The 57458-nt window shown below is 41.5% G+C and carries 45 protein-coding genes; 17 read left to right on the top strand and 28 right to left on the bottom strand.

Annotation, left to right across the window (positions count from 1 at the left end; translation table 11 throughout):
* On the top strand, positions 1-302 hold a 302-nt coding region (locus U3A58_RS18540), incomplete at its 5' end, for a hypothetical protein (RefSeq protein WP_416377310.1).
* A gap of 32 nt (positions 303-334) precedes the next feature.
* On the opposite strand, the gene U3A58_RS18535 is transcribed toward U3A58_RS18540, so the two are convergent.
* The 12 genes from U3A58_RS18535 to U3A58_RS18485 form a co-directional block, all read right to left on the bottom strand.
* Complete coding sequence (locus U3A58_RS18535; protein WP_323825890.1) at positions 335-538, bottom strand: hypothetical protein; 204 nt, start codon at positions 536-538, stop codon at positions 335-337.
* Between the two features lie 85 nt (positions 539-623).
* The gene (locus tag U3A58_RS18530) at positions 624-1313 is read right to left on the bottom strand and encodes an HAD family hydrolase (RefSeq protein WP_323825889.1); all 690 of its coding nucleotides are present in this window, start codon (positions 1311-1313) and stop codon (positions 624-626) included.
* A gap of 53 nt (positions 1314-1366) precedes the next feature.
* Positions 1367-2281 (bottom strand): alpha/beta hydrolase, encoded by a 915-nt coding sequence (locus U3A58_RS18525; protein ID WP_323825888.1) that lies wholly within the window; start codon positions 2279-2281, stop codon positions 1367-1369.
* A gap of 10 nt (positions 2282-2291) precedes the next feature.
* The gene (locus U3A58_RS18520) at positions 2292-2633 is read right to left on the bottom strand and encodes an L-rhamnose mutarotase (RefSeq protein ID WP_323825887.1); all 342 of its coding nucleotides are present in this window, start codon (positions 2631-2633) and stop codon (positions 2292-2294) included.
* A 249-nt stretch (positions 2634-2882) separates the two neighbouring features.
* Positions 2883-4190, bottom strand: coding sequence for an L-fucose:H+ symporter permease (fucP, locus tag U3A58_RS18515; RefSeq protein ID WP_323825886.1), 1308 nt, complete (start codon positions 4188-4190; stop codon positions 2883-2885).
* A gap of 7 nt (positions 4191-4197) precedes the next feature.
* Positions 4198-4533 (bottom strand): SDR family oxidoreductase, encoded by a 336-nt coding sequence (locus U3A58_RS21940; RefSeq protein ID WP_465038364.1) that lies wholly within the window; start codon positions 4531-4533, stop codon positions 4198-4200.
* Complete coding sequence (locus tag U3A58_RS18510; RefSeq protein WP_465038363.1) at positions 4475-5059, bottom strand: SDR family NAD(P)-dependent oxidoreductase; 585 nt, start codon at positions 5057-5059, stop codon at positions 4475-4477. Before U3A58_RS18510 ends, U3A58_RS21940 begins: the two co-directional genes overlap by 59 nt.
* 653 nt (positions 5060-5712) lie before the next feature.
* Entirely contained in the window at positions 5713-6540 is an 828-nt protein-coding gene (locus tag U3A58_RS18505; protein ID WP_323825885.1) for an amidohydrolase family protein, read from the bottom strand.
* Positions 6537-7397, bottom strand: a complete 861-nt coding sequence (locus tag U3A58_RS18500) for a fumarylacetoacetate hydrolase family protein (protein WP_323825884.1) — start codon at positions 7395-7397, stop codon at positions 6537-6539. Before U3A58_RS18500 ends, U3A58_RS18505 begins: the two co-directional genes overlap by 4 nt.
* Before the next feature lie 190 nt (positions 7398-7587).
* Positions 7588-8346 carry an SDR family NAD(P)-dependent oxidoreductase gene (locus tag U3A58_RS18495; RefSeq protein WP_323825883.1) on the bottom strand — a complete coding sequence of 253 codons (759 nt, stop codon included), beginning with the start codon at positions 8344-8346 and terminating at the stop codon, positions 7588-7590.
* A 60-nt stretch (positions 8347-8406) separates the two neighbouring features.
* A complete protein-coding gene (locus U3A58_RS18490) occupies positions 8407-9489 on the bottom strand; it encodes a Gfo/Idh/MocA family protein (RefSeq protein ID WP_323825882.1) in 1083 nt (360 codons plus the stop codon).
* 48 nt (positions 9490-9537) lie between these two features.
* Complete coding sequence (locus tag U3A58_RS18485; protein WP_323825881.1) at positions 9538-9735, bottom strand: peptidylprolyl isomerase; 198 nt, start codon at positions 9733-9735, stop codon at positions 9538-9540.
* Between the two features lie 92 nt (positions 9736-9827).
* On the opposite strand from U3A58_RS18485, the gene U3A58_RS18480 reads away from it, so the two are divergent.
* Entirely contained in the window at positions 9828-11048 is a 1221-nt protein-coding gene (locus tag U3A58_RS18480; protein ID WP_323825880.1) for a GAF domain-containing sensor histidine kinase, read from the top strand.
* Here U3A58_RS18480 and U3A58_RS18475 read toward each other — a convergent pair.
* From U3A58_RS18475 to U3A58_RS18465, 3 genes are all read right to left on the bottom strand, one after another.
* On the bottom strand, positions 11023-12177 hold the full coding sequence (locus U3A58_RS18475) for a 1-acyl-sn-glycerol-3-phosphate acyltransferase (protein ID WP_323825891.1): 1155 nt from the start codon (positions 12175-12177) through the stop codon (positions 11023-11025). The genes U3A58_RS18480 and U3A58_RS18475 overlap by 26 nt on opposite strands.
* Positions 12178-12265: 88 nt before the next feature.
* Complete coding sequence (locus U3A58_RS18470) at positions 12266-13111, bottom strand: alpha/beta hydrolase (RefSeq protein WP_323825879.1); 846 nt, start codon at positions 13109-13111, stop codon at positions 12266-12268.
* A gap of 180 nt (positions 13112-13291) precedes the next feature.
* A complete protein-coding gene (locus U3A58_RS18465; RefSeq protein WP_323825878.1) occupies positions 13292-13474 on the bottom strand; it encodes a hypothetical protein in 183 nt (60 codons plus the stop codon).
* Between the two features lie 420 nt (positions 13475-13894).
* On the opposite strand from U3A58_RS18465, the gene U3A58_RS18460 reads away from it, so the two are divergent.
* The 9 genes from U3A58_RS18460 (at position 13895) to U3A58_RS18420 (ending at position 36739) form a co-directional block, all read left to right on the top strand.
* Complete coding sequence (locus tag U3A58_RS18460; RefSeq protein ID WP_323825877.1) at positions 13895-16309, top strand: ABC transporter permease; 2415 nt, start codon at positions 13895-13897, stop codon at positions 16307-16309.
* A 130-nt stretch (positions 16310-16439) separates the two neighbouring features.
* On the top strand, positions 16440-18809 hold the full coding sequence (locus U3A58_RS18455; RefSeq protein ID WP_323825876.1) for an ABC transporter permease: 2370 nt from the start codon (positions 16440-16442) through the stop codon (positions 18807-18809).
* A 243-nt stretch (positions 18810-19052) separates the two neighbouring features.
* Complete coding sequence (locus U3A58_RS18450) at positions 19053-21422, top strand: ABC transporter permease (protein ID WP_323825875.1); 2370 nt, start codon at positions 19053-19055, stop codon at positions 21420-21422.
* A 232-nt stretch (positions 21423-21654) separates the two neighbouring features.
* The gene (locus U3A58_RS18445) at positions 21655-24033 is read left to right on the top strand and encodes an ABC transporter permease (protein ID WP_323825874.1); all 2379 of its coding nucleotides are present in this window, start codon (positions 21655-21657) and stop codon (positions 24031-24033) included.
* A gap of 171 nt (positions 24034-24204) precedes the next feature.
* Entirely contained in the window at positions 24205-26646 is a 2442-nt protein-coding gene (locus U3A58_RS18440; protein ID WP_323825873.1) for an ABC transporter permease, read from the top strand.
* Between the two features lie 44 nt (positions 26647-26690).
* The gene (locus U3A58_RS18435; RefSeq protein WP_323825872.1) at positions 26691-29120 is read left to right on the top strand and encodes an ABC transporter permease; all 2430 of its coding nucleotides are present in this window, start codon (positions 26691-26693) and stop codon (positions 29118-29120) included.
* Between the two features lie 274 nt (positions 29121-29394).
* Positions 29395-31746: an ABC transporter permease gene (locus U3A58_RS18430; RefSeq protein WP_323825871.1), complete on the top strand. Its 2352-nt coding sequence runs from the start codon at positions 29395-29397 to the stop codon at positions 31744-31746.
* Positions 31747-31805: 59 nt separating this feature from the next.
* The gene (locus U3A58_RS18425; RefSeq protein WP_323825870.1) at positions 31806-34175 is read left to right on the top strand and encodes an ABC transporter permease; all 2370 of its coding nucleotides are present in this window, start codon (positions 31806-31808) and stop codon (positions 34173-34175) included.
* 155 nt (positions 34176-34330) lie between these two features.
* Positions 34331-36739 (top strand): ABC transporter permease, encoded by a 2409-nt coding sequence (locus U3A58_RS18420; protein WP_323825869.1) that lies wholly within the window; start codon positions 34331-34333, stop codon positions 36737-36739.
* 52 nt (positions 36740-36791) lie between these two features.
* Here the strand turns inward: U3A58_RS18420 and U3A58_RS18415 are convergent, their stop codons facing one another.
* Both U3A58_RS18415 and U3A58_RS18410 read right to left on the bottom strand, forming a co-directional pair.
* Positions 36792-37922 (bottom strand): ATP-binding protein, encoded by a 1131-nt coding sequence (locus U3A58_RS18415; RefSeq protein WP_323825868.1) that lies wholly within the window; start codon positions 37920-37922, stop codon positions 36792-36794.
* A 705-nt stretch (positions 37923-38627) separates the two neighbouring features.
* Positions 38628-39788 (bottom strand): VCBS repeat-containing protein, encoded by a 1161-nt coding sequence (locus U3A58_RS18410; RefSeq protein ID WP_323825867.1) that lies wholly within the window; start codon positions 39786-39788, stop codon positions 38628-38630.
* A 139-nt stretch (positions 39789-39927) separates the two neighbouring features.
* Between U3A58_RS18410 and U3A58_RS18405 the strand changes: the two genes are divergently transcribed.
* Positions 39928-40608, top strand: coding sequence for an ERCC4 domain-containing protein (locus tag U3A58_RS18405; protein ID WP_323825866.1), 681 nt, complete (start codon positions 39928-39930; stop codon positions 40606-40608).
* 124 nt (positions 40609-40732) lie between these two features.
* On the opposite strand, the gene U3A58_RS18400 is transcribed toward U3A58_RS18405, so the two are convergent.
* Positions 40733-41047 (bottom strand): hypothetical protein, encoded by a 315-nt coding sequence (locus tag U3A58_RS18400; protein WP_323825865.1) that lies wholly within the window; start codon positions 41045-41047, stop codon positions 40733-40735.
* A 73-nt stretch (positions 41048-41120) separates the two neighbouring features.
* A complete protein-coding gene (locus U3A58_RS18395; protein ID WP_323825864.1) occupies positions 41121-42134 on the bottom strand; it encodes a family 43 glycosylhydrolase in 1014 nt (337 codons plus the stop codon).
* 623 nt (positions 42135-42757) lie between these two features.
* Between U3A58_RS18395 and U3A58_RS18390 the strand changes: the two genes are divergently transcribed.
* On the top strand, positions 42758-45166 hold the full coding sequence (locus tag U3A58_RS18390) for an ABC transporter permease (RefSeq protein ID WP_323825863.1): 2409 nt from the start codon (positions 42758-42760) through the stop codon (positions 45164-45166).
* A 150-nt stretch (positions 45167-45316) separates the two neighbouring features.
* Complete coding sequence (locus tag U3A58_RS18385; RefSeq protein ID WP_323825862.1) at positions 45317-45598, top strand: hypothetical protein; 282 nt, start codon at positions 45317-45319, stop codon at positions 45596-45598.
* 331 nt (positions 45599-45929) lie between these two features.
* Here U3A58_RS18385 and U3A58_RS18380 read toward each other — a convergent pair whose 3' ends face one another.
* From U3A58_RS18380 to U3A58_RS18360, 5 genes are all read right to left on the bottom strand, one after another.
* Complete coding sequence (locus U3A58_RS18380) at positions 45930-46658, bottom strand: DUF4197 domain-containing protein (RefSeq protein WP_323825861.1); 729 nt, start codon at positions 46656-46658, stop codon at positions 45930-45932.
* 177 nt (positions 46659-46835) lie between these two features.
* Positions 46836-47393, bottom strand: a complete 558-nt coding sequence (gene purN, locus U3A58_RS18375; protein ID WP_323825860.1) for a phosphoribosylglycinamide formyltransferase — start codon at positions 47391-47393, stop codon at positions 46836-46838.
* Positions 47394-47801: 408 nt separating this feature from the next.
* The gene (locus tag U3A58_RS18370) at positions 47802-49043 is read right to left on the bottom strand and encodes a glutamate-5-semialdehyde dehydrogenase (RefSeq protein WP_323825859.1); all 1242 of its coding nucleotides are present in this window, start codon (positions 49041-49043) and stop codon (positions 47802-47804) included.
* Complete coding sequence (proB, locus tag U3A58_RS18365) at positions 49036-50118, bottom strand: glutamate 5-kinase (protein WP_323825858.1); 1083 nt, start codon at positions 50116-50118, stop codon at positions 49036-49038. Before proB ends, U3A58_RS18370 begins: the two co-directional genes overlap by 8 nt.
* A 162-nt stretch (positions 50119-50280) precedes the next feature.
* Positions 50281-51153 (bottom strand): geranylgeranylglycerol-phosphate geranylgeranyltransferase, encoded by an 873-nt coding sequence (locus U3A58_RS18360; protein ID WP_323825857.1) that lies wholly within the window; start codon positions 51151-51153, stop codon positions 50281-50283.
* 614 nt (positions 51154-51767) lie between these two features.
* On the opposite strand from U3A58_RS18360, the gene U3A58_RS18355 reads away from it, so the two are divergent.
* From U3A58_RS18355 to U3A58_RS18345, 3 genes are read left to right on the top strand one after another with little or no spacing between them, the layout of a single operon-like run.
* Positions 51768-51986, top strand: coding sequence for a hypothetical protein (locus U3A58_RS18355; RefSeq protein ID WP_323825856.1), 219 nt, complete (start codon positions 51768-51770; stop codon positions 51984-51986).
* 41 nt (positions 51987-52027) lie between these two features.
* Positions 52028-52150 (top strand): hypothetical protein, encoded by a 123-nt coding sequence (locus U3A58_RS18350; RefSeq protein WP_323825855.1) that lies wholly within the window; start codon positions 52028-52030, stop codon positions 52148-52150.
* Positions 52147-52605, top strand: coding sequence for a DUF305 domain-containing protein (locus U3A58_RS18345; RefSeq protein WP_323825854.1), 459 nt, complete (start codon positions 52147-52149; stop codon positions 52603-52605). The genes U3A58_RS18350 and U3A58_RS18345 overlap by 4 nt, the downstream gene beginning before the upstream one ends.
* Before the next feature lie 113 nt (positions 52606-52718).
* Here the strand turns inward: U3A58_RS18345 and U3A58_RS18340 are convergent, their stop codons facing one another.
* From U3A58_RS18340 to U3A58_RS18325, 4 genes are all read right to left on the bottom strand, one after another.
* Complete coding sequence (locus tag U3A58_RS18340) at positions 52719-53102, bottom strand: hypothetical protein (protein ID WP_323825853.1); 384 nt, start codon at positions 53100-53102, stop codon at positions 52719-52721.
* A 45-nt stretch (positions 53103-53147) separates the two neighbouring features.
* A complete protein-coding gene (locus U3A58_RS18335; RefSeq protein ID WP_323825852.1) occupies positions 53148-53444 on the bottom strand; it encodes a hypothetical protein in 297 nt (98 codons plus the stop codon).
* Positions 53445-53789: 345 nt separating this feature from the next.
* On the bottom strand, positions 53790-54572 hold the full coding sequence (locus tag U3A58_RS18330; protein ID WP_323825851.1) for a glycerophosphodiester phosphodiesterase family protein: 783 nt from the start codon (positions 54570-54572) through the stop codon (positions 53790-53792).
* 275 nt (positions 54573-54847) lie between these two features.
* Positions 54848-57292: a zinc-dependent metalloprotease gene (locus U3A58_RS18325; RefSeq protein WP_323825850.1), complete on the bottom strand. Its 2445-nt coding sequence runs from the start codon at positions 57290-57292 to the stop codon at positions 54848-54850.
* Positions 57293-57458: the final 166 nt, after the last annotated feature.

The raw sequence follows: 57458 nt of genomic DNA, 5'->3' as shown, positions 1-57458 counted from the left end.
AGGAGACAGGAGACAGGAGACGGAAGACGGAAGACGGAAGACAGGAGACAGGAGACAGGAGACAGAAGACAGGAGACGGAAGACGGAAGACGGAAGACGGAAGACAGGAGACGGAAGACGGAAGACGGAAGACAGAAGACGGAAGACAGGAGACGGAAGACGGAAGACGGAAGACGGAAGACAGGAGACAGGAGACAGGAGACAGGAGACGGAAGACGGAAGACGGAAGACTTCGGTCACCTGACTTCGGTCTTCATTCCGCCAAAGCAGCGAAAAAAGGGTTCTGGCATCATTACGGATAATCAAGTAATTCTTACAAAATCCTCTTCAAAGATCATAGTTTTTCGTAGTGAACAACCTTTTCGATTTTCGAAGGATAAAAGCCATTTTTCCAATTATAATAGTTTTTCCTTAATCGGTAAACTTCTCCAAGTCTTTCTGAGCTTGTTTTATTGAGCCAAAAAATCACGTCTTTCCGATCTTCATCATCAGCTTTAATATGGTTTGCCACTACCGCTATTTTTCTTACTTTTTCCATTATCTCTAAAATGCGTATACACTTCTAAAATACAATAACTATACATCTTTAGCCAGTTATTTGAATTTAGTTAGTGCGATCAATCTTACATCCCTTTTATCATTTCCAGCACCTGAGTGATATTCTCAGCCTGATAAAAGTTATCATGTTCGACTGCATGCTCGATTCGTTCGTGCTCCCAGGTAATGTGAAAAGGAATATGGATGGCATATCCTCCAAGTTCCAGCACTGGAAGGACGTCTGATTTCAGGCTATTTCCCATCATCAGAAACTCCTCAGGGGCCACATCTAGATGTCGGATTAGCTTTGCGAAATCAGCTACCTTCTTTTCGCTCATGATCTCAATGTGATGGAAATAATGGTCTAAACCTGATTTCTTTAGTTTTTTTTCTTGATCCACCAGATCTCCCTTGGTGGCCATGACAAGACGATAATCATCATGCAGATCAGCTAAAACCTCCTCCACTCCCGGTAATAATTCTACTGGCTTTTCCATCATATCATATCCTATATCCAAGATTTTGTCAATGAATTTAACGGGTATTTTATGGTCAGAAATACGCAATGCAGTCTGGATCATTGATAGGATAAAACCTTTGATGCCATAGCCATAACGGCTCAGATTGTCTATTTCTGTTTGATAAACCTCTTTGATGACGCTGTGCCTAGGCATAAATGCTTCCATCAATCCCGCGAATTCCTCTTCCGCTTCACGGAAAAACGGTTCATTTATCCAAAGTGTATCGTCAGCATCAAAGGCTATTACTTTTATCATGAAATTTTAAAATTGAAAATTGGAGTGTGGAATGATTATGGTCGTCATTGCCACTACTTCAAATCTTCCAACCAATTCAACAACACTTCTCTCCAGCCATCTACCGGGCCTTTTCCCAATCCGAATCCGAAGCCATGGCCACCTTTAGGGTAGATATGCAAAGAAGCGGGCACCTGGTGCGCATGTAGGGCTTTGTAATAAAGAAAGCTGTTTTCTATAGGAACTCCGCTATCGTCTTGAGCATGAACTAGGAATGTTGGTGGTGTTTCATCAGTCACATTCAATTCACCCGAGAAGCGATCGATCAGATCTTGGCTGGCGTTTTCGCCGATAAGATTTTTTCTAGAACCCGAATGCGCACCCGCATCTCTAAATGAAATAACAGGATAGGCCAAAATTGAGAAATCAGGACGGGCAGAAAGTGCATCGATTGAATCTTTCGGTCTATCCACTTCGTGAGCATATTGCGTGCTGACAGTGGAGGCTAAGTGTCCGCCGGCAGAGAAACCCATTACTCCGATCTTCGCAGGGTCGATTTCCCATTCTTCAGCATGATGTCTGGCAAGGCGGACTGCACGCTGTGCATCAAGTAAGGGAACTTCCTTAGCATCTGTTAGGGATTTGGAATCAGGAAGACGGTATTTCACGACTATTCCCACGATACCTTGGGTATTTAGCCACTTGGCAAAGTCTCTTCCTTCCCAATCGTAAGCCAAAATATGATATCCTCCCCCAGGGAAGATCACGACTGCCTGGCCTGTGCGCATTTGTTTGCTGGGCAAGAAAACTTCGATCTGGGGAATCTGTACATTTTCTATCCGAATGATTCCCTCTTCAATGGCTTTTTCCTCCAATCCCATATCATTCTGAAGTGGAGGAGTGCCTTCCCAGAGTGGAAGGATGATTTCTTGAGCGTTGACGAGGATGCTTGTCATAAATAGGCTGAACACTAGAAGTGACTTTTTCATATGTGTTATTTTAGGCGTTGAATTCAAAAATTTTGTCCATTAGCTGCCAGCGCCAATTATCAGGTGTGCCGGGCAAGTTGGTTTGGTATTGTCCGAGAAAAGCTTCCCATTCCTGCACTTTCTCGTTGGCGTTATCTAAGGTAGCTTTCTTTTCGAAAGTAAAGTTTTCATCCCCAATCAGTATCATGCTCAGTCGGTGTCGCCAGCGAAAGATGCTCATTTGCAAAATTCCTGCTACCCGGATACTTTCTATGATTTCCGGAGCCACGGCTTTATGGCATTCCACATAGGCTTGAATCGCTTCCTTGTCGTCTTTCAGATCACAGATCAATACAAAGGTTTGGGTTTTCATAATTCTGTCTTAATCAAATAATTCAAAATCTGTAATCTCTTGTTCAAGTCTTATGACTTGGACACATTATAATGCAGTCTTCAGACTGCAAAAGTTGGGGTTTTTCTTTTAATTGGCAGTCTGAAGACTGCAATTGGACTCGGCACAAGCCTGCCTACCGGTCAGGCAGGTCGTGAGACTTGCGCCAAAATAAATAGATCATGAGACTTGCGCCAAAAGCAGCGTAGTAATCTTCCAATTTCCAATTCTTCAATTTTCCAATTGCTTAACCCTCAAACTGAACAACAACACCATCACGAAGCAGGCGAGAGGAAGAATAAAAGAGAAATTGACTTCAGGAACACCCAAAATCAAGGTGTCATCATATCCGACACCACCGATGTCCATGATCATTCCCTGAAGTGTAGGCATAATGGCACCACCCACGATTGCCATCACTAGGTATGCTGCGGCAAACTTTGAATCCTCACCTAAGCCATCCAGCGCTATTCCGTAAATCGTAGGGAACATCAGAGACATCGCGAAGGAAATCGCCACAAGAGAATAAAGTCCGTTCATCCCGGGTAGGAAAATTGCTCCCGTGGTGAATAAAATTGCAAGTACAGAAAAGATACTCAGCAACTTGGTAGGGGAAATGTAGCGTAGTAAAAAGGTGCAAATCCATCGGCCTACCAAGAAGATAACCAGTGCAGCATAACCGTAATTCACTGCCTCCGCATTGGAAATACCCAATACTTCCGAGTATTGATAAATGTAGGTCCACACCATGATTTGAGCTCCTACATAGAACATCTGCGCCAGCGTACCCTCTACAAAGTTTCTGTTTTTCAGCAGTCTTCCCATTGTGGCTTTGAATTCCACCTTACCGTTTTCTTTGCTTTCTGGCATTTTTACCATGGCAATGACTACAAGAATCCCGATAACTACTAGGCCAAGCATCACATAGGGATTTCTAATTACCATCAGATCAGCAGTTCGAATCACTGCTTTTGCCGATTCATCCAGCGAAGAGAAAATGATAGTTCCATTTGCATCGGTTGCATTTGATTGAAGTGCATTCAAGATAAATTGCTTGGCTACGAACAAACCAGCCAAAGCTCCCATAGGGTTAAAAGCCTGCGCTAAATTCAGTCTCTGAGTGGCTGTGGCTTCTGGCCCCATGGACAATATGTAGGGATTGGCAGTAGTCTCTAAAAAGGCCAGTCCAAATGTCAAAATATAAAGCGAGGCAAGGAAAAAGCCATAGCTTTCCCAAGCTGCTGCAGGGTAAAATAGTAAAGCCCCAAAACCGTAAAGGCCCAAACCGAGCAGAATTCCTGTTTTGTAAGAATACTTTTTGATGAAAAAAGCGGCGGGCAAGGCCATGGTGAAGTATCCACCATAAAAAGCCATTTGCACCCAAGAAGCTTGTGTGTTATTCAGTTCAAGGACTCGCTTGAATGCTGCCACCATGGGGTTGGTGATGTCATTTGCGAAGCCCCAGAGAGCAAATAGGGACGTGATAAGAATAAAGGGAATGATTAATTCCTTTGGGACTAATGCAGGTTTTTGGGTCATGGGTATGTTATAAAGCTCGGTCAAGATGGGTGTATCCGCCATCTACAAATAGATGCTGTCCGGTGATATGTGCGGCTTTGTTGGAAAGTAAGAAAATAGCCATAGCAGCAATCTCCTCAGGCGTAGTCATACGTTTTCCCATAGGGATTTTGGCGGTGATCTCGGCTAGTCTCTCTTCAGGATTTGGAAATGTGTTGATCCAGTTTTCGTATAGTGGGGTATAAACTTCTGCCGGGATGATGGCATTTACCGTGATTTGGTAGGGGAGAAGCTCTACTGCCCATTCACGGGTAAGGGAAAGTTGAGCACCTTTTGNTATAAACTTCTGCCGGGATGATGGCATTTACCGTGATTTGGTAGGGGAGAAGCTCTACTGCCCATTCACGGGTAAGGGAAAGTTGAGCACCTTTTGCAGCGGTGTAGCCTGAGGTGCCCCCTTGGCCAGTCACGGCCGTTTTGCTGGATATATTGATGATACTGCCTTTGGATTTTTTTAAATAAGGCAAAGCATAATGAGCCAAATGATAGTAATGATTCAGGTTTTTGGCTACGGATTTTTCAAATGCTTCCGGACTTCCGTTTTCCAATCCTACGCTGTCATTTGCTCCGGCATTGTTGACAAGGCCATCTATTCTCCCGTACTTTTCAAGGGTAAGTTTGACAGCTTTTTCTGAATCAGCAGCTTGGAAAAGCCGGATAGGAATCTGAAAAGCTTCGCCCAAAGCGAGGATTTCAGCTCCTTCTTTTTTGGAAGGATCAATCATCACCGGAATTGCACCTTCGGCAATCAAACCTCGGGAAATTGCACCACCGATACCTTTGGCTCCACCGGAAACCAGGATGACTTTATTGGTTAGGTTTAGGTTCATTTTTTAAGAGTTGTTTTTGTTCTATTGTTAACTCAGATATCTTCAGCATAATTTTGTCGCCAGTGGCGACACTTTTTGTGGGGAGCCAAAAAAAGTAGCTAACTGCCCCACTCAGAGAAGATTTTTCTTTTTACAATTTAGTAAAGCCCGAGGGGCAGAAATTATTATAGTAATAAGAAAAATTTTAATAGGCTAACCCTGAAAGGGTGTAATTATAGTTGTTCATTCTATCAATTCTGCGAATAATATCACCCCCTTGGGGTTGATGCTCACAAAAAATAACGAAATGCTATAATTCTGTCAGCCTTTCAAGCTTTAGTGTATATTTTCATATTTTTTATCCACGTTTAATAATATCACCTCAGGCTTTTTCAATTGAATTAGCGTAATATATTCGACCAGCTCAATTGTCGTGACAGTGGCACGACAATTTGATAATTAGGAAATCTTTCAGCAAACTGCATCATTCAACGTTTTTTTCTTATTCAAAGAAGAAGATAATTCTACATGTATATATTCGCTTTTCTGGCAATAAAGCAATAATAGGATTCGGAAAACACTTGCGTGAAGGCACTTCGGTCACCCGTCTTCGGTCTTCCGTCCAGTAAAGCAAAGAGAATAGAGCTCCTGGCATCATTGCGGACAATCACAATTTATACCACCCCGTAAAACTTCGCAGCCGTATTTCCCATGATCGCTTCTTTCTCCGTCTTGGAAAGTCTATCAGTAAATCGCTCAATGACTTCCAAAACCTGCTCGTACTCTCCGGCTATCTTGCATACTGGCCAATCACTTCCAAACATCAGCCGCTTTGGCCCAAATAACTCAAGGGCTACATCGAGATAAACTTGGAGCTCTGTTGCGGTCCACTTCTTCCAATCGGCCTCGGTGATCATTCCGGATATTTTGCAGAAGATATATTCCCGCTCAGCCAGCGGAGCCATCTCTTTTTTCCATTGTCTCCAAATACCCAATTTGATATTTGGCTTGGCAATATGGTCGATCACAAAGGGTTGCTCGGGAGCTTTTTTCACAAACTGTAAAGCGGCCTCCAGTTGATTGTGAAAAATCAGAATATCGTAAGTATAGCCACGCTTCCCTATTTTCTTAATGCCACGGATAAACTCCTTTCGGAGCATGTAATCCACATTTTTTGACTGCAGAATCTCCCGATAGCCTTTGAGCTTTTTTTGCGAAGCAAACTGATCCAAATCCTTATCCACATCATCGCTTCCTAAGTCTACCCAGCCCACTACAGCTTTGATCTGCTCGTGTTCTTCTGCCAAATCCAACAAAAAGGCAGTTTCTCTGAAACTCTCGTCAGCCTGCACCGCTACGCAACCGTCGATCTGGTGCTCGCTTAAAATAGGAATGAGGTCATCAGGAAGAAAATCTCGCTGGATCACCTTCATTTCGTTGGTGATCCAAGAGTGTTTTTCAGGATTGTATTTCCAAAAGTGCTGGTGGGAATCCAGTCTCATGCTTCAGGGTCGTTGATTGCTATTTGTTTAGATACGCCGAGTCCGTCGATACCCAGTTCTACCACATCGCCTTCTTTCAGGTAAGTAGGAGGGGTCAAACCAAGGCCAACACCAGCTGGAGTTCCAGTAGATATCACATCGCCCGGTAATAAAGTCATGTACTGACTCAGGTGCTCAATCAATTCTGGAATATCAAAAACCAAGTCTGAAGTATTGCTATCCTGAAGCATTTTGCCATTTAGTTTCAGCCAAAGTCTCAAGTTATGTGGATCTTCAATCTCAGTTTTGGTGACCAAAACTGGCCCAAGAGGAGCGAAGTTGTCGGCACTCTTTCCTTTCACCCACTGTCCTCCATGGTGCAATTGGAAATCACGCTCGGAGACATCATTGTGTACACAGTATCCAGCTACATAATCCATCGCGTTTTCTTTACTTACATATTTTGCGCGCTTGCCGATTACCACTGCCAATTCCACTTCCCAGTCAGTTTTCACAGAGTTCTTAGGGATCAAAATATTATCAAATGGTCCGCAAAGTGAAGAAGTGGCTTTCATGAAAATGATAGGAACTTCTGGTACAGCCATTCCAGATTCGATGGCGTGCTTACGGTAGTTAAGACCAATGCAGACGATTTTGGAAGGTCTGGCGATCGGGGAACCAAGTCTGGATCCAGCTGGAATTTCGTTCAAATTCTCCTGATTGGCATCCAGCCATTCTTCCAATCTGGCAAGTCCGTTGTTAGTGAAAAAGTCTTCGTTCCAATCTTCATTGAATCCTGAGCAGTCTAGGTATTTACCGCTTGCGTCCTGAATACCAGGTTGTTCTTTGCCGGCTGCGCCGAATCGTATTAATTTCATATTAGTATCAAGTAGTTAGTATCAAGTAGTTAGTATTAAGATGTTAGACTTAAGATGTTAGATTATAGAGAAAAGAGATTGGAGAATTGAGCCAAGAATCAAGATGTTTTGAGTTACTACTTAAAATGAACTAAATAACTGCATTGAGCTCGTAAATCCCAAATCGTAAATCGTCTATCTCAAATCAGCCTCACATTTTCAGCCCCAAGAATCCACCGTCAATAGGGATATTGGTTCCAGTCATAAAGCTTCCAGTGTCTGCACTCACGAAATAGGCGAGTTCAGCAATTTCAGAAGGAGAAGCCATTCTACCAATCGGCTGAGTGGCGGCTAGTTTTTCAAACATTTCCTTCTCCTGACCTGGATAGTTTTTGGCCAAAAAGCCATCTACAAATGGCGTGTGAACGCGTCCTGGTGACAAGCAATTGCAGCGGATGCCATCAGCAACATAATCCCGAGCCACACTTAAGGTCATGGACAGCGCAGCTCCTTTGGTCATGCTGTAGGCAAATCGATCAGGGATACCAATCGTAGCTGCCACCGATGCCATATTCAGAATTGAACCGCCACCATTTTCTTTAAGTTTTGGAAGGGCTGCTTTGATGCAGTTGAACATGCCTTTTACATTTACCTGAAAAACCCTATCAAAGTCTTCGGTGGAAGTAGTTTCCACTTTTCCTACATGGGAAACTCCAGCATTGTTTATTAGGGTATCGATTTTTCCAGGTATGGATTTTAATAACGATTCGATTACCTCTGGATCGGCTACGCTTCCACAAAGGAAAGTCACGTCCAAGCCTTTTTTCCGTTCATCTTCAGCTACTTTTTCTCCTATCTCAGGACTGATATCTATGAAGTAAACTTTTGATTTTTTGGCTGCAAAAAGCTGAACCATAGCGAGCCCGATTCCTGAGGCTCCGCCTGTAATAAGTACTGTTTTATTTTCCATAATTAAAGCAAAGTGGAAGGTAGCACCTGCATTTTTTAGTGCCAAAGAATTTTATATAGATTAAAGTTTAACTGTCTCACCGGTTTTTACAGATTCATCGCAGGCAAAAGCAATTTTAAGACTGTTCAGGGCATCTTCCAAGTGATTGTCCAGATTGAGGTTGTCTTGGATAGCTTTGAGAAAATAGCGCTGCTCACAGTTGCAAAGCTCTTGATGATCGGGTTCATCAGCCATGTCAATCCATTCGTCTGGCTTTGTAAACTTATTTTCCGAATCAATAGAAGCATGGTGAACACGAATGGATTCAGTTTTGGTATGTGAATCCACATGGTCAGATTGCCCACTGGCTCCAGCGTCTTTGGCCGTGATGGAAACTGCGCCTTTTGGTCCGAAAACATCCTTTACAAAAAAGGCAGTTTCACTAACCATAGGCCCCCAACCAGCTTCGTACCAGCCCACAGATCCATCTTCGAAGCGGATCTGAAGTTGGCCGTAATTGTAATTATCTGCAGCAATATCATCGGTCAGTCTAGCGCCGATAGCAGAAACTGAAACAGGTTTAGACCTAGTCATCTGGCACATCACGTCGATGTAATGCACGCCACAATCCACAATTGGGCTAAGGGATTTCATCAGATTTCTGTGCACATCCCACATGTAGCCCTGACTTTGCTGATTGAGATTCATGCGCATCACGAGCGGTTTGCCCAGCATTTCAGCTTCTTCGATAAATCGTATCCAAGAAGGATGATGTCTCAAAATATAACCTACCACAACTTTTTTCTCAACTTCTTTCGCTTTTGCTATAATCCGTTCGCAGCCAACTATCGTATCTGCAAGAGGCTTTTCAATGAAAATATGGCAACCTGCTTCAAGTGATTTCAGCGCAAATTCTTCATGAGTATCAGGATATGTAGAAATACAAACTGCATCAGGTTTGGACTGAGTCAGTGCCTCATCGAAATCTGAAAAAAGAGGAAAATTGCCTTGAAGTTGTTCGTTTAGTTTGATTTTGGAATCACCGCGTGAAACCAGCCCACAGATTTCGAATTCAGGGAAATTGTGGTAGGAGGTAGCATGTGCTTTTCCCATATTTCCGCAACCGACTACTAAAATCCGGATTGATTTTTCAGTGCTAGGCATGTTTTGGGGTTTTAGATTAAGTTGAATTATTTTAAGTTTGAGTTGTTGCTATAGTTGTATTGCCTTCTCTATAGGCAGTCTAATGATTTTCACCGAGAGGGTTACAACTTTGATGGGTTGGTTCTTGCTGTCTCGCTTTACACGGACGATTTGCTCAATTACATTCATACCATTGATCACCTGGCCAAAAACGGTGTAATCACCATCTAATCTGTGTAATCCTTCAGGAGTTCTCACTTGTGGCATAAAAGTTATTATTAAGAAAAGTAATTGCCATTTCGTTTGGATTGGGAATTGAAATAAAGATCTCCTATATCAAGAGAATTAAAAGTAATAAAATGAATCAAAAATCTTCTTTAAACGAGGATGAATTAGATAGGCTTTTGGCGCTCAGTAACCTTGGGGTTGACTACTACGATCCAAAGCATGGACTAAACCATCTTACAGAGCTAGCAGCCAAGATAGCAGGTACAGAAATCTCCTTTATCAATCTTATAGATTCCTTTACGCAGTGGAGTGTTTCCTCCTATGGATTTGAAATTGATCAGATGCCAAGAGAAGATTCCGTTTGTCAATATACCATTCATACGAATCCTGAAGAAGGGTTTGAAGTGGAAGACTTAAGCGCTGATGAGCGATTTAAAAATAAGTTCTATGTAAAAGGCGAGCCTAATCTCCGCTATTACATGGGGGTGCCGTTGACCTCACCTGAGGGTTACAATCTTGGGGCATTGTGTGTAATGGACAGTGGTTTGAAAAATCTCTCTGAGCATGTCAAGGAGAATTTGAAATTGATTGCCAAGCAGATTGTAGATCGGTTGCAAGTGAATAATCTAGTGGCAAATCTTATGGATAATGTCAAACAGTCCGAATTGACTCAAAAGAAATTGGCGCATGATATTCGGGGCCCAATAGGAGGGATAATTGGCCTATCGGATTTGATTCTGGATGAAGATGATCTCATTGAGCGCACAGAAATAGTAGAATATGCAGAAATGATCAGACAGAGCAGTATGTCATTGCTTGATTTGTCTAAATCTATTCTAACACAGGAATTTGATGGTAGTTCACATCTAATCCGCGATTTCAGTGAAGGTGATACCAATCTATACAAACTCAAAGAAGCTATGTTGAAGCTATTGGCACCCCAGTCAACAGTCAAAGACATAGGCTTGACTATAGAGCTCTGTGAAGACAATCAATTCGTGTCTTTTTCTAAAAAATATGTGTTGCAGATTTTGGGGAATTTGCTTTCCAACTCCATCAAATTCACCAATCCCGGAGGTGAAATTTCGGTACTCATGAATTTGAAACGTCTGGAGCTGGATTTGATTCTGGAGCTTTGTGTGGAAGATAACGGGATGGGTATGAGTGCCGCCAAAATAAAAGAGATCCAAGAAGAAGGGACTTCCACCAATATTGGAACTCACGGGGAAGTTGGATTTGGTCTGGGATTGAATCTAGTGAAACAACTAGTGAAACAGCAGGAAGGAAGTATGGAGATTAATTCGGAACTAGGAGTAGGCACTAAGTTTAGGATTGAGATGAAGGTGAATTAAAATCAGCGGCAGTTTTTTGGTTATTCACCGGGTTGGCATACATGGCCAAAAAGCTTTTGATCAGGAATTCGTTTTTAGTGTTGACCTTTTCATGCATTCGTTTTTCAAAGGTTTTTTTCTCGAATTCGGTATAAAAGTCCACATATTCCTTATCTCCATAGAGAAGGTCATGTGCGATGTAATTACTCGGCCAAAGTTTGTAGCCAGCCCATATTTTTTGGTCTATGCATTCGGCCAATTTGCTAAGCTTATCTGGCTGACTTAGCTCCATTTTCGAGATTTCCTTGATTTCTTTAGCTATAATACCATTCACCTGAAGATGGATACGTTTTTTAGTCCCCATTATTCCTCTGAGAAGATTTAGGAAGTCTTCATTTTCTCCTTTCACGTACTTTTCATCACGAGACCTGGCTAGCCATTCTGGCATCTTCAAGACGTCTGTAGGGTCGTATTCGTAGGAGATTGAGATTGGGACGACTTTGATTTTTTCAAAATAGCCAAAAGGATTAGCTCCTTCTTCTGCCAAGGTGAGCATTTTCAAGACTCCGCGATGAGTAGCATCATTTCCATCTTTAGTTCTTCCTTCACGCTGGGCAGTCCACACGGATCTGTTTTCGGTGAGTAGCGATTTTTTGATGTAGGCGGAAGCCATTTGCGAACTTTCCAGCAAAGCTCTTCCCTGAAGGCCTCGCTTGATAGCAAAGTTTCTATTTAGCTTGGAAAGCGTATGCAGGAAGGGCTTTTGGATCAAATTATCCCCAATGGCCGAAGTAGTAAGAACTAAACCATTTTCAAACAGACAGGAATTTAACAAAGAGGTATCTAAAATTATATCTCTATGGTTAGAGATGAACAGATAAGCGGTATTGGATTCCAGTTGCTCAAAACCACCAGTAGTCAATCCTTCAGAGCTTTTCTCCAAGACTTTTTGCACGCCTGGATAAATAAAGTTGACCTGAAAGTCTCTCAAAGAATGGGTATGCACCATCAGATCTTTCCAATGCTCCTTGGTATCTGTAGGAAATGTGAAACTCATCATTGCCTCCAGCATAGGGTCATCTACAATCTTGCGAATTGCAGTATTGGCTTCTGCGTCATAAAATGGCCTGATTGAATCAAATTGCGACATAATAATCTTTAGGGTGGTCTGCAAAAAGCAAATTTTAGCTTAGAATTCTAAGCTAATTTACATCTATCAAAATTAATAAACTTTAGAACTATCGAAGGAGGTGCTTATCTATGAAGAGCAAATGAAAGGGAAGTGCACTAGTCCAGTACTCCCAAGTATGTGCTCCCGGGCGCTCTGTATAGTCATGCGGAGTCCCGTTTTCAAGGAGCAGTTGATGCATTTGTCTGTTGGTTTCCAGTAAGAAATCGTCCACACCGCAATCCATAAGTAAGGCAATTTCATTCTCTTTCATGTTATCTGCCAACCCCACCACCGTATAGGTGCTAAAAGGAGCATCGTATTGCAGATCTATACCCAGCATTTCCTGCTGTTGACTTTGGCGTAGCTTTCTGAATTCGGCAGGAACTTTCCATAAGCGGGTGTCAATATTCATTACGCCACTCATACTGGTAGCCGAAATAAACAAATCAGGATGCTTTGCGCTGAGCATGATCGCTCCATGGCCACCCATTGAGAGACCTGTGATGGCTCTAGATTCTCTCTTGGCTATTGTATTGTAGGTTTTGTCGATGTGAGGAATAAGCTCAGCGGTGATGTAAGTTTCGTATTGCACGGAGTCCATCAGAGGACTATCGAAGTAATAACTGGACGGGCCAACTCCGGGAGTCACAATGATCAGCTCATATTGCTCAGCCATGCGATTGATAAGTCCGGGTTCAGTTACCTTTTGATGCCAGTCACTGAAAGCACCACTTCCACCATGAAGTAGATAGAGCGTAGCAAATTGCTTGCTTCCATCATAGCTGGAAGGCATCGTTACCGCTGCTTTCAGCGTTTTATTCATGGCCTTGCTGAATACTTCTATGGTATCGACTTTAGCTTGGGCAAAAAGCAAACCTGGAATAAAGAAGAATAGAATCAGGAATTTTTTCATGGGTAAGGGTGTGTTGGGAGTGATGAACTTACAAAATAGGAATTATAGTAAAGATTATCATGCGACATGTGATATAAGGCAAGCAGTTCGGGAAAACCTGCTACCCTAAAACAGGCAGTCTGGATGAGGTTTTTTTTTCAGTCGAACAGATTCTGGATATCCCGGTATTGGATCATCTGATCATGACCGTGTTAGGATACTATTCGTGTGCAGATGAAGGGGAGCTTTAGGGCTATTTTTTATTCTAACAATCCTTTGTTGATTGATCACTTTGCCTTGGTAGAACATGGAAATCACATAATCTCCCGGTTTCAGATGGGATGTGTTGATCTCATTTCCGCCTTTGTATTTTGAGATGTTCATTTTGAGCGGGCTGTCCAAACTTTGTATCGAGAGGTCAAAGTCAGAGAGCTATCGGTCGCGAACGACGAAAGAGTGCGGCAATCTCATTGTCGGGTATGCGGCATCGATTGGAAAGAACCGGGGCATCAATCAATGTCGATCGTTGTATGCTGATATCGAGGAGGTAAAACTATAGACAATAGTTTAGAATCTTGAACGAAAATCGCCCGAGAGCGAACAAAAATGTCCGAGCTATATAATTCCAATTTTTCAAATATGCCATTCGAGCAGAGAAAGGAGGTTTTTATATGGCATAAAAGTAGAAATGTCTTTATGTGACTTCCTTAAGGTCAAATTCAAGGCTTCGACAGGGACTTTAAATCAAACGGGTCCAAGTCGGGAGACTTTGAACCAGAAGTACAATAGACAACCGAAAACGCAATGCTGAAAAACTACTTCAAAATCGCTTATAGAAATCTTCTCAAAATGAAGGTGTATTCCTTTATCAATATCATTGGTCTGGGAATAGGAATGGCTTGCTGTGTACTCATTTTTATGTTTGTGCAGGATGAGCTTTCCTATGATAAGTACCATGAAAAAGGAGACAGGATATTTAGAGTAATTCACGGTGCGGCGCAGGAAGGAGTAGAACCTGATCTTTCCACTTTTTGGGTTTGGGGAAATGCGCCTATTGGTCCAGCCCTGCAGCTGGATTTTCCGGAGATTGAAAAAGTGGTTCAGTTTTCAGGAAGAGCGGATATCCTTTTTACCGTAGGCGAGGAGACGCAGCAAGAAGATGGCGTGTTTTTTATGGATTCCACTGTGTTTGATGTATTCAGCTGGGAGTTGCTGGAAGGAGACCCCAAGACTGCATTAGTAGCTCCGTTCAGTGTGGTCTTGACCGAGTCAACTGCCAGAAAATACTTTGGAGAGGTGAATGCAGTAGGAAAAACAATGAAGGGAAGTGAAGCCGCCGGAAGGTCAAATCCCGGTGATTATACAGTGACCGGAGTGATGAAAGATCTTCCTTCCAATTCTCATTTTAAGTTCAATACCTTATTATCCCTAAGCACTTTCAAACAGTCCAGACCTGGGATTTTTGATGCCTGGGGGTACGTGGATACTTACACTTATTTTTTGGTAAATGATCAGTTTGATAAAGCGAATTTTGAAGCAAGAATTCCGGCTTTTATTGAGCGAAGAAATGGTGATAATGGATACGGTTATACCATCGCAATCGAACCACTCAAAAATGTGTACTTGAGAACTGATGCCCTGCGTCAACCTGGTGATACCGGTTCCTTGACAAATATCTATGTATTCTCCATCATCGGACTGTTTATTCTGGCTATTGCGATGATCAACTTTATGAACCTCTCCACTGCCCGATCTATGGAGCGGGCGAAGGAAGTAGGTATTCGTAAATCTATCGGGGCAGATCGCCGAAGTTTGATATTTCAGTTTTTGGGAGAATCGCTAATTATCGTAGTATTGGCTGCCATAGTCGGTATTATATTGACGACTATCGCAATGCCTTTGATGAATGATATGACTGGAAAGGTGTTTGAAATCAGCCGTATAATCAACTGGCAGACAATCCCTGCTTTTCTTGTAATTATGCTTGCGATTGGTCTTTTGGCAGGTTCATACCCCGCCTTGGTTTTGTCGGGTTTCAAGCCGGTGATGATTCTCAAAGGAATAAATAAATCAAATGCCAGAGGAGTAAATCTCCGAAAGGGATTGGTGGTTTTCCAGTTCAGCTTATCTATTGCCCTGATCGCCGGGACAATAATTGTTTATAGTCAAATGAGTCACTTGCTGGATAAGGACATGGGCTTTGATAAGGAACACATGGTGGTATTGGATTACAATTATGATGAGCAGGTCAATAATGTCTCTTCGTCCTTGGAAAGCGAGTTGGAGAAAAATCCCAACATTCTTTCTGTAGCTTTTTCAAGAAGTGTTCCGGGAAGTCATTTTCCAAATGCCTATACAACTTTGGAAACTCTTGATGGGGAAATGGTCGGGCAGGCACAGCCAATATTTCAGATAGGATTGGATTTTATCGATCATTATGGCCTTGAGCTGTTAGCAGGAAGATCGTATTCCAGAGATTATCCCTCAGATTCTACGTCGGCTTTGGTCATCAATGAAGCTGCGGCTAGGCAGTATGGTTATTCTAATCCCGCGGATATAGTCGGGAAAAAGTTTGATCAGTGGGGCAGGGCTGGACAAGTGATTGGAGTGGTGAAGGACTTTAATTATATCTCTCTGCATAATACCGTGGAGCCGTTGACTTTGCCTTTTGAAGCCTATGCGAGTAGGTATATGAGTTTGAAAGTGAAAGGTGAAGACCTACCCGCTACGCTTGCTCAGGTGGAAGAAGTTTGGAAGCAGCTGGCTCCCCATAGGCCGTTTATCTATAGTTTTCTTGACGAGGATTTCAATAAGCAATACGAATCAGATTTCAGGTTCAGACAAATCTTTACCACCTTTTCGGTTTTAGCCATTTTGATCGCCTGCTTGGGATTATTAGGCTTGGCCACTTATACAGCCGAGCAGCGAACCAAGGAAATCGGAATCCGAAAAGTGCTGGGTGCCAACATTGGAAGCATTGTAGGGCTACTGTCCAAAGACTTTATCAAACTGGTTTTGATCGCGATTCTCGTAGCCACTCCGCTTGCATGGTATGTGATGAATAGATGGCTTGAAAGCTTTGCCTATCAGGTTCCTATACATTGGTGGATTTTCCTTGTGTCAGGTGTATTGGCGGTAATCGTAGCACTGGTGACGATCAGCTTCCAAGCAATCAAAGCGGCGATGATGAATCCGGTGAAGAGCTTGAAGAGTGAGTAGATGTGCCAAGTCCTACGAGTGAATTACTGAGTATATAGTTTAATGCATCAAATAGAGAGTTTTACAATAAGAACCTGACAACAATGACAACCCGACCTGCCTGAACAACAACAACGAAAACCCATGACCTATGCTTAAACATCATATTCTCCTTATTTACCGTAGCTTCAAGCGTTTCAAAAGCACATTCTTGATCAATCTGATTGGCCTGTCTACTGGGTTGGCCTGCGTGTTGTTGATATTTTTATGGGTGAATGATGAGTTAAAGGTGGACAAGTTTCATAAGAATGACTCACGGCTATTTCAGGTGATGAAGAATCTTGATGATGCTCAAGGAATCCACACAGGAGAGCATGTCCCAGGTTTGCTTGCAAGGGTACTGGCAGAGGAGATGCCCGAAGTAGAACTAGCTGTATCGGTTTTCCCCCCTGCTGAGCACACTTTTAATGGAGTGCTATCCCTAGACGAGACCCATATGAAAGCCAGGTCGAAGTATGCCGATATGGATTTTTTCGATGTGTTTAGCTACCCACTTCTTTGGGGTGATAAAAACTTGGCCCTATCCGAGCCGTCTTCCGTGGTCATTTCCGAGAGCTTGGCAGCAAGTCTGTTTCAAACGGCTGACCGAGCGGTCGGAAAAACTGTAGCATGGAAAGGAGAAAGGCTTGAAGGGCAGTTTATGGTATCCGGAGTTTTTGCGTCTCTTCCATCCAATGCTTCCATCCAATTTGATATCCTATTCAACTATGACTTACTTTTGGAAAGCTCCCCAGGTTTATTGGAATGGGGAAATAGCGGTCCAAGTACCTATCTTCTTTTGGAGAGGGGCTCAGATTTTTCCGGGTTCAATGATAAAATCTTCAATTTCGTCAAATCAAAACAACCCGAATCACAAATTACCCTGTTTGCCCGCCATTATTCAGACAGATATCTGTACAACACGTATGAAAACGGGGTATTGATAGGGGGGAGAATTGAATATGTTAGACTATTTTCTATCATTGCTGCTTTTATTCTCCTGATTGCCTGCATCAATTTTATGAATTTGTCCACGGCAAAAGCGACAGGACGCATAAAGGAGGTGGGAATAAAAAAAGCGATAGGTGCAAGCAGGAAAACGCTGGTATTCCAATATTTGGGAGAATCCTTGGCGATGGTTTTTTTGTCTTTTCTCGTTGCGATCACTCTTGTCGTATTATTATTACCCCTGTTTAACCAGATCACCGGGAAGCACCTGTCAATGGATTTGGACTGGACTTCAATTTTCATAAGCCTGATCATCCTGGTATTTACCGGGATTGCAGCCGGTAGTTATCCGGCTTTGTATCTATCCGGTTTTAATCCCGTCTCGGTACTGAAAGGGAAACTTCAGGTTTCATTAAGTGAGGTGTGGGTCAGAAAGGGCTTGGTGGTCTTTCAGTTTGTACTTTCCACGGTATTGATTGTAGCAGTGGTAATCATATCCAAGCAAATAGAGCTGGTGCAAACGAAAAATCTTGGCTTTAACCGCGACAATGTCATTAAGTTTACTGCAGAAGGAAAGGCTGCTGAATCACCGGAAACTTTCCTATCAGAGATAAAAAAACTAAATGGAATCATTGATGCATCCTATATGGATGGAGATCTTGTTGGTCTTCACAGCGGCACCATTGCGGTTGACTGGGAGGGTAAAGCCCCCGACAAAGTTGTTGATTTCGAACTTTTAGGGGTTGGTTATGACCTGATTGAAACTCTTGGAATAGAACTGGCCGAAGGACGTTCTTTCGAACGAGAATTCGGTTCGGAAGATTCAAAACTTATTTTTAATGAAACGGCCATTGAAAACATGGGGATTGCGGATCCTATCGGCAAAACGGTTAGTTTATGGGGAGAGGAAAAACAGATTGTCGGCGTGGTCAAAGATTTTCATTTTGAGACACTTTACGAAAAAGTGAAGCCTTTCTTTTTCAGGCTATTGCCAAAAGCCAATAACTTCCTGGTCAAAATCAAGGCAGGAACAGAGCAAGAGACTTTGGTCCGGCTTACGGAATTTTATCAGGAGCACAACATGGGTATTCCTTTCGAGTACCGGTTTCTTGACGAGGATTTCCAAAAATTGTATGTGTCAGAAATGCAGGTAGCTGCCTTATCACGCTATTTTGCCGGATTGGCCATACTTATTTCTTGTCTGGGGTTGTTTGGCCTTGCGGCTTTTACTGCCGAAAGAAAGACAAAGGAAATCGGTATCCGCAAGGTAATGGGAGCCAGTGGATGGAAAATAGTCAGGCTTCTGTCAGGAGATTTTGCAAAAATGGTTTTGTTGGCAATACTGATTGCTTTGCCTTTGAGCTTTTTCATAGTTCAGGAATGGCTGGCAAATTTCGCTTTCAAAATAGACCTGGAATGGTGGTTCTTTATCGGAGCCGGTGTACTGACTTTGCTGATTGCCTTGCTTACCGTCAGTTTCCAGTCCATCAAAGCGGCGATGATGAATCCGGTGAAGAGCTTGAAGAGTGAATGACAAGAAGTCGGATTGTTGATTTCGGTTTTTTGGTTTTACGTCATCGGTAGGAGGACGTAGGACGACGTGGCAATCTCAAATGAGTACAATGATCTAATAAATTCAAAGTAAATAGAATCAAGAATTAGGAAACAAGAATAAAGAGAGGCATTCCCTACTTTGCTATTTTCCAACTATATAATCTTTCAGTGTTAGAAAGTGCCAAGGAGAACGAGTCTTTCCAACTTCTAAATCAAGAAAACCATGCTAAAACATCATCTTCTTCTTATCTATAGAAATCTCAGAAAAGACAAAAGTACTTTTCTGATCAATCTAATTGGGCTTTCCACCGGCCTTGCAAGTGTCTTACTCATTTTTCTCTGGGTCAATGATGAACTGCAAATTGACAAGGGATATGCCACGGATTCACAGCTGTATCAATTATTGGAGAACGTAGATCAGGCTGGGGGAGTGATTACACGGGAAACAACGGCTGGACCCACCGCACAAGCATTGAAAGATGATTTTCCTGAAGTGGAATATGCTGTTACTTCCTTTTCCAATAACATCAACAGTGATGTTCTGTCATTTGACGAAAAGGATATAGCCGCTAGAAAGCTGTATGCCAGCGCTGATTTTTTTAAACTATTCCCTTATAACATCACTCAGGGGAATAAAGAAAATGTTAAATCGGAGCCCAACACCATCGTTATATCTGAAAGTCTGGCTGTCAAACTTTTTGGTTCCTCTGAGAACGCGGTCGGAAAAGCAGTAAAGTGGGATCATGAGAAGGATTTGAGTGTTGCGGGAGTGTTTGAAGATGTGCCTGCCACAGCATCCATGAAGTTTGATTTTGTGATGTCGTTTGAGGATTTCTGGATTGAAAACGAATGGGTGCAAAGTTGGGGAAATACAGCGCCAACCACTTTTGTGCTGTTGCGGGAAGCAACTGATGTGAATGAATTTAATGCCAAAATCAAGGATTTTGTAAAGACCAAAACTGAGGGAAACGTCACGCACAGGTCCCAATTTGTTACCAAATACTCAGATAGGTATTTACAAGGAAACTATGAAAATGGAGTGCAATCAGGCGGTAGAATATCCTATGTGAAGCTATTTTCCATTATTGCTCTTTTTATTTTAGTGATTGCCTGCATCAACTTCATGAACCTTTCCACCGCCAAAGCTTCCAAGCGGATCAAAGAGGTGGGGATTAAAAAGGCTGTGGGAGCAAAACGTGGAGAGTTGATTTTTCAATATCTGGGAGAGTCCACTATGATGGCATTTCTGTCGCTTTTGCTGGGGTTGTTGCTGGTTATTTTGCTTTTACCCCAGTTCAATACCATTACCGAGAAGCAGCTTACGCTGGATTTCAGTCCTATGTTGATTATGGCTATCGTCACCATCGTTTTGATCACAGGACTAATCGCCGGAAGCTACCCTGCATTGCATCTTTCCGGTTTTAGTCCATCAATAGTTTTGAAGGGGAAAATAAGCAGTGCTGGGGGAGAGTTATGGGTTAGAAAAGGACTAGTAGTATTTCAATTCGCGCTTTCCGTGATTCTAATCGTTTCTGTGTGGGTGGTGTATTTGCAGATAGAATATATCCAGACCGAAAACTTGGGATATGATAAGGACAATGTTTTACTGATCAGTAAAATAGGAGAGCTTGCAAATACAGAAAAAACGGAAGCTTTTATTTCTGAACTGAAGGCTGTGCCTGGTGTAGTGGGTGCTACCAGTTCCGGTCACGATATGACAGGCCACAATGGAGGTACTTACGGGATACAGTGGCCAGGCAAAGATCCGAATGACAAGACGGAGTTCGAGCGTATGGCGGTCAATTACGGTATGATTGAGATGATGGGGATTCAGATGAAAGAAGGAAGGATTTTTTCCGATGAGTTTGGAACAGAGTCAGAAAGAATCATTTTCAATGCAGCAGCCATCGAATTTATGGGAATAGAAGACCCGATAGGGAAGGTGATCAGTTTATGGGGAGACGATAAGGAAATAATTGGCGTGACAGAAGATTTCCATTTTGACTCGTTTCATGAGGTGGTCAAGCCATTGTTTTTCTATTATAGTCCAGAGAGTACCAACTTGGTGGCAGCTAAAATCAATGCTGGTGATGAAATGGAAACCATCAAAAAGATAGAGGCTTTACATAGCACATTCAATCCCGGCTTTCTATTGGATTATCGCTTTTTGGATGAGGATTTTCAAGCGCTATATGTCTCGGAGCAGCGTGTGGCTACCTTGTCTAAGTATTTTGCAGGAATAGCCATATTGATCTCCTGTTTGGGGCTGTTTGGCTTGGCCACATTCACAGTAGAAAGGCGGGCCAAAGAAATCGGAATCAGAAAAGTATTGGGAGCAAGTGAGCTGAAAATCGTCAGTATCTTATCTGGGGACTTTGCAAAAATGGTTTTGTTGGCAATACTGATTGCTTTGCCTTTGAGCTTTTTCATAGTTCAGGAATGGCTGGCAAATTTCGCTTTTAAAATAGACCTGGAATGGTGGTTCTTTATCGGAGCCGGTGTACTGACTTTGCTGATTGCCTTGCTTACCGTCAGTTTCCAATCCATCAATGCTGCGCTGATGAATCCGGTGAAGAGTCTGAAGAGCGAGTAGAGAGTATTTAGTAGCAAGTATTAAGACATAAGATTTAAGATGTTAGAATCAAGAGACAAGAACAAAGAACCAAGAATTAAGATTTTTGTGTAAAAAGTAATAAGGCTGGAGCTAAGAAAAAGGATTTACGAATGAGAAGAGACTTCGACTTCGCTCAGTCTGACACAGTGAGCCATCTTACGATATTAGAACCCGGAATCTTCGAATTTCAAAATTTTCCAATCCATATAAAATGCTGAAAAACTACTTTAAAATCGCCTGGAGGAACCTTACCAGAAGTAAGGCATTTAGCATCATCAACGTTGCAGGGCTGGGCATCGGAATGGCTTCGGCTATACTGATCTTGTTATGGGTACAGAATGAGACAAGCATGGATCGGGAACACCCCAAGTCCGACCGGATCTATATGATGTACAGCAGGGATACGTTCGGCGGCGGGCTATGGGCTTGGAACCGTACCCCCAAAATATTGGCTCCTACGCTTGAAAAAGACTATCCGGAGATCGAGGAAGCAGTCAGAGTTACCGATTATGCCGATTTCCTGATTACTGTAGGGAATAAAAAACTGAATGAGAATGGTGTCTTTGTGGATCCAGAATTTTTCGATGTATTCGATTTCCCCTTGCTCGAAGGCAACTCTTCTTCCGCACTGGATAATCCCTATAATATCGTGGTCACGGAGGACTTTGCTCGGAAGCTTTTCGGCACAGAGAACGCCGTGGGACAGACCGTCAAAATTGATAGTGCCGATATATTCACAGTTACCGCAGTATTGAAAAACCTGCCCAACAACACCCGCTTCCAATCCGATTACTTCCAGATCGATTATATTCTTCCGTGGTCTTATATGACCAAATTGGGTAGGGACGATGAAGATTGGGGAAATACCTCGGTGGATACCTATGTTTTACTGAGTGGAAACGCATCGCAAGAATCATTTGACCAAAAAGTCAAAGACATTAACAAGGAGCACACCAATGGGGAATCAAGCACGGAAGTGTTCAGCTATCCGCTGTCACAGGTGCATCTTTACGGCAAAAGCGAAAACGGTCAGTTGGTGGCCGGGCGAGCCATCACGGTACGCTTGTTTGCCTTCATCGCAATTTTTATCCTGGCAATCGCCTGTATCAACTTTATGAACCTCAGTACAGCCCGGAGTGAAAAACGAGCCAAGGAAGTGGGACTCAGAAAAGTGGTGGGTGCGGGCAAGGCATCGCTTGTAACACAGTTTATCGGAGAAAGCACACTAATTGCCTTTATTGCCGGACTGGTGGCTCTTCTGGTTGTCCAGCTTGTCCTACCGCCCTTTAACACGCTGGTGGACAAACAGCTTTTCCTGCCATACGGTGACCTGGTCTTTTGGGCACAATTACTCGGGTTTACCCTGTTTACAGGTCTATTGGCGGGAAGCTACCCGGCTTTTTTCCTTTCCTCGTTTAGCCCGGTTAAGGTGCTGAAAGGTACTTTCCACTTGGCAAATGCGGCGGTCAATCCCCGTAAAGTATTGGTGGTACTTCAGTTCAGCTTTGCCATTGTGCTTATCGTCTCCACCATCATTATTCAGCGTCAGATCAGCCATGCACAAAACAGGGAGCTGGGCTATAATAGAGAGAACCTCATCTACGTGAATTTACAGGGCGATATTGACAAACGATATGAGTCCATCAAACAGTCGTTGCTCGGCAACGGCTCGTCCCTTGCGGTGACCAAATCCATGAGCCCCATTACGGAACAATATAGCAACAACTGGGGCTATTCCTGGCCGGGAAGTACTCTGGAGGCTTACAAGCTTACTTTCATAAAATTCAGTACGGATGCCGATTTCGTGAAAGTAATGGATACAAAACTGGTAGGAGGAAGGGACATAGACATCCACCGGTTTTCGGGCGATTCTTCAGCCATCTTATTGAATGAAACAGCCGTAAAAAGAATGGGATTGGACGATCCCCTTGGGCAGATTGTATCTAGGGGCGATGAGAAATACACCGTCGTCGGTGTTATCAAAGACTTTATTTTTGAGTCTCCTTATGATCCGGTCAAGCCCTTGATGGTCATGGGACCATCTTCATGGTTTAGCGTCTTGCATATCCGCCTCAATCCCGATCAGCCTGTTTCCCAAAGTCTGGCGTCTGTCCAAAGTGTTTTTGACCAGTTTAACCCAAACTTTCCCTTTGAATATCATTTTGTGGATGAAGCATATGCCAAGAAGTTTGATGAAACCATACTTACTGCCAGGCTGTCCATGTTGTTCACCATACTCACCATTGTCATTTCTTGCCTCGGCTTATTCGGTCTATCGGCTTATATGGCAGCAAACCGGATCAAGGAAATCGGTGTGCGGAAAGTATTGGGCGCTAGTGTGGGAAATATCTCCATGTTGCTGTCCAAAGACTTCTTAAAGCTCGTTGGCATAGCGTTTCTCCTATCAGTTCCGGTGGCTTGGTATGTCATGGATCAATGGCTCGATAATTACCAATACAGTGTGGGAATAGAATGGTGGGTGTTTGTAGTCACGGGTACTGTGACGATGCTCATTGCCCTGTTTACGGTGAGTTTCCAATCCATCAAAGCAGCTCTCATGAATCCGGTGAAGAGTCTGAAGAGCGAGTGATAAAATGTAGGATTGTTGATCTCGGGTTTTTGGTTTTACGTCATTTTGAGAAGAACGTAGGACTACGTGGCAATCTCAAATGAGTACAATGATCTAATAAATTCAAAGTAAATAGAATCAAGAATTAGGAACCAAGACCCATGATTTGTACAAACAATTAAGATATTAGATATGCTATATCACTACCTCAAAATTGCAACCAGAAATCTTTGGCGAAATAAGGTGTTTTCGTTGATCAATATTCTAGGTTTGTCTATTGGAATGGCGGCGTGTCTTCTAATTTTCAGGTATGTGAATTTTGAGCTGAGTTATGATGAGTTTCGCAAACCTACATTGTACCGCGTAACAAGTTCAGCATTCCTGAACGGGGAAATGGTAGAAAATCGGGCCCAAACCGCTCCTGCAATTGCTCCCGCAATGCAAAGGGATATTCCAGAGGTAATTCAGGCGGCCAGGGTAGTCCATACTGCCCCATTGATGTCAGATCCTGTTATCCAAGTGGGTGATCGCAGTTTCCATGAGGAAAGAATTTACTATGGTGATTCTTCTTTTTTGGAGATGTTTTCGTATAGGATGGTGCAAGGGAATTCTGGCAATGCACTGTCAAAGCCAGGCTATGTGGTACTGTCTGAGTCAATGGCCGAGAAATATTTCCCCGATCTTGACAGGATATTAGGGCAGTCTATCACTTTTTTTATGGGAGATAGAGGTCAGACGCAGTTGGAAGTCAGTGGGATTTTTGAGGATATTCCACACAATTCCCATCTTAAGACTGATTTTATCATCTCGTTCAATTCAATCCCCTGGAATCTCGATGAAAACTGGGATTGGGGAAATTTTTACAATTATGTCGAAGTTTTGTCAGAAAGTGATCCTGAAGTTGTAAGGAGCAAACTCTATGATATATTGGAAAAATACAAGGGAGAAACATTAGCCGAATGGCGAAAGGAAGGGTATTATCAGGAATTTGACCTGCAGCCCATCCAGCAAATACATCTGGATTCAAACTTGGAAGCGGAAGCGGAAGTAAACGGAAGCCGTCGGACCGTCTCGTTCCTTACACTTATTGCCGTTTTTATATTGATTATTGCCTGGATCAACTACCTGAACCTGATGACTGCTAAGGCAATAGAACGGGCCAAGGAGATTGGGATTAGAAAAGTGGTTGGATCAAACAGAGCGCAATTGATCTTCCAATTTATGTCAGAATCGTTTCTGGTCAATTTGATAGCAGCGGTATTGGCAATTGTGGTTTCACAGCTTTTGATGACTCCGTTTCAAGCACTCACGTTGGGATACTTTGCCCCGGTATTTGATGCAGAACTGGGAATAGGCATCTTAGGCTTGTTTTTGCTAGGGACTTTTTTTTCAGGAATTTATCCGGCAGTGGCTTTATCGTATCAACCTGTCCAGATGATTAAAAGGAGTCTTCCAAACTTCAGAAATGGAGTTTTGTTGAGAAAAGGCTTGGTTGCATTTCAGTTTGCCACATCTATTGCTTTGATAGCAGGAACCCTAGGTGTACGTGAACAGTTGGTCTTTATGCAACAACAGGATATAGGGATGAATATAGATCAGGTCCTTATCGTGAAAGGGCCGGGCATCAAGGATTCTACTTATCAGAATCAATTGAATTTTTTTAAAAGCGAAGTGCAAAAGCTGCCCATGGTGCAGGAAGTAAGTGTATCATCCAATATTCCGGGACAACAATTGGGCTGGGGAAGGGCCTTTTATCAACCTGCGGAGCCCGAAACCAGAAAAAATGTGAATATCATCGCTGTGGATGAAGATTTTTTTGGATTATATGATACTGATTTCTTAGCAGGCCGAAGCTTTTCGCATGAGTTTTCTTCTGACCGAGGAGCCGTCATTTTTAATGAAACAGCCATTAGGCAACTGGGATTCAATAGCCCAGAAGAAGCGGTTCAACAATCGGTTATCTGGGATGAAGCAGATAATGATCAGCACTCGAAAGAAATTCTTGGGGTAATCCGGGATTTCAATCAGGAATCTCTTCACAAAAAAGTAGGGCCTATTGTCTTTGCTCTGAAAGAGTACCTGAATGCTCCATGGGCGGGGGAATATTATTCTCTCAAAATCACAGCTGCTGATTATCCAAAGACATTAAAACAAATACAAAGTAGCTGGGAAAAAGCATTTTCAGGAAGTCCATTTGAATACTTTTTTCTTGATGATTATTTCAACAGCCAATATCAGTCGGACAGGCAGTTTGCAAAAGTTTTCAGTCTGTTTGCCAGTTTGGCAATATTGATTGCATGCTTGGGGCTTTTCGGCCTATCTTCTTATATGACCATACAGCGTACCAAAGAAATTGGAATAAGGAAGGTATTAGGAGCAACTGTCTTCACTGTGGTAAGCATGCTTTCCAAGGATTTTCTGAAACTAGTGGGCTTTGTCAGTATAATTATCCTTCCTGTCATATACTTCTTTATGCAAAAATGGCTACAAAACTTCGCCTATCAGATGGAGATCAGCTGGTGGATGCTGATTCTTCCTGTGGTACTGGTCTGGTTTATGGCCCTGGTGACCGTCAGTTTTCAATCCATCAAAGCAGCGCTGATGAACCCGGTGAAGAGCCTAAAGAGTGAATAACGACAGTTGAGTACATTAATGATGGTGAATCTAACTAAAATAGTATGTTAAGGAATTACATCAAAATTGCTTTTCGCCATTTGTGGAAGGATAGACTTTATTCGCTGATAAATATTTCCGGACTTGCAGCAGCTACCCTTTGTCTAATCCTAGCTGTGGTCTATTGGAATGATGAGCATAGTTTTGATGACTTTCATACCAATAATCCAAATCTATACAGAGTCACCACAACGTCCGTTGAGAAGCAAGGTGCTGATCCAAAAACAGTAGGAGTAACAGGACAAGTACAAGGCCCCGCATTTAGAGAAGCTGTCCCTGAAGTGAGAAATTATTCCCGGGTAATGGGCGGTGAGATCTACAATGACATTTCCACCGATGAAAAAACACTTCGTTTAAAGTCTCTTTTTGTAGATGATAGTTTTTTCGATGTCTTTAGTTTTTCTGTAATACACGGTGATAAGCAAACCGCTTTAAAGGAGATTAACTCCGTAGTTATATCTGAAAGTACAGCATTACGGCTTTTCAACAGCACCAATGTAGTAGGAGAAGTACTACAAATGAATTCCGACCCTTCTTATCAAAGATTGAAAAAGCCACTGGTGATTTCGGCTGTGGCAAATGATCCTCCTAAAAACTCCTCCATACAGTTTGACATATTACTTCCATTCAATTTTCTTGGACTATCTTTTGAAGACACGAATTGGCTAAATGCTTACTTGGGTACTTTCGTGGTTTTACAACCAAACTCTGATTTGGAAGAGGTTAAACAAAAGTTCAACCGGGTTTTTGCAACCTATGCCAAAGAGCAATTGTCACAAAATATAGCCCGATACGGGTTCGATTCTGAAATTAACTACGGCCTGCAAAAAATCACTGAGGTTCACCTGCACCCCCTTTTGGGTATCAATGATTTTAATGGTGAGAGCGGAATCGGAAATAGTAGTAACCCTATTTATTCTATTGTTTTTTTAGCTATTGCTTTACTTATCTTATTAATGGCGGCAATCAATTTCATAAATATCAGTTTAGCCAACTCCTTGAATAGAGTTAAAGAAATTGGTATCCGGAAAATAGCAGGAGGGAATAGAGGTCAGATTATCTTCCAGTATCTTATTGAATCCGGTTTGCTCTGTGGTTTTTCATTTATTATTTCTCTTTTAGCATTGGATATTCTATTGCCGCTATTCAATAATCTGACTGGTAAGCAGATTGTCTTCTCAGAAATATTCGGGACGCAATTGATCTTATCTCTTGTCTTGATTTTTGGTTTTATCATTTTACTGACGGGCTTTTATCCTGCTTTTGTGCTCTCTAATTTCCGGGCATCTGAAGTGTTGTATAATAAGCTTCGGTTGGGAGGCAGGAATTTGGTAGGTCGTGGATTAGTGGTTATACAGTTTTCTTTGGGTATTTTTCTGCTTATTTCCTCCATTGTTATTCATTCGCAGATGGAATATATACGAACCAAAAATTTGGGGTATAATCCGAATCAAATAATCCAAACCTCAATTACAGGAAATAGAGATTACGAAGCTGTTTGGAGACTGTTGAAAGAAGATCTGTCCCAAGAATCAAGCATAGAGTCGGTGTCTTCTGTCCAAACTAGTTTTTCGGGGAATGTAAAAGTTGATGATCAAAAAATCGAATCTATATTCCAAGCTATAGGTGAAAACTACCTGACAGCTGTGGAAATACCAATCCTTCTTGGGCGTAATTTTTCTTCCGATTTCCAAACTGATTTTACTAATTCCGCAATTGTGAATGAAGCTTTTATAAGAGAAAGCAATTTTAATAACCCAATAGGTAAGACAATAAAACTGAATGAAGCGGAAGCCTACAGTGAAGCAAAGGCAATCATCGGGGTAGTAAAAGATTTTCATTTTGGCTCACTAAGAGAATCTATTAAGCCGATGGTGCTATCAATGTCGCAAATCCCATACGGTCAAATCGTAGTGAAATTTGAAAAGTCAAGAGGGCAGGAGGCTATTGCAGCTTTGGAAAAGGCTTACAAAAAAGCGATGCCGGATGCCGTTTTTGAATATGACTTTTTGGACGAGTTGAATGCCCAAGAATATGTACAAGAGCAGCGTTGGCAGAAAATAGTAAACACTGCTGCATCACTAGCTTTTATAATCTGTTGCTTTGGTTTATTTAGTATGGCTCATTTATCTGCTAACCAAAGGATAAAGGAAATTGGAGTTAGAAAAGTTTTAGGGGCGACAGTCTCAGAAATCTTAATTTTGCTTTCGGCTAATTTCCTAAAACTTATTCTCATTTCATTTTTAATAGCTGCTCCCATTGCGTGGTACACTTCGAATTATTGGTTACAAGATTATGCGTATCGAATCGATTTGACATTCGGGATATTTGCTTTTGCAGGATTTGCTTCATTGGTAATTGGTGCAACTACCATCAGTCTCCAGGCGATTAGAGCTGCACTTATGAATCCGGTGAAGAGTCTGAAGAGCGAATGAGTAGCAAGGCATCAAGTATTAAGAAGAAAGAGACAAAAATAAGCTAGAAGCAAATGTCAAGAAGCTAGAAATAAGAGACTGGAGAGAAGAGATAACGATAAAACTTCCCAACTTATAACCTTCCGCCTTTTCATCTTTTCCTATCTGCCCGTTCACGAACGATTTTGTTCGAAATTTTCCTCAATATAGATGTTAAGTAGTCTATAATAGTCGGAAATGCAGATTTGCACTGGCACAAAACTCGCCAGTATAGATTGAATCACTCCCGATAATCATGCTACTCCACAACCTCCTCCTGATCTACCGAAGTTTTAAAAAGTTCAAAAGCACATTCATTATAAATCTGGTTGGACTCTCCACCGGACTTGCATGTACACTTCTGATTTTTCTTTGGGTAAGGGATGAACTGAGTATGGATAAGTTTCATGAAAATGATAGCCGTCTGTACCAGGTGATGGAACATCGAATATTGGAAAGTGAAATCGGGCTATCTACTAGGACTTCAGCTTTGACTGCTCCAACCCTTGAAGAGGAAATACCAGAAGTGGAATATGCCGTTACCTGTTTTGATCTTAAGGATTATACACTTTCCGTGGATAACAAGGATATTCAGGCTGCCGGCCAATATGTGGGAGAGGCTTTTTTTAAAGTTTTTTCTTTTCCCCTTATACAAGGGAATGAGGAGCACGTGCTAAATGATAGAAGTTCTATAGTGATATCCGAGTCCCTGGCGAAGAATCTATTTAATACGACTGACGCGGTGGGTAAAACAATAGAATGGCAGCACGAGGAGCACTACCAAGTGACAGGAGTTTTTGAGGACGTGCCCCAAAATTCCTCGATGCAGTTTGATTTTGTGCTGCCGTTTCGAATATATATGGAAGATGCCGGGTGGGCTTCCCGCTGGCGAACTGCCTGGCCGCTTACGTATGCGCTTCTAAAGCCTGGAACCAATGTGGATCAATTGAATGAGAAGATTGCTGATCTTATTGAAAGGAAAACCAACGGTGAAGTCACCCATCGTATATTATTTGCAGCCCCTTACTCCCAGACTTACCTCTATGGCACCTATGAAAACGGCAAACAGGCTGGTGGAAGAATAGATTATGTGAGATTATTTTCAGTGGTTGCTGTTTTTATACTCTTTATTGCCTCTATCAACTTCATGAATTTGTCCACGGCCAAGGCTTCCCGGAGATTGAAAGAGGTGGGAATTAAAAAAGCCGTAGGTGCCGGGCGCTCTACCTTGGTTCTTCAATACCTTGGAGAATCTACACTGATGGCAATGATTTCGCTGGTCGTAGCCATTGGATTAGTGGTATTGCTTCTTCCCCAATTCAATCAAATTACCGGCAAACAGCTTTACCTGCCCCTAGATTCATTTCTTATCCTGTCCTTTCTCTCGATTACTTTGGTCACCGGACTAATAGCGGGAAGCTACCCGGCGTTATACATCTCGGCTTTCAATCCTGCCAAGGTACTGAAAGGATATGTGGACAAATCAGTAGGGGAACTGTGGGCCAGAAAAGGTTTGGTTGTAGTACAGTTTACCTTATCTATTATCCTGATCGTTGCGGTATGTGTCGTTTATAAACAAATAGAATTTGTCCAGAACAAACACCTTGGATACAATAAGGAGAATGTCCTCTATTTTAACAGATTGGGATCGGCAGAGAATTTGGAAACATTTCTTTCAGAGATCAGAAAATTACATGGAGTGGTGGGGACTTCCAGCATTGGCCACGATATGACCGGGCACATAGCTTCTACGCAAGGTGTACAGTGGCCTGCCAAAGCTCCGAATGATATAACTGAGTTTGAGATGATGCCAGTTAATTATGATATGCTGGAGCTACTGGGAATAGAGATGGTGGCAGGGCGAACATTTTCCAGAGAATTCGGTACGGATTCTGCAAAGGTTCTCTTTAACGAAGCGGCAATTGAGCACATGGGAGTTACTGATCCGATAGGTAAGGGTGCCAAGGTGTTTGGAGAGGAACGGGAGATTATAGGTGTTGTGAAGAATTTTAATTTTGAATCACTGCATTCAGAAGTGAAGCCGGTAGTAATGTGGTTAGCTCCTCAGAGGACCTCGACCATTGCAGTCAAAGTGCAAGCAGGTAAAGAGCAGGAAACTATTGACCAGCTTAAATCGCTTTTTCAGACATTCTATCCGGGGTTTCCTTTTGATTTCCAATTTCTGGATGCAGAATACCAAGCTCAATACATAGCAGAACAACGGGTGTCTGTACTTTCCCGGTATTTTGCAGGAATAGCCATCCTGATTTCCTGCCTCGGGTTATTCGGTTTGGCTGCCTTCACAGCCGAAAGAAGGGTTAAAGAAATCGGCATCCGTAAAGTTTTGGGTTCCAGTGAATGGAAAATCATACAATTGCTGTCCGGTGATTTCGCCAAAATGGTATTGGTCGCCATTTTTATCGCATTGCCCTTAAGTTATTATTTGACTTCGAATTGGCTGGACGGATTTGCCTACAAAATAGACCTACGATGGTGGTATTTTGTAGGAGCGGGGGCGTTGACGATGCTGATAGCCCTGCTTACCGTCAGTTTCCAATCCATCAAAGCAGCGCTGATGAATCCGGTGAAGAGTCTGAAAAGTGAGTAGATTAGTATCAAGTATATAGACTCTAGAACCAAGAACCAAAAGACTAAACTTATCTAGCTATGCTCCGACACAACCTCCTTCTGATCTTCCGAGGTTTCAAAAAGGATAAAAGCACTTTCTTTATCAATCTAATTGGCCTCTCTACCGGTCTTGCTTGTGCTCTTTTGATTTTTTTGTGGGTGAGGGATGAAGTGAGTTATGATCAATTTCATGAAAATAATGAACGGCTTTATCAGGTGATGGTAAATAGGCAATCCGGAAATGGAGTTCAGACAGAAGATTTTACACCGGCATTTTTAGCAGAAGCTCTGGCTGAAGAAATTCCAGAAGTAGAAATGGCTGTTACAACTGCATCCATACAGGGCTTTGAAGACATTAAGCTTTCTATTGCTTATGAGGATGTGATCCTAAAAGAGAAGGGAAGATTCGTAGGAGAGGATTTTTTCAATATGTTCTCCTATGAGTTGATCAAGGGAAATCCCGGGCAGATACTGGCCCATAAAAATTCTATTGCGCTATCTGAAACACTTGCAATCAAGTTGTTTAAATCTATCGAAAATGCTGTGGGAAAGGTGGTGACGCTAAAAGCCAAAGAAGAGGGATATGTGGTGTCCGGTGTTTTCAAAGATTTACCGTCAAACTCATCCCAAAGTTTTGATTTTTTAATCCCTTGGGAAGCGTATAAAGGGTATCTGCAGCCACAATGGTATGATTGGGATGAGTTGTTATATCGAACCTATGTTTTGTTGTCGGAAGGTTCAGATCCTGACCTCGTCAACGAGAAAATTGCTGGTTTCATTAAAACGAAGTATAAAAACTCTCCAGATGAACTATTTATAAGACCCTATTCCTCCGGATACCTGCATGGGAAATATGAAAATGGCGATCAGGCAGGTGGACGCATTGAATATGTGAAATTGTTTTCAATAATAGCTGTCTTCATTTTGGTCATTGCATCAATTAATTTCATGAACCTCTCCACGGCTAAGGCTTTCAGCCGAGCAAAAGAAGTGGGCATCAAGAAATCGATGGGAGCAGGAAGAAAGATATTGATTCTTCAGTATTTGACCGAATCACTGGTAATCACCCTATTTGCGCTTGTTTTGTCCATAGCCGTAGTGCAACTTCTTCTGCCTCAGTTTAATCTATTGACTGGAAAAAACCTTTCATTGGTTTTTGACTTAAGGTTGTGCATGGCTATTTCTGGAGTTGTTGCTTTTACCGGACTATTCTCCGGAAGTTATCCAGCTCTTTATCTTTCTGGATTTAATCCTGCACTTGTTCTAAAAGGGAAATTAAAAACCGAAAAGAGTGAGGTTTCTGTTCGCAGAGGATTGGTGGTGTTTCAATTTGCCCTATCTGTACTATTTATTGTATCGGTAGTGGTGGTGTACAAGCAAATCGATTTGATCCACACAAAAAATTTAGGATATAATAAAGACAATGTGATTTACTTTGATTCAGGAGGATTTAAGGGAATTGATCAGGACTTAGCGTTTATTTCAGAGGTGCGAAATATTCCCGGGGTATCCCATGCTTCTGGTACATCGGAGATTATTGTTAATCCGGGTGCTATTTTTACTGGAGTTAGTTGGCCCGGCAAAAATCCGGAGGAGGAATTTGTATTTCACGGCGCTGGTGTCATGGAAGGAATGATAGAGCTGCTTGGGATTGAAATAAAAGAAGGCCGCTCATTTTCTTATGATTTTCAATCAGAAAATGATCAGCTAATTATCAATGAAGCCGCTTTGGAACTTATGGGGTTGAAAGATCCCGTAGGCCAGGTTATAGATTTTTATGGCAATGCCGAAATAGTGGGTGTCGCGAAAAACTCCCACTTCCAATCTCTTTATGAGGAAGTTAAACCCTATGTTTTTTTATTGGAACGTGGAGCTATGCAATTTATGGTGAAGCTCAATGCTGGAAATGAACTGGAAAGCCTGTCAAAGATTGAAGGAGTCTACAGAAAGTTTAATCCTGGGTATAACTTTAATTTTAAATTCCTAGATCAGGATTATCAAGCCCTATACGCGGCAGAACATCGTGTTGCGGAACTTTCCAAGTATTTTGCAGGCATCGCGATCATAATCTCCTGCCTAGGATTGTTTGGACTTGCAACCTATACCGCGGAAAGAAGAATCAAAGAAATAGGTATTCGCAAGGTTCTGGGTTCCAGTGAGTGGAAAATATGGACTCTTTTGACCGCTGACTTTGCAAAAATGGTGTTGGTCGCGGTTGTTGTCGCAATACCTATAAGCTACTATGTGACTAAAAGTTGGCTGGATGGGTTTGCATTTAAAATAGATTTGGAATGGTGGTTTTTTATCGGAGCAGGCGTACTGACTATGCTGATTGCCTTGCTTACAGTCAGTTTCCAATCCATTAAAGCAGCGCTTATGAATCCAGTGAAGAGTTTGAAGAGCGAGTAGAGTGAATTAGTATCAAGTATATAGATTCTAAATCATCGAGTCAAGATCAAAGATTTTAGATAACAAGAGACTGAAGAATAGACAACCAGTTAACCCTTAACCTTTAACCTTTAACCTTTAATCCTTTAACTTTCCAAAAGTTCAACCTTCTACCCATGCTAAAAAACTACCTGAAAATTGCCTGGAGAAATATTTTGCAGAAAAAGCTGTTCTCGGGGATAAATATAATAGGACTGGCTGTGGGGATTCTGACTACGCTGTTTATTTTCCTGTATGTAGCGGATGAGGTGGGGTATGATAAATTTCACACCAACGCAGAAAATACCTACAGGATCCGTCATAACTACTTTATGGCGGATCAGGATTATGATTGGCATGAAACAGCTGTGCCCTTGGCCGAAAAAATGCGTTATCAATTTCCCGAAGTTGAGTACCTGACAAGCACCACAGCACCATTTGATTATTCTTTCCGGTATGAGGACAGCATAGTGGATGAGATTAGAACCCTTCATGCTGATGGCGAGTTCTTTAATGTTTTTGATTTTAATCTTTTGGCGGGAAATCCACAAACAGCACTGGTTGAACCTAACTCAATTGTAATCTCCGAAAGTACTGTGCCGCAATTGTTTGTGGATCAAGAAAATGTATTTTCTGAGCAGGCATTAGGCAAAACGCTTATTTTGGATGGGGAAGAATATACGGTTACCGGTGTTTTGCAAACCCTAGTGGAAAAATCCCATCTACAGTTTGATGCTATCGTATCCATTCATGGACTGATAAACAATGGATATAGTAAAGAAACCTGGTTACCTGCCGGTATTGTGAATTATGTGGTTCTAAAGGAAGGTTCTGAAATCGAGTCGGTTAATTCAAGGTTTAAACAGATTGAAGAAGCGTTCCTATGGCCTCAGCTAAATAAGCATTTGGGAGCATCCATAGCCAAATTGGAAAACAACAGAGCTCAATATGGCTATTATCTTGAGCCTATTCTGGACATTCATTTGGTAAGAAATGGAAACCTGAAATACATCCTACTATTTTCCACGACAGGTTTTTTAATCCTTTTCTTGGTCATCATCAATTTTATCAATCTATTTATTTCAAGCGCAAATAGCCGAATAAAAGAAGTAGGTATCCGAAAAACGTTGGGAGCTGGAAAAAATGAGCTTGCAAAGCAATTCTTTGTAGAAGCTACCTTGCTTTGTACCATCGCTTTTATATTGGCACTAAGTGCGGTACCGTTAGTGATAGGCCCGTTCAATAATTTTGTAGGCACAGAGTTAAGTTTAGCTGAATTCAGCACCCCTTATTATGGTTTTGCACTTTTGGGGTTATTGATAACTATTATACTTTTTTCATCTGCCTATCCTGCATTTTACTTAGGTTCAGTCAAAACGATTAAGGCTGTAAAAGGCATTGGGAGTGGCAAACAAAGCGAAAGTAAAAGCGGTGTTCAAAAACCTTTTATTGTTTTTCAATATGCTGTTAGCATAAGTTTGGTGATATGTTTTATTACCCTTTTTGATCAGTTGGCTTACTTGCGGGAGAAAAACCCCGGCTTTGCCAAAGAAAACGTCGTAGTGATGCCGGGAGCTTATTCTTTTGAGGGAAATCGTGATGTTTTCAAACAAAAACTCACCAAACTTTCAGCGGTGCAAGCTGCTTCATTTTCTTATGCAGTACCCGGAAGTAGCTTTGACGCATTAAGTCTGTTTAGAAAAGAGGGAGAGGATAAGGATTTTCAATTTCATTGGATGAATGCAGATTATGATTTCCTTCATACGTACGATATAGAGGTATTGGAAGGCAGGGGATTTTCTGAAGCCTTCCCAACCGATACTGCCGCGGTTCTACTGAATGAAGTGGCAGCGGCTCAGCTAGGGAAAGATGGACTTATCGACAGCTACCTTACCAATCATTTTGGAGAGAAAATCAAAGTGATAGGGGTGATTGGGAATTTTAATTTCGAGCACTTCAAGAATGAGGTTAAACCTCTGGCCATTGCCCTTTCCCGTAAAGATTCATATGAACTTTTTGTCTCTGTAAAATTGAATCCAGGCAATCCCCAACAAGCACTTAAGGAAATAGAATCTTATTGGACCGAATTAAATAACGGAGCTTTATTTAGGTATTCTTTCATGGATGAGCGTTTGAATAATCTCTACCAAATTGAAGAGAGAACTGGTAAGATCATAGGCTTGTTTACTGTTTTGGCTGTTATAATCTGCAGTTTAGGGTTGTTCGGATTGATTACTTTTTCTGCTGCCAAGCGTACCAAGGAAGTTGGGATCAGAAAAGTGCTGGGTGCCTCCGAATGGGAAATCACCTATTTGCTTTCCAAAGAATTTCTGCTGTTGGTTTTAATAGCCTTTGGAATTACAGTTCCCATTACATATATGGCACTGGAAAGTTGGCTTCAGCAGTTTGCCAATAGGATAGAAATAGAGATGGGCACATTTTTGATTTCAGGAGTGGTTATTTTGCTGATATCCGGTTTGATCCTAAGTTTTCAGATTATTAAAACAGCCCTGAAAGATCCGGTGAAGAGCTTGAAGAGTGAGTAGCATACGATGGCAGTTTCCGAAAAAGTCAGTTATCATACAATCGGTTTAGCTTTTACTCCATCAGGTATTCTTCCATATTGTTGGGATGGACTATGTTTGTAATGGCTTCGGGATAGTTTGTCGTAAAAGTCTGGGGAAAGCGGACTTTGCGCTTTTCCGACCACTTTAACTCAAAAGCATGCAGGCTGTCTGATGTTTCTTCGATAAGATCTATTTCTTGTTGTTGTGTTGTACGCCAGAAATACAATTTTGCCTCCGTTTTTTGGTATTCGTGGTATTTCTTACGCTCTGAAATGAAGAAATTTTCCCACAGTGACCCTACATCCACCCGGTTATTTAATTGCCCGAAATTATTGATTACTGCATTCCTTATCCCAATATCATAAAAGTAAACTTTCTTTCCTTTTTTGATCTCATTTCGCACATTTCTGCTAAAAGCAGGCACAACGAATACCACATATGCTTTCTCCAGCAATTGGATATATTTTTCTATTGTGCTATTGTCCGCACCAATCAATTGTCCAAGTTCATGATAAGAAACCTCACTTCCAACCTGTAAAGCCAGGGCTTTAACCAGTTTCTCCAATAATGCGGGTTTCTTTACCTGCTCCAGTATTAGCAGATCCCTGTAAAGATAACTTTCAGCCAATAGCTTTAGTAATTCAATTTCCTCTCCGGGTTTTACTACTATTTCAGGATAATACCCGAATAGTAAACGCTGGTCTAACAGCCGCCTTTCTTCCAATAACCCATGGTGTTTACACATCTCTGGAAAGCTGAGGGGGAAAAGCATAAACTCATATTTCCTTCCTGTAAGTGGTTCGTTGACACGGTTTGCGAGTTCGAATGCGGAGGAACCGGATGCAATGATTTGTATTCCTTTCAACTGATCAGTGATGATTTTGAGTGTTAACCCTATTTCTGGAATCCGTTGTGCCTCGTCAATAAATATGATTTTATTTTCGCCGATCAGAGCCTTAAGTTTTGTAGAAGTTGTGTTTGATAATAGCTCTCGGGTATCCGACTCATCTCCGGTAAAATATATCCATGGCTGGCCAATTTCTTCCAACACTGTTTCTATCAACGTTGATTTCCCTGCTTGGCGTGGCCCGAACAATAAGATGGCTTTTCCTTTAAACAAGCGACTTTTAATAGTGTTTTCTAGGTATCGTTTGATCTGCATTTCCAATTAAATTTTCGTCATCGGCTTTAAAATTTCCCATAATAATCCGGAAATAAAATCTAAAATTACCATAATATTATTAGATTCAAACCAAAAAATATTATAGTAATTATTGATTTAAATCGAAAATTGTTACGGTTATTTATAGGACAGCTCCTTTTTCAGTAGCTGAAATCCTGAAGAGAAAGGATGCCTAAAATCAGGCAAGGTCATTTGGTCTTCGGTCTTCCATTTGATTATCCATTTTAGTGACGAAGTATCGTATATCTATGATTATTAGGTCTGTATGAATTAATGCGCGTATTAGAATTATGACTGGGCTAGCCAAGAAAAATCCCTGCACGACAGTCGTCGGGACAGGCATCCGGTTTGATCCTAAGCTTTTAGATTATTAAAACGGCTATGATAAACCCGGTGAAGAGTTTGAAGAGTGAATGAGTAGTAAGTAGCTAGTATCAAGATTATAGAGTCAAGATCAAAGATTTTAGATGACAAGAGATTGAAGATTTGAGAAATTAGAGTTTTTTCAAAACTTATGATTTTCCAATTCAAATAACATGGCAACCAAGACAAACCTGGCAACCTTTAGAATAATGAACTCCGAAAGCTAAATAATGAAGATTAGACAACCAATTAACTTTTAACCGATTAACCCTTAACCATAGTCTGAAAGTATCAAGATCATCACTCAAAAACAGTATAGGGTCATTGGCTTTTATTCCAATAGATCTTAAGGTTTTTGGTGGATCTTCCGGATGCTATCAAGTCCAACCTGCCATCTCCATCCAAATCTGCAGCCTGTAAATCCTCGCAGGCCATTCCATTTTTGTCTATCCACATTTCCTCATATTCGGAGAAGGACCCGTTTTTGGGTATAAAAAGTTTGATGCCGAATTCTCCGGCTTCGTTTGGTAAGCGCCAACCCACTGCGATTTGATCCGATCCCAGACCTAGAAAATCACCAACTGCAAGCGCATGTCCGTCCTTGAGTTGCGTGTGAAGGATATTTCTTTTCAGCTCTTGTGACTGTAAGTTTTGATCGAAACCTTCATAAGCAACGAGTGTGGTGCCATGCATGGGCTCTATAGTAGTCAAAAAGTGACTTTGACCTGATCTATCTCCAAACCGAAGTTCACCCACACTTGGACTTGTTGGAAGGTTGATAGGCTCTTTTTTCCAAGTCGATTTAGTAGAGGTTAAATAGGTTATTCCTTCTTTGCCTCCCAGAAGGATAGCATCTGTATTTCGACTTTCCACCACCTCCAGATTATGTGTCAGGTGCATGCTTTCCTCTATTACCTGATAAGTCCAATCGCCTGCTGGATCGGCCGGAAAGTCATAAGCAATGACTTTGACTCCAGCACCTTCTCCGTTTGCATTTCCTCGGCCGTGCAGGGGAACCACGATCAATTGGGCAGAATTACCAGACTTTACCCAGCGCATTCGATGTGTTGTAGGTTCGTGGTGTAGTTGTTTTGAAGTCCAGATTTGAGTGGGGTCATCTGGTTGAATGAGGTAAAATACTGCTCCAGACTTATCAGTAACAGAAGTTTCTCCAGGATTCCATTGGGCACCAACAGCTACTTCGACTTTTCCGTCTCCATCAATATCTCTTGCGGCAATACAGACATTATCCGAGTTGGTAAGATTTTCTGCCATCACATGCTTTTTCCAATCCCCATTTCTGTACCAAACAAAAGCCTTTTTATCCGCCAAAAGGATATCATCCTTGCCATCGCCGTCCACATCTCCGATGGCCAATCCGTAGCCAATAGCTATTTCGGAATCAAGAATTTGTGGCTCAAAAACAGGTTCTTTTTGAGTCAGAATGACAAATGACAAGTAGAAAATGGGAATAAAAAACATGATTTTTTGGGCTGTTACACTTTAAATATAAGGGATTTAGGAAGAAAATGGGAGGACTTGATATTTTATGAAAAATGAAAGAAAGGTGCTGAGGTTAATGTATATCCCGTAAATTGGATATAGTAAGTCTAATATCTCAATGTCAAAATTATTGAAGTCTTCTTACTTTTTTCCTCTACAAGTCACTATTGATGATAGGGAACCGACTACGTTGGAAGAAGAGTTTCGGAAATTGGGAAATATAATCATTCATCGACAGCGATTGGCAGTAGGCGACTATCTTTTTGACAAAGACTTTTTGATAGAGAGGAAAACTATTCCTGATTTTTGCACTTCCATAAAGGACGGACGATTGTTCAAACAGGCTGGAAAACTGATTAAAAGCCAAATTCCTGCATGTATTATTTTAGAAGGTAAAAAGAGGGATTTTAAGAATACGGAATTTTCCTCACAGGCTCTTCAGGGAATACTGCTCTCCATGTCTCTGGCATTTAAACTTCCGGTTTTACGGACTAAAAACACCAGTGAAACGGCCCAGGTAATGTTGCAAAGCTTTAAGCAACTAACAAGGTCTGGGCTGGGAGAACAAAGGTTTTATCCCAGACCTGCCCTCGTGAAAAGGAGGAAAGACCTTCTTTTAGCTCAAAAAATCCATATTCTGGAAGGATTTCCAGGGATAGGCGCAGATAAGGCGGAAAGGCTTCTGATAAAATTTAGCAATCTGCGTGCTGTATTTACTGCCAGTGATGAAGAGTTGCTGAACGTTCCTGGGATAGGGGAAAAAACTGTAAATTACCTTCTCGAAATTTTGAAGAAATAAATGGGTTTCCTGACATTCCTAGTGCTAGGCCAAATCTCGGCGCAGTGTCTTTCTAAAGTATTCTAAGAAGAGTAAAATATGCGATAATTCTTACTATAGTCTTGGTTAATAAGGCCTATTATTTTTACTTTTCCTCTTTAGAATTTTCAGAGGTTTGGCTGTTTTCGTCAATAATGATATCCAATTTATCAGCCCTTTTGTGATCGCCTGCCCAATCATATAATTTGGAGGCCTTTTCACCGGCTTTCTCCACCAAACCAGTCTTGTCCTTTTTGGCTAGCCAGCCGATGAATTTCCGCATAAACTTGAAATAAGGTGACATCAGCAAGGAAGCTAGCACAATAAGTAGCCAGCCCAGCGGCACAAATGGCAGCACTAGCGAAACAATTCCTGCAATAAAAATAAGGGTAGCAATAGTTGGAATTATAAATTTTCTCACTGTGAAAAATTGTTTTGTCCAAGAGTAAAGATGTGATTTAGATATAAGAACAACCAACAGATTAGATATGAAATTAGTTGAAATTTATTTCTGGCCAGCCAGTTCGATCCCATTCAATTTCTTTGATGATCAATTTTGACCTTCCATTGTCATGCTTATCGTAGCCATGGGCTACAAAGAGTGTTTTTCCTTCAAAATCATAAACTGCGCAGTGCCCAATTCCTGCAAAATCCTCGGTCTCGGCAGCAATAATACTTCCTCCTCCGGCATGCATGGGTTTACCTTCCTGATCAAGGTAAGGGCCTCTTATGTCTTTGGATCTGCCTACTATTACTTTGTAGGTGCTTTCCAGTCCCCTGCAACAGTAATCAATAGAGGCAAATAGATAATAATAATCGTCTCTACGATATATATAAGGCGCCTCTATCGCGCCGTTTCCGGCATTGCTGTCAGGAGGGCCAAAACTCCGTTCTCTTTTTGCTATACCATACCATTCCTGCGGCTCGGCCAAGGAAATCATATCAGGGGCTAATTTGACTAGTTTCAAGCCTCCCCAAAAAGAACCGAAAGACAGCCATCCAGTTGTCTTGCTGGCTTCATCCTGATCAAAAAACACATTTGCATCAATAGCATTCCAAAAATCTCTTCCCGGGATAGATTGTACGATCATCCCATGATCTTCCCATCCATAATCCGGGCAGGATTGATCGAGGGTTTTATTGGTCATTACTCCTATAGCTGAAGTGTTTTTGCCAAAGGCAGAGGGAGAATAATAGAGATAATACAAGCCTTCGTAATACTGAATGTCAGGTGCCCAATAGCCACCCTTGTATCCCGGAACAATATCCTCTGTCACCCAATCTAAGTTTCTGGGCACGGGATTGATCCTGGTCCAATGCTCCAAATCATTACTTTTGGCAATTCCTCCTCCAGTCACAAATAAGTAATAACTACTGACCTGTTTGATCATTACCGGATCATGGGCAACAAAACCTTTGGAATCATCTGGAGTACGTTGCGCTTGGGCAACTCCTAGTGAAGTGAAACTGAATAGGAAAAGGAAGGTGATTTTGGGCAGGAATGACATTGGAAACGTAAGAGTTAAGGTTAAAAGTTAAGAAAGAGCAGTCTTTGGATACTATTACCAACAATGAGTTCTTCTACCATTTTGAAATCGGTAGCAACTTTTTCATCTGTTTATATTTTCTTTTCAGTGGTCATATGGAATCTCGCATGGTAGATAATCATCCGAGTTTGTATCGCCTTCGACAAGCTCGATTTCATCTTCGGTTATTTTGAAGTGAAGAACAGGAATGAAATAGTTTCCTCCAAAATATACTAAAATGTGCAGCATCCCCAACGTAGAGCTTGTCTTTGAAAAGTAATTTTACTTTAAGTAAATGCTATCACAATACCTTTTTGCAAGTGATGGTGAATATCAGTTAGGCTTCTCTAAAGCTTGACTGTTTAATTTCCACAACAGACTGAGTGAACTCATCGTGCTTTTTTATAACTCAAGGATCTTTGCCCACTGGCGAACAAAATTGTTCGATGGATATGTTGCGTTAAGTAGCTTACATGTCAAATCAAGCCAATTTGAGGGGTTTCGAATGGCATGGAAATAGAAAAGTAGCGAGTATCAAGCTTACCTGCCTCCCGTAGGGATGGCCTACCGAAGGCAGGAGCCTAAAACCTTTCAACAATAGGATCATGTGGAAAAATTACGTTACGCTTTCGATTAGAAATTTACTCCGTAGTAAGACCTCTTCCTTCATCCATATTGCCGGGCTGAGTATTGGGTTAGTTTCCACCTTGATGATCCTTTTCTATGTTAATTTTGAGCGCAGTTATGAGGATATACATTCCAAAGCTGATCGTATTTATCGCATCACACTGGATATTTACAATGGAAATGAATTTGTACTTAATGATGCCCAGATCTACCAATTGGTGGGACAGGAGTTAAAGGAGCAAATGCCTGAAGTTGAAGATTATGTGCGGATGTTTCCAATGGAACCTATGGAGTTTAAAGCTCCTTCTACCAACGTAAAGAGCTATGAGTCCAAAGTATATATGGTAGATGAGTCTATACTTGATATTTTTTCATTTGATTTTGTAAATAAACAAGCTATCTCCAAGTTTTCTGAGCCTTATAAGGTGATTGTTTCTGAAACATTGGCTAATAAATATTTTGGAAAATCTGATGCAGTAGGTGAGATACTCCACTTTCCTTATGATTCCACTCCGCTGGAAGTAGTGGCGGTGATGCGGGATTTGCCGCAGAACACTCATATGAAATATGATTTGCTGATCTCCCATGTGACGCTGCCTATCTTCGAAGGATGGTATGCTGATAATCTTTGGAATGCTAACAACGAGTTCACTTTTCTTTTGATGAATGAAGGGGTCGATCTGATCGATTTTAATCAGAAGCTGGTGAAATACTCTAAGGACCATGTGCAAATCAAAAATGAGATTGTTCTTGCAGAGCCTATTAAGGATATTCATTTGTATTCAAATAAGACTTATGAACCGGAAGTTAATGGCAGTGCCCAGACTGTTAATTTCATGTTCTTGATAGGAATACTGGTGATGGTTTTGGCTTGGATCAATTATATCAACTTGTCCACGGCCAAAGCAATGGATCGGGCAAAGGAAGTTGGGGTCCGAAAGACGATTGGTTCGAGTAAAATGCAATTGATCTTGCAATTTTATAGCGAAGCATTTTTGATCAACTTGATTTCAGCGGCAGTTTCAGTTATCCTATTCTTATCACTTTTGCCGTATTTCAAACACTTCAGTGGTGTAGATCTTTCGGTCAACCACTTCGGAGAACTCAAACTCCTATTTTTAGTGATGGGATTGGTGCTTTTTGGGACCTTGATCTCTGGGTTTTATCCCGCTATAGTACTTTCTGGATTTAGACCCATGCTTGTCTTAAAGGGTAAATTCAGTAATACCGGCAAGGGGGTAGCCCTCAGAAAGAGCTTGGTTTATGTGCAGTTCATAGCATCAGTGGTCTTACTATGCGTATCCTTTGCGGTATTTAAGCAAATGAAATTTCTCAATTCTCAGGACTTGGGTGTAGCTATTGACAACACCTTGATTATTCGCACTCCCCAAAGTATGAACTTCGATTCCTTGCATACTAGCCTGATCCACAAATTTGAAAGTCTGGCTGAGCAAAGTAGCTGGGTGAAGGATGTCACCCAAGCCGGATCTGTGCCCGGATCAGAAATTAAGAATATGGGTTCTACGATTATTAGGAAACTTGGAGAAGATGAGAAGGAGGGAAGTTACACCTATTACCACTACAGTATTGATGATAATTATCCCGAAGTAATGGGACTTGAGTTTTTGGCGGGAAATCCCTTAGAGCCTGAGACTCCTGTCGAGCAGGTTTTAATCAGTGAAACCACTAGGCAACTGCTGGGTTTCAATTCTCCTGAGGAGGCTATAGGTCAGAAAATTTCCTTTTATCGAACGAGTAAGCCCTCCGTGATTCACGGAGTGTTTAAGGATTTTCATCAGCGCTCTCCCAAGGAAGCGTACATGCCTCTGATTCTATGGAAAAGTGATGCATCACCTAATTTCATTATCAAACTGAATACGCAGGATTCTCAAACGGCTGTTGCGGGGCTGGAGGAAATTTGGCAGCAAGTGTATCCTGATTTCAGCTATGACTATTATTTCCTGAATGATATGTACAATTCCCAATACCATCAGGAACAGCAGTTTGGAAAGACAGTCTTGTTGTTCACGTTTTTGTCTATTGTGATTGCCGGCTTAGGCTTGTATGGTTTGTCAGCATTCATGGTGCAGATGCGTACCAAAGAGATAGGAGTCAGGACGGTTCTTGGAGCATCCAAACCCTCTTTGATGTGGATTCTCTCCAAAGGCTTTCTTGGAATAGTCGGATTGTCTGGCCTGATAGCTATTCCCATTTCTTACTTTCTGATACAATCCTGGTTAGGGAATTATGCTAACAGGTTTGATTTAAGCTTAGACTTATTTGCTATCCCTTCGATTTTCATTCTGTTGATCGCAATGCTTACCGTAGGAAGTCAAACCCTTAAATCTGCCTATGCTAATCCTGTAGATAGTCTGAAAAGTGAATGAATAGTTAGTAACAAGTATCAAGTAGCAAGAGCCAAGAATCAAGATATAGTATTACACCCTTCGATCCCGATAGCTATGCGGGACGCGCAGGGTGACACTTTAGAACCACAACACATGCATCAATAACTACACACTTAAACATCTAAATCCATGAGTCACATCGCCATTCCAATCCCAAACCTTCCAGGGAAACAAAACATTGATATCCAGGTGATCATCAACAACGAGGTAAAGTCGCTACATTATAAAGTAGAGCTATTCTATTGGGATGATTGCAAAAATCCCACAGCACACAGAGCAGATTGCATTTCGGAAATGCTGACCAAGCATGACCCAAATTGGACAGTGTATTACATAGGAGCTCCCACGGATAAATTTGTGCCCATCACATTTGTAGATAGAGAGAGCAAGAAGTGGATGCAGGTGAGATGATTGATTGCAGATTTCGACTTTGCGGGTGACGGAGGAGCGCGGCAATCTCATTTAGGATTAAACACTTCAAATTAGGCCAGCATAACAAAAATAAAGTAGTTAACAATGCCTTTAGTAGGTAGGAATCTTGGTTCAAGAGCCAAGATATTGGCTTCTCAAGTTTTGAATCAGATAATTTGTAAAAAGGAAAAAGAAGGCAAAACCCTTAGTATGGTAGATAGCAGCTGTAATAATGAATATCGAATGCTGGATGTTGAATATGGAAGGCGAGAGTCAAGAATCAACCTTCTACTATTCAAATCTTAACTAGGATCTAAAGTCCTGAAAATGCTTATTTATCCGCTTGCTTGGCATAGCCAAATACTTTTTGGAGTAAGGGGGAAGATCGAGCTGAGATGCTTTCCCTGATTTTAAGTTCTTCCTTAGCTATTTCCACAAATAGGCCATCAATCGCTTTTCTGGTCACATAGGCCGTGAGATCGGTGTCCACTTTTTTCACAAAAGGAACCTTGTTGTATTTGGTCATCACATCCTCCCAGTATTTTGTGGCATCTGTTTTCTTCAAACTGCCATCAATAATCGGCGAGAATTTCTCAGTGAGCGCGGGAGAAGTTGTGGTATTGAAGTAGCTGGTGGCGGCATTGTCATCTCCCAAAAGAATGTTTTTTACGTCACCAATACTCATTTGCTTAATTGCGTCCGTGAAGATAGGTTTAGCTTCCATGGCAGCATCTTCGGCAGCGCGGTTGACACTAGTGATCACCTGATCTACCATGTTGTCCAAGCCCATGGAGCGAAGCGTTTTCTCAATATTTTTAGCTTCTTCAGGAAAAAGGATTTTGACATCAAAATTTCCCAAGTACCCGTCTTTCGCCCCCAGACGCTCCGCACTGATTCCTGTGGCTTTTTCCAGTGCTTCTTTTAGGCCGGAGTTGATTTCGTCATTACTTGGGATTTTGATTCCCTGACCCATAGCACCGGTTATGGATGTGAAGTTTGTCAGTGAAATCAAGAAAATGGTGAGAATAAAATAGAAGGAAGTTGGGGTCTTGTGTTTCATGAGGTGGATTATAGAAGGGATAGTCTTTGAAGGCTACCAAATCAAAAGTGTGATTAAACTTCCAAACGTATTGATGTCGATACGGTTTTAAGCTGTAGAGATTTCTTTGATAGACTGATAAGTAAACTTTAGCTTAGGATCTTGACTTTCTAAGCTATGAGGCTTTTGTGCTAGGCTTTATAAAAGACTTTCAATTACCTCGGGAAAATGCTTGTGTTCCAAAGCGTGCACTTTCTTGGCTATGGTGTCGGGTGAATCGGAATCGGTGATCGGGGTGGAAGCCTGGAAAACTATTCTTCCTTCATCGTAATTTTCATTGACTAGGTGGATAGTGATTCCTGTCTCGGTATCACCTGCGGCTTTTACAGCTTCGTGCACAAAACTTCCATACATACCCTTTCCTCCATACTTAGGCAAAAGAGCTGGGTGTATATTCACCATTCTATCTGGAAAAGCTCTGATCAAATCAACTGGGATTTTTAATAAAAAACCTGCCAGAATCACCCAATCGATATTTTCTGATTGGAGTGTCTCAAGTAAAATACCAGCATCCATTTCCTTGCGGGTAAAAGTAAACGTGGGGACTTCAAATTTCTTTGCCCGCTCCAGTACAAAAGCTTCTGCCTTATTGGATGCTACCAGCGCAATTTCTGCTTTTTCAGAATTCTGGAAATGAGCCATGATTTTTTCGGCATTGCTACCACTTCCGGAGGCTAAGATTGCGAGGCGTTTCAAGGTGTTTTGATTTAATGAGTCGCTGCGAAATTAAGGGAAATCTCCCGTAGCGCTGGATAACCTTTGAGGTTTTTTTAACCTCGAAGGTTTTTGACTTATCATTTCTCGCGGCGACGCAGCGACGCAGGGGCAAAGCGGAGTGTTTTTAAGAATTGAAGATTGCGTTTTAATCTTTCCCGCAAAGCAGCAGAAGCTCAATTTGATTTTCAATAGTTGATTTGAAAAACCTTAGGTTCTGTTTGGTATTTACCTTCTAAAGTGTTGTCTTGAGTTCAAGACAATTATTGGTTGAAAATGTCCTGAACTCAAGACAATTTTATACTGACTCTTCGATCCCGATAGCTATGTGCGACGATAAGTTAAACAAACTGACAGCTGCGACTGCGACTGCAAACTGAATACTAAAAACTACCCCCTCACTTGGCCATGTCCTCTTACAATCCACTTGTAGCTACATAGTTCTTTCAAAGCCATTGGGCCACGGGCGTGAAGTTTTTGGGTACTGATACCGATCTCTGCCCCAAGTCCGAATTGAGCGCCGTCGGTAAAGGCTGTGGAGGCATTTGCGTACACAGCGGCAGCATCCACTTCAAGAAGGAATCTTTCAATGACTTCTTGATTTTCTGCCACTATAGCCTCAGAATGCTTGGAAGAATAAGCAGCGATATGGTCTAGCGCTTCATCCAGATTAGTGACGGTCTTAATTGCTAATTTCAATCCTAAAAACTCAGTGCCAAAATGAGACTCTTCAGCTAGGGATATTAGTTCATTGCTGTCCAAAACAGCAAGAGCTTTTTCATCTGCGAAAATCTGAACCTTGCTTTCAAGCATTGGCTGAATCATGTCATTCAGGACAGGGAGATGGACTTCGTGAATCAACAAACAATCCAAAGAATTACAGACGCTTGGCCGGCGGGTTTTGGCATTGAAAATAATGTCTGCCGCTTTCTTCAAATCAGCGGATTTATCCACATACGTATGGACTATTCCGGCACCTGTTTCTATTACAGGCACTTTTGCATTTTCCCGTACGAAATTGATTAGACCCTGCGAACCCCTAGGTATAATGACATCTACGAAGCCAACTGCTTCCAGAAGCGCTTTAGTAGCAGCCCGATCTGCGGGTAAAAGTTGGAATGCTTCGGTTGGCAACTCATTAACAGCCAATATTTGATGGATCAAACTCATAATAGCTCGATTGGAATGATCTGCATCAGAACCGCCTTTTAGCACTAAACCATTCCCTGACTTCAATGCCAGGGTGAACACATCAAACGTAACATTTGGTCGAGCCTCGTATATGATTCCTATCACTCCGAGAGGCACGGTCGTTTTTTCCAGAGAAAGACCGTTTTCAAGCGTTTTGCTTTCCAGTACATGATGTAATGGACTTGGTAATGCACTTACCTGGATTATTTCCCCTGCGATATTTTGGATCCTTTCTTCAGTTAGCAAGAGCCTATCGTACATAGGATTGTCCTTCTCCATTCGATCCAAATCTTTTTGATTTTCTACAAGGAGAAAGTCGGTGTTTTCCACAGCCGAAATTGCCAGATTGTGCAACACCTGATTGACTTTCTCATTACTGAGACCGGTCAATTTTCTAGCTGCTTTTTTTACTCCTTCAAATATATGTTGGTACTCAGTCATGATCGAAAATATAGAGGTAATCGTAATGTATTAATGCTTTTTGGTTCTTTTGGCCAATTCTTTCATTGGCTATTTTGGAAGAATACTCCGCACGACCAAGACCGATTTTATGTCCGGACTCATCACGAATTAGCAAGATGTCTCCTTTGGAAAACTCGCCTTCTAGATTAATAATTCCAATTGGCAATAAACTCCTGATTACCTCTGCGGTAAGGGAGGTTTTCGCTCCTTCGTTGATTGTAACTTCTCCTACATAATAATGCTCGCCATGTGCCAGCCATTTCTTAGCACCATGCTTGGCTTTTTGCGGCTCAAACCAGGTGCAGCGCAAGGTTTTGTCTGCAAATTCCCCCAGGACGTTTTCCCGGTTGCCGTTGGCAATAATTACTTGTATGCCCAGATCGGCCGATTTCTTTGCCATTGCGTATTTGGTCAGCATGCCGCCACGTCCGAAAGATGATTTGGACGCAGAAATAAATTTAGACACTTCAGGCATGTTGGAAGCTACTTTTTCTATTAATTCGGAAGTTGGTTCTGACGGGTTTCCTGTGAAAATCCCATCCACATTGGTCAGCAACATCATGGTGTCCGCATTGATCATTGCAGCGGTGAGGCTTGCCAATTCGTCGTTATCTGTGAACATTAGTTCCGTAATCGTAACGGTATCATTTTCATTGATAATCGGCAAAATACCTTGGGCAAGCAATGCTTGTACACAATTTTTCATATTGAGAAAATGCTTTCTATCACGAAAATCCTCCTTAGTCACCAAGATCTGAGCAATGTGCTGATTATGCTTTTCGAAGAAGTTTTGATACTGATTGATCAGTCGAATCTGCCCGGTAGAAGCCCAAATTTGTTTCTTGAACACGGGATTGAGCTTATCAGGAAGTGGAATGTATTGTCTTCCAAAGGCCACAGCTCCGGAGCTCACCAGCACAATTTTCTTTCCTAGTGACGACAAGGTCTGAATTTGTGCCACAAGCTTCTCCATGCGTTCCAAATCAGGAAGTCCGTTTTCCTGAGTCAATACATTTGACCCGATTTTGATTACAAGTAATTTGCTTTCTAGCATTGTTGAAAAATTTGCCTGAAAATAGGAAAGAAGGGCTGGAATAGCTAAAAAAGACCTTAGAAGAAAGAATAAAGGGGACTTGATTATGCATTATTTCTCATTCGATATTTGCTATTAACTTCAAAATAGTGAATACCGAACGCTGAATGTAGAACAAGGAATTTACAATAACCCCATACTTAACGTCCCCACCAGCATCAAGATCTTGGCGATTGCACTTAGTTGAGTAAAGTGATCTTTGCGGTCAGCAATGTAAATCCTATACATGAAATAGGTGAAAAAGATCCCCAATCCTCCAAAATACATGAAAATTATCGGGCGGTTTAGCTTAAATGTCACTACTAATATTGCGCAAACAAACAGGGCGGCAATCAGGAAAATAACAGCTTTTGTTTTACGGAATCCAATCACGATGGGCAAGGTGCGACATCCGTGTTTTCTATCGCCCTGTCTGTCTTCTATATCTTTGATGATTTCCCGAATTAGGTTGAGGAAGAAAGCAAAGATGGCGTAAGTCAATACCAGAAGTTCTGATTTTTGGAAATAAAAGGCAATTAAATAGATGGAGACACCTGTAAGCAGCGCAACGGCGAAATTGCCGATAAAAGGTTCGCGCTTAAGTTGGTTACTATACAGCCAAAGCAAAAATGCAGCGGCGAAATTAATCAATGCAATTGCTGGGCTTACAAGTAATCCAAGACCAATGGCAGTGAAATTAAGTACAGTATGAAGCAGGATTACCACACGTCTCTTAATTCCTTTGCCTACCACTACATTTGCTGGCCTGTTGACGTAGTCGATTTTGACATCGTAATAATCATTGATCATATAGCCCGCTGCTGTGATCAAGAGAGTGGAAATGACCAATAAATAGAGCTTATAGTCCTGAAGTACCGGCAAACCTGAATTGGTCTTTCCGACTAAAAAATAAGCTGTCATTAACTGTGCGAATCCCACCATCAGCAGATTAATAGGTCTGCTGATCCGAAATAGCCCTCGGATGGAGATCGTTCTGTCCACAGTCATGGTATTCATAGGTCAAAAATAGATTCATTTCCCGTCACATCTAGGAAAAAGGCTAGCTATCTGGAAATTAATACCCTTGCAAAGGGTAATGAATAACTAAGTAAGCAGCTCCCGTCCTAATTCTGGAATATATTGGTCATGGTCTCCTTCGCAGAAACCTATGTGGGAGAGCTTTTGATTTTCCACAGTTAATCCTTTGATTAAAAGTATTTCTCAATGGCTATGTCTTTTGATTTGCACTGACATGCAAGATATCAGTCCTTGAAGCCTTATGGGATTAATGAGTCGATATTTTCCTAAAGCTTTGTGAAATCTTGATGTTTCTGATAATAACCTAATAGGAATTGGTCTAGTATCTGGGATTTATTTCCCCATGTAGTCTATCCAACAAATTCAATTCTTAGCTGATCCAATAGGAGTTTTTTCACGAACTAGATTTAAAATAGGAGTATTGTCAGGGCAATTTGGCGTTAATTCGAATTAGGAAGGTATTTTAGCTGGACTTTACAGTTTGATAAGTAAAGCAGGTTTTCAACAGGGAATCTAGCAGTGAATTCATGAAATTGGGTATTGTCTCTAGCATATTATTTGTGATAATTACCTAAACTAACTGATGCAACACTATGAAATTTGAAAAGCAAGATCTTATATATGGTTTGAAAAGAGTCACTAATTATTCAGAAGGGCTGACCTCCTTAATTGCCGGGACCTATGTACTGTCACTGGCGGTGACGAAAAGGAACATGGCACTGAGAATTGCGCTCGGTATAGCTGGTGGTTATTTGATCTTAAGAAGTGGCTCTAAATTACATTCAGGGAGTTTTGATGATGAAATCTTATAATTTTTCTCAGGATTGTCTTTTGCTCCGTGAACCCTTATAAGATGAAATCGAGCATGACTCAAACGTCGCACAGCGGGATGATTATCAACCATGCGAGATTCCATCCCGTTTCCTTCGTCACGGGACAGGTTATGACCTATAAAAAACAAATTATATACACATGAAAAAATCCAATTATACCACATTTGTGTTAATGCTGATTTTCTCGGCGATTTCAATGTACATCACGATGTATTTTAATACATACGAGTTTAGCCATGTCTATTTCAGTTGGACTAGGATGTACATGACTTTGATAGGAGTAGGAGGAATGGCAATTATTATGTTCCTATTCATGAAGGGTATGTATGTGAATAAAGTCAAAAATACAGCAATAATTATAGGCAGTTTAGCACTGATGACGGTAGCTACTTTTTTGGTTAGGCAACAAATCCCAATTGACGATGTCAAGTGGATGCGCGCTATGATACCTCATCACTCTATTGCTGTGCTGACCAGCAAGCGAGCTAATTTGTCGGATCCTGAAGTGAAAAAATTGGCAAGTGATATCATCGAAGCGCAAGAAAGAGAGATTGCTCAGATGAAGAGGATGATTGAGAGATTAGAAAATAATCAGTAATTCTCCAATTCTGCATACACATTTTCAATCATCCATTCAGAAGCTAGTAAATTACTGACGCTACTTACTGCCCTTTGGTATTTTTTTTATGTTGGTTACCGTGGATGGATTATTCATTCCTTAGTCCTTACCTTCCCATTTTCATCAAATATCACAGTCTTGGTCTCTGTATTTGCTGTAGTAAACTTGATTTCATAATAGGTAAGATCGTCCTCAATGAATTTTCTTATTTCATTGATTTTCTCTTTGGAAAGCATCGCATCTTCTTTAATCTTCTTGATTACCGGGGCAGGTAGATGCACCGAATCCATTTGATCAATAGTGCCGGATAGTAAGGTGCCATCTCGCTTCACCATATTAGTGTCACTTTCCTGCATAGATCCGTTCATTTCACTGTGATCTTCGTTGCCTTCCATGTGCCTATTGTCATTCTTATCATCACATGCAATGAAAAGCGTAACTATCATGGCTGGGTAAATTATAAGTTGAGTTTTCATGGTGGATAGTGGTTTGAAATTTAGCTTAAAAACTATTGCACTGATTTATTTCTTTTCGACCTCGTTACTCTGACTGTAGGCATTGTTTTCTTCATCTTCGGAACCGATTTTCTCTTGAGCATCATCTAGTTCGCTGCCTGGCACATCCAGACCTTCACCGCCAAAGTCAACTTTCTCTTTTCTCTGAAGTAATTGCTCATCATCTCCATCATCGTCTCTTAAGTTTGCGCTTTTTGGCCCTAAGGCCTCCAGGTCTTCTTTGGTTACTTCAGCTTCTTCAGCAAGTTTTCTAGTTGATTTATTTAATTGAGAGTCGGCTTGATTTGGTTTATTAGTTTTCATGAATATTACATTTGGTTTGTGCCAAATCGTGCAATCAGAATGCCTCATCTCATTATTTCCCTCTTTAAAAACTTGAAACTTGCCCATACGCTTTTATGGTAAGATTATTTCCTCTGTAGTTTGTTTTTACAAGTATTACTACTGCTAATCTCCTTACCTTCTGAGGATTATAATTCCCACTTTGGGTTAATCGACAGACAGCCAAAAACCTATATGCTATCCGGAAAAGCATGATGTAGCTGTGTTACCTAATAGAAGGTTCTTAATCAGCGAGGAAGCCTGGTTGCATTACTATTAGTTATTAGAAGACAATGTAGGTGTCCGATTGAACCTTAAAAAGTGAGTTTACTTCTGCTCTTGGACAAGTTTCAGTAGCATCTCAGGCTCGTCGGTGGTGATGAAATCCGGGTTTTGCTCTAGATACCATTTCAAGTCTTCTGGTTTGTTTACTGTCCAGGCATTTACTGTCAGGCCTAGCTCTTTGGCTTCCTGGATCCATTGAGGATTCTTTCTCAGCACATTGATATTGTAGTCAAACCCGAAGAAACCAGCTTCTTTTAGTTCAGCTGGAGTTTTGTCACCGCTGAGGTAAGCGACATTTGCATTTGGATCCATTTCAATAGCTTTCAAGCCGCCTTCGTAGCTGAAGGTGATGTAATCCACCCATTTCTCAGCCTTCATTTTCTTCACCGTCCTCACAGACTTTTCCGCCACTTCTATACTTCGTTCCACGGAGATTTTGGAAGGTTTTATTTCAAAAATCAATTTAGTGCCTTCCTGCTTTTTGCCTGCTTTAAGGTATTCTTCTACTGTAGCCAGCTTTTCTCCATTTTCATGTTTTTTGGTCAAAAGTAGCTTGTAAGTAGAGGTTTCGATTTCCATACCTTCGAAATCTGAATCATGATTCACAACCAAAATCCCATCGGAAGTCATCCAAACATCAAACTCAGATCCTTCGCAGCCTAGTTTTATTGCTGCTTTGAGTGAAGCAATGGAGTTTTGTGGCGTGGCTTGCGCTTTCCAAGCTCCTCGATGGGCTATCACTTTATTCTTGTGAAAGGAATTTTGTGCAATAGAAACAGAGCTAAGCATAAAAATGGCAAGAAGGGTAAATAGAATGGATCGCATGGAAAAGGATTTAGGTATTAACTGGCTTTCAAAAGTAAAAAATCAGAGGTTAAGAACTATCCCGCTCTTCAGAATTCATGTAAACTTCATCTTTGAATAGATAGGATTATAAGAAACATCATGGAAGCTGCTTTTCAACGTGCTTCACGTTCAAATATTCGCATAGGTGGGATTATCAAAATTGAGGTTGTTCCTTTTGAAAATAAATGTTATGGGCTGATTTTGTCAATATGAATAAGTCATTGCCCCTCCTGGGAAAGGCAATGACAATAAATTTATTCTGAGTCAAGCAAAGTGTCTATAAGGGCATCAATATCACGCAGGTGATTTTGAACAATGCCAGCACTATACCTTGAGCTTGCTGAGCGAGCAGTGCTTTGTATGATTTTTAATTCTGCACGAACAGCAGCACTGACGTCAGATCGGCTTTTTTCATCCTGGGTCATTAGAGAAGCAAGCCGCTCTACATGTGCTCGCTGCAGATTTCTACGAAATACGTCAATATCTTTTGTGCCCGAAAGTTCAGACCAAATTCCCTTTCTCAAATCAGACAACATCTGAGTCATAGAGTAGGCTGCCGAAGCATTCAGTGCTTGATTTTCAATCATGCGCTCTAATCTATCCATTCTAAGTACACTGCTCAACAATCTTGATTGAAGGGTTCCAATAGAAGATATTGCACCGCTTGGCTGAATGTTATTAAGTATTTCTTCTTGTAATAACCATTCAGGAGTGGTAAACACGTTTTCATTCAAAAACTTCATAGAATTAACCTGCTCTTCTTTGGAAGTAGGCGTATATGTGACTCCTTCTTGGTCAGTTGTTTTAAACTCCTCGTAAACACCACCGATATTGGTGACCACATGATTTGCAAATCGACTCCAAACTCCGATCAGTTCTCCATACAATTCCTCCAAATCCCCAAAGCCTTCCCCGGCTGTGGCAGTCCATTCAGCAAGATTAGGAGCTACGATTTTTAGATTTGCAAGGCCATAGGTACTTGCTTTCACAGCATCATCTCCCACTGATTCTGTTTGAGAGCTTGGGTCAAAAGAATTGCCATCTCCGAATAGGTACATTGGATCACCAGCCTTTTCCCTTATCCAGCTATTCAACGTAGATTTCTCAGCTTCTGGCGAATTAGCATTTGGGATATAGCGATACCCCCAGTTGATCGCATAGTTATCGTATGGGCCAAGCATTCTTACCCAGCGCACACCTTCATCACCAGGCTGAGCCACGTAGTTGTACCGAGTATAATCCATGATGGTAGCTGCCAATCCCCATTTTTGGGTGAAAGTAGCCGAACGCAAGGAATCAGTAGGGTAGGCATAGCTCGCTTTCATATTATGAGGCAAACCCAGTGCGTGACCGACCTCATGGGAGATTACTCTTCTCATCATCTCTCCGATTTCTTCATCTGGCGTATTTAAAGTTCTAGCCGAAGGATTTGCTGCCCCGGTTTCTAGCATGTAGCGGTTTCTGTAGGAGCGTAGATGATTATGATACCACACGATATCACTTTCTATGATTTCACCAGATCGGGGATCAGATACACTTGGACCCATAGCATTTCGGGTGGTGGTAGCCACATAGCGAACGGTGGAATATCTGGCATCTTCTGCACTCCAATCGGGATCCTCTTCCTTAGTTGGTGCATCCTTGGCTATGATCGCATTTTTGTAACCAGCAGCTTCAAAAGCTACTTGCCAATCTTCAATCCCTTCCCGGAAATACTTTCTCCATTTTTGTGGAGTCGCTGGATCTAGATAATACACTATAGGTTTTACTGGCTCTACCAACTCACCTCTAGCGTAGGCTTCTGGGTCTTTAGGTTCTAATCTCCATCTTCTGATGTAGGTCTTTTCGTCGGATTTGAGCGCTTCGGATCCATAATCAATTTGTCTTACCGTAAACCATCCCACACGCTGATCATGTAATCTTGGCTGCATAGGCTGCTTGGGAAGCAAATACATGGACTGACTCATTTCCATGGAAATTGTACCTGTTCGTGAATTCGAAGGGGGAGTAGAAGCATTGTATGTCATGTCATGTCTCACCTCGATATTTTCTGGATAGCTGGCCATTCGAGTAATAAAACTTCTTTCTCTATCCAGGTTTCTCACCTGATACTGTTTTCTCATAGAGGAAGACAGACCACTAAGTGCCGGGATATCCGAAAGAAATAAATCATTCACTTCGATCAAAGCTGCTGTCGAGTCAGAATTGAAGGCTTCAATTTTAAAAGTAGCCAAGATAGGATTGTAATTATTGGCTTCTACAGACAAAAAGATAGGAAGAGAATCAGCAGCTACATTATCAAATGAAATAGAGCGAAGGATGATGCTGTTTTGTATTCTAGACCAATGAATCACTTGTTCATTCGACTTAGAACCAGCAGTGGTATAGCCACCGCCAAGACCATCGCCTATTTTGGAAATACGACTTACCAAAAGCATATCAGTGCCCAAAAGGTCGAAAGGGACCTCGTAGTAGCTTTTGTCACCTACTTTGTGAACTGTAAATAATCCCTGATCCGAAACTGCTTCACCGGAAACAATTTCGCTATACTTTTTAAATGGACTCTTATTGGCAGGCTTTGCTGTCTGGCTTTGCGGAGCAGGTTCTGCTTGCGCATTTTTCTTGTTCTTTTTCTGCGCAAAGCTTGCCACACTAAACGACAATAGAAAGGCAGTTAAGAGTGTAGTGGTTTTTTTCATTCATTCATTGGTTTATGATTACAAAATAGCTGTAGAGGCAATAATAAAAAAGTGGCTGTCTCATATTGATTTTCATTATTGGAGACAGCCTTTTTTATTCAATAGAGGCCGATTTCAGGAAATCGGTCTCTATTTTTTTGACTACTGTTTAACTCTTTAGCAATAG

The organism is Algoriphagus persicinus (assembly GCF_035156415.1).
Taxonomy (GTDB): domain Bacteria; phylum Bacteroidota; class Bacteroidia; order Cytophagales; family Cyclobacteriaceae; genus Algoriphagus; species Algoriphagus persicinus.
Note: the sequence above shows the minus strand (reverse complement) of the source record. Positions and strands in the feature narration are given on the sequence as shown.

Coding starts and splice junctions, on each gene's coding strand:
- U3A58_RS18410 (WP_323825867.1), bottom strand. CDS start 39,788: ATGTTTTTTATTCCCATTTTCTACTTGTCATTTGTCATTCTGACTCAA.
- U3A58_RS18455 (WP_323825876.1), top strand. CDS start 16,440: ATGCTTAAACATCATATTCTCCTTATTTACCGTAGCTTCAAGCGTTTC.
- U3A58_RS18355 (WP_323825856.1), top strand. CDS start 51,768: ATGAAATTTGAAAAGCAAGATCTTATATATGGTTTGAAAAGAGTCACT.
- U3A58_RS18345 (WP_323825854.1), top strand. CDS start 52,147: ATGAAAAAATCCAATTATACCACATTTGTGTTAATGCTGATTTTCTCG.
- U3A58_RS18405 (WP_323825866.1), top strand. CDS start 39,928: ATGTCAAAATTATTGAAGTCTTCTTACTTTTTTCCTCTACAAGTCACT.
- U3A58_RS18385 (WP_323825862.1), top strand. CDS start 45,317: ATGAGTCACATCGCCATTCCAATCCCAAACCTTCCAGGGAAACAAAAC.
- U3A58_RS18325 (WP_323825850.1), bottom strand. CDS start 57,292: ATGAAAAAAACCACTACACTCTTAACTGCCTTTCTATTGTCGTTTAGT.
- U3A58_RS18535 (WP_323825890.1), bottom strand. CDS start 538: ATGGAAAAAGTAAGAAAAATAGCGGTAGTGGCAAACCATATTAAAGCT.
- U3A58_RS18430 (WP_323825871.1), top strand. CDS start 29,395: ATGCTACTCCACAACCTCCTCCTGATCTACCGAAGTTTTAAAAAGTTC.
- U3A58_RS18450 (WP_323825875.1), top strand. CDS start 19,053: ATGCTAAAACATCATCTTCTTCTTATCTATAGAAATCTCAGAAAAGAC.
- U3A58_RS18530 (WP_323825889.1), bottom strand. CDS start 1,313: ATGATAAAAGTAATAGCCTTTGATGCTGACGATACACTTTGGATAAAT.
- U3A58_RS18420 (WP_323825869.1), top strand. CDS start 34,331: ATGCTAAAAAACTACCTGAAAATTGCCTGGAGAAATATTTTGCAGAAA.
- U3A58_RS18370 (WP_323825859.1), bottom strand. CDS start 49,043: ATGACTGAGTACCAACATATATTTGAAGGAGTAAAAAAAGCAGCTAGA.
- U3A58_RS18475 (WP_323825891.1), bottom strand. CDS start 12,177: ATGTCGCAATTTGATTCAATCAGGCCATTTTATGACGCAGAAGCCAAT.
- U3A58_RS18350 (WP_323825855.1), top strand. CDS start 52,028: ATGAAATCGAGCATGACTCAAACGTCGCACAGCGGGATGATTATCAAC.
- U3A58_RS18415 (WP_323825868.1), bottom strand. CDS start 37,922: ATGCAGATCAAACGATACCTAGAAAACACTATTAAAAGTCGCTTGTTT.
- U3A58_RS18390 (WP_323825863.1), top strand. CDS start 42,758: ATGTGGAAAAATTACGTTACGCTTTCGATTAGAAATTTACTCCGTAGT.
- proB (WP_323825858.1), bottom strand. CDS start 50,118: ATGCTAGAAAGCAAATTACTTGTAATCAAAATCGGGTCAAATGTATTG.
- U3A58_RS18335 (WP_323825852.1), bottom strand. CDS start 53,444: ATGAAAACTAATAAACCAAATCAAGCCGACTCTCAATTAAATAAATCA.
- U3A58_RS18505 (WP_323825885.1), bottom strand. CDS start 6,540: ATGAGACTGGATTCCCACCAGCACTTTTGGAAATACAATCCTGAAAAA.
- U3A58_RS18520 (WP_323825887.1), bottom strand. CDS start 2,633: ATGAAAACCCAAACCTTTGTATTGATCTGTGATCTGAAAGACGACAAG.
- U3A58_RS18470 (WP_323825879.1), bottom strand. CDS start 13,111: ATGAAAAAATTCCTGATTCTATTCTTCTTTATTCCAGGTTTGCTTTTT.
- U3A58_RS18395 (WP_323825864.1), bottom strand. CDS start 42,134: ATGTCATTCCTGCCCAAAATCACCTTCCTTTTCCTATTCAGTTTCACT.
- U3A58_RS18480 (WP_323825880.1), top strand. CDS start 9,828: ATGAATCAAAAATCTTCTTTAAACGAGGATGAATTAGATAGGCTTTTG.
- U3A58_RS18440 (WP_323825873.1), top strand. CDS start 24,205: ATGCTATATCACTACCTCAAAATTGCAACCAGAAATCTTTGGCGAAAT.
- fucP (WP_323825886.1), bottom strand. CDS start 4,190: ATGACCCAAAAACCTGCATTAGTCCCAAAGGAATTAATCATTCCCTTT.
- U3A58_RS18380 (WP_323825861.1), bottom strand. CDS start 46,658: ATGAAACACAAGACCCCAACTTCCTTCTATTTTATTCTCACCATTTTC.
- U3A58_RS18500 (WP_323825884.1), bottom strand. CDS start 7,397: ATGAAATTAATACGATTCGGCGCAGCCGGCAAAGAACAACCTGGTATT.
- U3A58_RS18495 (WP_323825883.1), bottom strand. CDS start 8,346: ATGGAAAATAAAACAGTACTTATTACAGGCGGAGCCTCAGGAATCGGG.
- U3A58_RS18460 (WP_323825877.1), top strand. CDS start 13,895: ATGCTGAAAAACTACTTCAAAATCGCTTATAGAAATCTTCTCAAAATG.
- U3A58_RS18425 (WP_323825870.1), top strand. CDS start 31,806: ATGCTCCGACACAACCTCCTTCTGATCTTCCGAGGTTTCAAAAAGGAT.
- U3A58_RS18490 (WP_323825882.1), bottom strand. CDS start 9,489: ATGCCTAGCACTGAAAAATCAATCCGGATTTTAGTAGTCGGTTGCGGA.
- U3A58_RS18465 (WP_323825878.1), bottom strand. CDS start 13,474: ATGAACATCTCAAAATACAAAGGCGGAAATGAGATCAACACATCCCAT.
- U3A58_RS18330 (WP_323825851.1), bottom strand. CDS start 54,572: ATGCGATCCATTCTATTTACCCTTCTTGCCATTTTTATGCTTAGCTCT.
- U3A58_RS18340 (WP_323825853.1), bottom strand. CDS start 53,102: ATGAAAACTCAACTTATAATTTACCCAGCCATGATAGTTACGCTTTTC.
- U3A58_RS18435 (WP_323825872.1), top strand. CDS start 26,691: ATGTTAAGGAATTACATCAAAATTGCTTTTCGCCATTTGTGGAAGGAT.
- U3A58_RS18360 (WP_323825857.1), bottom strand. CDS start 51,153: ATGAATACCATGACTGTGGACAGAACGATCTCCATCCGAGGGCTATTT.
- U3A58_RS18445 (WP_323825874.1), top strand. CDS start 21,655: ATGCTGAAAAACTACTTTAAAATCGCCTGGAGGAACCTTACCAGAAGT.
- U3A58_RS18485 (WP_323825881.1), bottom strand. CDS start 9,735: ATGCCACAAGTGAGAACTCCTGAAGGATTACACAGATTAGATGGTGAT.
- U3A58_RS18525 (WP_323825888.1), bottom strand. CDS start 2,281: ATGAAAAAGTCACTTCTAGTGTTCAGCCTATTTATGACAAGCATCCTC.